The sequence below is a fragment of the Dermabacter sp. HMSC06F07 genome, assembly GCF_001807345.1.
Taxonomy (GTDB): Bacteria; Actinomycetota; Actinomycetes; order Actinomycetales; family Dermabacteraceae; genus Dermabacter; species Dermabacter hominis.
On record NZ_KV788588.1, the window covers coordinates 461,373 to 519,043 of the forward strand.

Annotated in this window: 47 protein-coding genes, 3 tRNA genes and 1 pseudogene (2 of these 51 cut by a window edge); 16 read left to right on the forward strand and 35 right to left on the reverse strand. The window is 62.0% G+C overall.

Features of this window, described 5'->3' with window-relative positions; translation table 11 throughout:
* Positions 1 to 599 carry the 3' portion of an endonuclease NucS gene (nucS, locus tag HMPREF3157_RS09185; protein ID WP_040386579.1) on the forward strand. It extends 85 nt beyond the left edge of the window, so the window shows 599 of its 684 coding nt (coding positions 86–684); the start codon falls outside the window, past its left edge; the stop codon is at positions 597 to 599.
* On the forward strand, positions 600 to 1,808 hold the full coding sequence (locus HMPREF3157_RS09190) for an N-acetylglucosamine-6-phosphate deacetylase (RefSeq protein WP_070436181.1): 1,209 nt from the start codon (positions 600 to 602) through the stop codon (positions 1,806 to 1,808).
* A gap of 127 nt (positions 1,809 to 1,935) precedes the next feature.
* Here HMPREF3157_RS09190 and HMPREF3157_RS09195 read toward each other — a convergent pair whose 3' ends face one another.
* From HMPREF3157_RS09195 to lysA, 17 genes and pseudogenes are all read right to left on the reverse strand, one after another.
* On the reverse strand, positions 1,936 to 2,259 hold the full coding sequence (locus HMPREF3157_RS09195) for a F0F1 ATP synthase subunit epsilon (RefSeq protein WP_070436287.1): 324 nt from the start codon (positions 2,257 to 2,259) through the stop codon (positions 1,936 to 1,938).
* 5 nt (positions 2,260 to 2,264) lie between these two features.
* Positions 2,265 to 3,749 carry a F0F1 ATP synthase subunit beta gene (gene atpD, locus HMPREF3157_RS09200; protein WP_061211704.1) on the reverse strand — a complete coding sequence of 495 codons (1,485 nt, stop codon included), beginning with the start codon at positions 3,747 to 3,749 and terminating at the stop codon, positions 2,265 to 2,267.
* Between the two features lie 27 nt (positions 3,750 to 3,776).
* Positions 3,777 to 4,694: a F0F1 ATP synthase subunit gamma gene (locus HMPREF3157_RS09205; protein WP_061211703.1), complete on the reverse strand. Its 918-nt coding sequence runs from the start codon at positions 4,692 to 4,694 to the stop codon at positions 3,777 to 3,779.
* Positions 4,695 to 4,738: 44 nt separating this feature from the next.
* A complete protein-coding gene (gene atpA, locus HMPREF3157_RS09210) occupies positions 4,739 to 6,367 on the reverse strand; it encodes a F0F1 ATP synthase subunit alpha (protein WP_070436182.1) in 1,629 nt (542 codons plus the stop codon).
* A gap of 71 nt (positions 6,368 to 6,438) precedes the next feature.
* Positions 6,439 to 7,251 carry a F0F1 ATP synthase subunit delta gene (locus HMPREF3157_RS09215; protein ID WP_070436183.1) on the reverse strand — a complete coding sequence of 271 codons (813 nt, stop codon included), beginning with the start codon at positions 7,249 to 7,251 and terminating at the stop codon, positions 6,439 to 6,441.
* Between the two features lie 14 nt (positions 7,252 to 7,265).
* A pseudogene (locus HMPREF3157_RS09220) lies at positions 7,266 to 7,809 on the reverse strand (F0F1 ATP synthase subunit B).
* Between the two features lie 12 nt (positions 7,810 to 7,821).
* The gene (gene atpE / locus HMPREF3157_RS09225) at positions 7,822 to 8,082 is read right to left on the reverse strand and encodes an ATP synthase F0 subunit C (RefSeq protein ID WP_276546606.1); all 261 of its coding nucleotides are present in this window, start codon (positions 8,080 to 8,082) and stop codon (positions 7,822 to 7,824) included.
* Between the two features lie 64 nt (positions 8,083 to 8,146).
* Complete coding sequence (gene atpB / locus HMPREF3157_RS09230) at positions 8,147 to 8,953, reverse strand: F0F1 ATP synthase subunit A (protein WP_083288143.1); 807 nt, start codon at positions 8,951 to 8,953, stop codon at positions 8,147 to 8,149.
* 185 nt (positions 8,954 to 9,138) lie between these two features.
* Complete coding sequence (locus HMPREF3157_RS09235; RefSeq protein WP_016664817.1) at positions 9,139 to 9,558, reverse strand: hypothetical protein; 420 nt, start codon at positions 9,556 to 9,558, stop codon at positions 9,139 to 9,141.
* Positions 9,555 to 10,679 carry a glycosyltransferase family 4 protein gene (locus tag HMPREF3157_RS09240; RefSeq protein ID WP_034373628.1) on the reverse strand — a complete coding sequence of 375 codons (1,125 nt, stop codon included), beginning with the start codon at positions 10,677 to 10,679 and terminating at the stop codon, positions 9,555 to 9,557. Before HMPREF3157_RS09240 ends, HMPREF3157_RS09235 begins: the two co-directional genes overlap by 4 nt.
* Positions 10,676 to 11,419 carry an L-threonylcarbamoyladenylate synthase gene (locus tag HMPREF3157_RS09245; protein WP_070436184.1) on the reverse strand — a complete coding sequence of 248 codons (744 nt, stop codon included), beginning with the start codon at positions 11,417 to 11,419 and terminating at the stop codon, positions 10,676 to 10,678. Before HMPREF3157_RS09245 ends, HMPREF3157_RS09240 begins: the two co-directional genes overlap by 4 nt.
* Positions 11,416 to 12,363 (reverse strand): peptide chain release factor N(5)-glutamine methyltransferase, encoded by a 948-nt coding sequence (gene prmC, locus HMPREF3157_RS09250; protein WP_083288144.1) that lies wholly within the window; start codon positions 12,361 to 12,363, stop codon positions 11,416 to 11,418. The genes HMPREF3157_RS09245 and prmC overlap by 4 nt, the downstream gene beginning before the upstream one ends.
* Positions 12,364 to 12,369: 6 nt before the next feature.
* Entirely contained in the window at positions 12,370 to 13,467 is a 1,098-nt protein-coding gene (gene prfA, locus HMPREF3157_RS09255; protein WP_016664821.1) for a peptide chain release factor 1, read from the reverse strand.
* A 104-nt stretch (positions 13,468 to 13,571) separates the two neighbouring features.
* Positions 13,572 to 13,784 carry a 50S ribosomal protein L31 gene (gene rpmE, locus HMPREF3157_RS09260; RefSeq protein WP_016664822.1) on the reverse strand — a complete coding sequence of 71 codons (213 nt, stop codon included), beginning with the start codon at positions 13,782 to 13,784 and terminating at the stop codon, positions 13,572 to 13,574.
* Positions 13,785 to 13,931: 147 nt separating this feature from the next.
* Entirely contained in the window at positions 13,932 to 15,788 is a 1,857-nt protein-coding gene (gene rho, locus HMPREF3157_RS09265) for a transcription termination factor Rho (RefSeq protein ID WP_070436185.1), read from the reverse strand.
* Between the two features lie 276 nt (positions 15,789 to 16,064).
* Entirely contained in the window at positions 16,065 to 16,994 is a 930-nt protein-coding gene (gene thrB, locus HMPREF3157_RS09270) for a homoserine kinase (protein WP_070436186.1), read from the reverse strand.
* A gap of 134 nt (positions 16,995 to 17,128) precedes the next feature.
* Positions 17,129 to 18,541 carry a diaminopimelate decarboxylase gene (lysA, locus tag HMPREF3157_RS09275; protein WP_070436187.1) on the reverse strand — a complete coding sequence of 471 codons (1,413 nt, stop codon included), beginning with the start codon at positions 18,539 to 18,541 and terminating at the stop codon, positions 17,129 to 17,131.
* 163 nt (positions 18,542 to 18,704) lie between these two features.
* Here lysA and HMPREF3157_RS09280 point away from each other — a divergent pair, with 163 nt between their 5' ends.
* Positions 18,705 to 20,963 carry a bifunctional alpha,alpha-trehalose-phosphate synthase (UDP-forming)/trehalose-phosphatase gene (locus HMPREF3157_RS09280; protein ID WP_070436188.1) on the forward strand — a complete coding sequence of 753 codons (2,259 nt, stop codon included), beginning with the start codon at positions 18,705 to 18,707 and terminating at the stop codon, positions 20,961 to 20,963.
* A gap of 21 nt (positions 20,964 to 20,984) precedes the next feature.
* On the opposite strand, the gene HMPREF3157_RS09285 is transcribed toward HMPREF3157_RS09280, so the two are convergent.
* The 10 genes from HMPREF3157_RS09285 to HMPREF3157_RS09330 form a co-directional block, all read right to left on the reverse strand.
* On the reverse strand, positions 20,985 to 24,146 hold the full coding sequence (locus HMPREF3157_RS09285) for a type I restriction endonuclease subunit R (protein ID WP_070436189.1): 3,162 nt from the start codon (positions 24,144 to 24,146) through the stop codon (positions 20,985 to 20,987).
* A 39-nt stretch (positions 24,147 to 24,185) separates the two neighbouring features.
* A complete protein-coding gene (locus tag HMPREF3157_RS09290) occupies positions 24,186 to 25,418 on the reverse strand; it encodes a restriction endonuclease subunit S (RefSeq protein ID WP_070436190.1) in 1,233 nt (410 codons plus the stop codon).
* Complete coding sequence (locus tag HMPREF3157_RS09295) at positions 25,415 to 26,968, reverse strand: type I restriction-modification system subunit M (RefSeq protein ID WP_371440690.1); 1,554 nt, start codon at positions 26,966 to 26,968, stop codon at positions 25,415 to 25,417. Before HMPREF3157_RS09295 ends, HMPREF3157_RS09290 begins: the two co-directional genes overlap by 4 nt.
* Before the next feature lie 67 nt (positions 26,969 to 27,035).
* A complete protein-coding gene (locus HMPREF3157_RS09300) occupies positions 27,036 to 28,220 on the reverse strand; it encodes a Fic family protein (protein WP_168161705.1) in 1,185 nt (394 codons plus the stop codon).
* A gap of 309 nt (positions 28,221 to 28,529) precedes the next feature.
* A complete protein-coding gene (locus HMPREF3157_RS09305) occupies positions 28,530 to 28,976 on the reverse strand; it encodes a hypothetical protein (RefSeq protein ID WP_070436193.1) in 447 nt (148 codons plus the stop codon).
* Positions 28,977 to 29,008: 32 nt separating this feature from the next.
* Positions 29,009 to 29,084 (reverse strand) — tRNA-Arg (locus HMPREF3157_RS09310).
* A gap of 62 nt (positions 29,085 to 29,146) precedes the next feature.
* Complete coding sequence (gene tsaD / locus HMPREF3157_RS09315) at positions 29,147 to 30,199, reverse strand: tRNA (adenosine(37)-N6)-threonylcarbamoyltransferase complex transferase subunit TsaD (RefSeq protein WP_070436194.1); 1,053 nt, start codon at positions 30,197 to 30,199, stop codon at positions 29,147 to 29,149.
* On the reverse strand, positions 30,190 to 30,969 hold the full coding sequence (locus HMPREF3157_RS09320; protein WP_246816567.1) for a M23 family metallopeptidase: 780 nt from the start codon (positions 30,967 to 30,969) through the stop codon (positions 30,190 to 30,192). The genes tsaD and HMPREF3157_RS09320 overlap by 10 nt, the downstream gene beginning before the upstream one ends.
* Before the next feature lie 252 nt (positions 30,970 to 31,221).
* The gene (locus tag HMPREF3157_RS09325) at positions 31,222 to 32,316 is read right to left on the reverse strand and encodes a hemolysin family protein (protein ID WP_070436195.1); all 1,095 of its coding nucleotides are present in this window, start codon (positions 32,314 to 32,316) and stop codon (positions 31,222 to 31,224) included.
* Positions 32,309 to 33,652: a hemolysin family protein gene (locus HMPREF3157_RS09330; protein WP_070436196.1), complete on the reverse strand. Its 1,344-nt coding sequence runs from the start codon at positions 33,650 to 33,652 to the stop codon at positions 32,309 to 32,311. The genes HMPREF3157_RS09325 and HMPREF3157_RS09330 overlap by 8 nt, the downstream gene beginning before the upstream one ends.
* Before the next feature lie 169 nt (positions 33,653 to 33,821).
* On the opposite strand from HMPREF3157_RS09330, the gene HMPREF3157_RS09335 reads away from it, so the two are divergent.
* From HMPREF3157_RS09335 to HMPREF3157_RS10955, 5 genes are all read left to right on the forward strand, one after another.
* Complete coding sequence (locus tag HMPREF3157_RS09335) at positions 33,822 to 34,562, forward strand: response regulator transcription factor (protein WP_034373670.1); 741 nt, start codon at positions 33,822 to 33,824, stop codon at positions 34,560 to 34,562.
* A complete protein-coding gene (locus HMPREF3157_RS09340; RefSeq protein WP_034373673.1) occupies positions 34,559 to 35,635 on the forward strand; it encodes a HAMP domain-containing sensor histidine kinase in 1,077 nt (358 codons plus the stop codon). The genes HMPREF3157_RS09335 and HMPREF3157_RS09340 overlap by 4 nt, the downstream gene beginning before the upstream one ends.
* A 45-nt stretch (positions 35,636 to 35,680) precedes the next feature.
* Positions 35,681 to 39,403, forward strand: a complete 3,723-nt coding sequence (locus HMPREF3157_RS09345; protein ID WP_070436197.1) for a multifunctional oxoglutarate decarboxylase/oxoglutarate dehydrogenase thiamine pyrophosphate-binding subunit/dihydrolipoyllysine-residue succinyltransferase subunit — start codon at positions 35,681 to 35,683, stop codon at positions 39,401 to 39,403.
* A gap of 112 nt (positions 39,404 to 39,515) precedes the next feature.
* The gene (locus HMPREF3157_RS09350; RefSeq protein WP_016664837.1) at positions 39,516 to 40,148 is read left to right on the forward strand and encodes a GDSL-type esterase/lipase family protein; all 633 of its coding nucleotides are present in this window, start codon (positions 39,516 to 39,518) and stop codon (positions 40,146 to 40,148) included.
* 139 nt (positions 40,149 to 40,287) lie between these two features.
* Entirely contained in the window at positions 40,288 to 40,362 is a 75-nt protein-coding gene (locus HMPREF3157_RS10955; RefSeq protein WP_369707162.1) for a 50S ribosomal protein bL37, read from the forward strand.
* An 83-nt stretch (positions 40,363 to 40,445) separates the two neighbouring features.
* Here the strand turns inward: HMPREF3157_RS10955 and HMPREF3157_RS09355 are convergent, their stop codons facing one another.
* Both HMPREF3157_RS09355 and HMPREF3157_RS09360 read right to left on the reverse strand, forming a co-directional pair.
* Entirely contained in the window at positions 40,446 to 40,772 is a 327-nt protein-coding gene (locus HMPREF3157_RS09355; protein ID WP_070436198.1) for a hypothetical protein, read from the reverse strand.
* Between the two features lie 99 nt (positions 40,773 to 40,871).
* Entirely contained in the window at positions 40,872 to 41,567 is a 696-nt protein-coding gene (locus HMPREF3157_RS09360; RefSeq protein WP_016664839.1) for a sigma-70 family RNA polymerase sigma factor, read from the reverse strand.
* A gap of 98 nt (positions 41,568 to 41,665) precedes the next feature.
* On the opposite strand from HMPREF3157_RS09360, the gene HMPREF3157_RS09365 reads away from it, so the two are divergent.
* From HMPREF3157_RS09365 to HMPREF3157_RS09390, 6 genes are all read left to right on the forward strand, one after another.
* Positions 41,666 to 42,235: a DoxX family membrane protein gene (locus HMPREF3157_RS09365; RefSeq protein WP_016664840.1), complete on the forward strand. Its 570-nt coding sequence runs from the start codon at positions 41,666 to 41,668 to the stop codon at positions 42,233 to 42,235.
* A gap of 14 nt (positions 42,236 to 42,249) precedes the next feature.
* Positions 42,250 to 43,578, forward strand: coding sequence for a 3-phosphoshikimate 1-carboxyvinyltransferase (gene aroA / locus HMPREF3157_RS09370; protein WP_070436199.1), 1,329 nt, complete (start codon positions 42,250 to 42,252; stop codon positions 43,576 to 43,578).
* The gene (rsgA, locus tag HMPREF3157_RS09375; protein WP_016664842.1) at positions 43,575 to 44,633 is read left to right on the forward strand and encodes a ribosome small subunit-dependent GTPase A; all 1,059 of its coding nucleotides are present in this window, start codon (positions 43,575 to 43,577) and stop codon (positions 44,631 to 44,633) included. Before aroA ends, rsgA begins: the two co-directional genes overlap by 4 nt.
* A 30-nt stretch (positions 44,634 to 44,663) precedes the next feature.
* The gene (locus HMPREF3157_RS09380) at positions 44,664 to 45,455 is read left to right on the forward strand and encodes an inositol monophosphatase family protein (RefSeq protein ID WP_016664843.1); all 792 of its coding nucleotides are present in this window, start codon (positions 44,664 to 44,666) and stop codon (positions 45,453 to 45,455) included.
* A gap of 97 nt (positions 45,456 to 45,552) precedes the next feature.
* Entirely contained in the window at positions 45,553 to 46,773 is a 1,221-nt protein-coding gene (locus tag HMPREF3157_RS09385; protein ID WP_016664844.1) for a pyrophosphate--fructose-6-phosphate 1-phosphotransferase, read from the forward strand.
* 95 nt (positions 46,774 to 46,868) lie between these two features.
* Positions 46,869 to 47,636: a C2 family cysteine protease gene (locus HMPREF3157_RS09390; protein WP_016664845.1), complete on the forward strand. Its 768-nt coding sequence runs from the start codon at positions 46,869 to 46,871 to the stop codon at positions 47,634 to 47,636.
* Between the two features lie 2 nt (positions 47,637 to 47,638).
* On the opposite strand, the gene HMPREF3157_RS09395 is transcribed toward HMPREF3157_RS09390, so the two are convergent.
* From HMPREF3157_RS09395 to HMPREF3157_RS09405, 3 genes are all read right to left on the reverse strand, one after another.
* Positions 47,639 to 49,288, reverse strand: a complete 1,650-nt coding sequence (locus HMPREF3157_RS09395; protein WP_016664846.1) for a polysaccharide deacetylase family protein — start codon at positions 49,286 to 49,288, stop codon at positions 47,639 to 47,641.
* Between the two features lie 295 nt (positions 49,289 to 49,583).
* Positions 49,584 to 49,660, reverse strand: a tRNA-Met gene (locus HMPREF3157_RS09400).
* 104 nt (positions 49,661 to 49,764) lie between these two features.
* Positions 49,765 to 52,854: a UPF0182 family membrane protein gene (locus tag HMPREF3157_RS09405; protein WP_034373697.1), complete on the reverse strand. Its 3,090-nt coding sequence runs from the start codon at positions 52,852 to 52,854 to the stop codon at positions 49,765 to 49,767.
* Between the two features lie 98 nt (positions 52,855 to 52,952).
* On the opposite strand from HMPREF3157_RS09405, the gene HMPREF3157_RS09410 reads away from it, so the two are divergent.
* Complete coding sequence (locus tag HMPREF3157_RS09410) at positions 52,953 to 53,495, forward strand: hypothetical protein (RefSeq protein ID WP_034373700.1); 543 nt, start codon at positions 52,953 to 52,955, stop codon at positions 53,493 to 53,495.
* Between the two features lie 76 nt (positions 53,496 to 53,571).
* Here HMPREF3157_RS09410 and HMPREF3157_RS09415 read toward each other — a convergent pair whose 3' ends face one another.
* Positions 53,572 to 54,123, reverse strand: a complete 552-nt coding sequence (locus HMPREF3157_RS09415; RefSeq protein ID WP_016664849.1) for a single-stranded DNA-binding protein — start codon at positions 54,121 to 54,123, stop codon at positions 53,572 to 53,574.
* Positions 54,124 to 54,306: 183 nt separating this feature from the next.
* Between HMPREF3157_RS09415 and HMPREF3157_RS09420 the strand changes: the two genes are divergently transcribed.
* A tRNA-Arg gene (locus HMPREF3157_RS09420) sits at positions 54,307 to 54,379 on the forward strand.
* Positions 54,380 to 55,353: 974 nt separating this feature from the next.
* Here HMPREF3157_RS09420 and HMPREF3157_RS09425 read toward each other — a convergent pair.
* On the reverse strand, positions 55,354 to 55,677 hold the full coding sequence (locus HMPREF3157_RS09425; RefSeq protein ID WP_070436201.1) for a hypothetical protein: 324 nt from the start codon (positions 55,675 to 55,677) through the stop codon (positions 55,354 to 55,356).
* Between the two features lie 1,350 nt (positions 55,678 to 57,027).
* Positions 57,028 to 57,671: the 3' portion of a M48 family metallopeptidase gene (locus HMPREF3157_RS09430; protein ID WP_016664921.1), read on the reverse strand. Its footprint extends 592 nt past the window's final position; 644 of the gene's 1,236 nt are visible here — the last part of the coding sequence; its start codon lies off the right edge, out of view; its stop codon occupies positions 57,028 to 57,030.

A 57,671-nucleotide genomic window follows, 5' to 3' on the forward strand; every position in this document is an offset into this window, starting at 1 on the left:
TGAAAGCCGATGGAAGCGTGCTCGTGCACTCCGACGGCGGCAGCTACAAGCCCCTCAACTGGATGGCCCCTCCGTGCTCGCTCACAATCGAGGCCGCAGAGGCGGAGGATGCACTCGAAACGTGGAAGGTCACGCATAAGAAGACCGGCGACAGTCTCGAAATCACGGTATTCGAGATCATTGAGGAAATGAGCCACGACCTGGGCATCGACCCCGGGCTCGAAAAGGCCGGGGTCGAGGCGCATCTTCAAGCGCTTCTTGCCGAAAACATGGCGAGCATCGGCGAAGGTTGGAAGCTCGTGCGCCGCGAGTACCCCACCGCGATTGGGCCCGTCGACATCCTCGCGAAGAACCCCGAAGGCGGCACAGTCGCGATCGAAATCAAGCGCCGCGGTGAGATCGACGGCGTTGAGCAGCTCACCCGCTACGTCGAACTCCTCAATCGCGATCCGCTCCTCGCCCCCGTGACCGGCATGTTTGCAGCACAGGAAATCAAGCCGCAAGCACGCACCCTCGCGAAGGACCGCGGCTTCGAATGCCTCACCCTTGATTACGACGAACTGCGTGGAATCGACAACTCCGAAATGAGGCTCTTCTAAATGACGCAACGCATCGACGGCACCGCTTTTATCTCCGGCTCTTTCCTTTCCGAAGCCTCGATCCTTATCGACGGCGACACAATCACGTACGCGGGGCCCGAGAGCGCACTCCCCTCGGACCTCAAGGCCTATGAGCACGTGCGCCACGATGGCCTCATTTTCCCGGGGCTCGTGGACATCCACTGCCACGGCGGTGGCGGATTCTCCTTCCCCGATACCGAGGACCCGGCGCAAGCGGCGCCGGCGATCGCGGAGCACCGCGCCCACGGCACGACGAGCATCGTTGCCTCACTCGTGACGGCCGCGCAGGACACGCTCATGTCGAGGGTGCACGCGCTACGGTCTCTCGTCGAGGCCGGCGAACTGGCGGGAATCCACCTCGAGGGCCCTTTCATCTCCCACGCCCGCAAGGGCGCTCACGACCCCCAGTTCATCGCTGAGGGGGACGCCGCGCGCACTCTCGCGCTCCTTGAAGCGGGAGGCGGCACGATCGCGACGATGACGATCGCCCCCGAAGCGGACCTCGATGGCAACGTGTCCCGGGCCCTGATCGCGCGAGGAGCCCTCCCGAGCTACGGCCACACGGACTGCACGGGTGAACAGATGGTCACCGCAATCCAGAGGGCACACGAGGAGCTCGCAAGCGTCGGCCCCGTCGCCCGTTCCACGAAGCCAACCGCCACCCACCTGTTCAACGCGATGCGCCCCATCCATCACCGGGATGCCGGTCCTGCATTCGCCGCGATCGACCAGGCCGCCGCCGGCACGGTCGTCGCCGAGCTCATCGCCGACGGCGTCCACACCTCCGCCGACACCGTGCGGTACACGTTCGATCTCATCACCGACGGGCACATCATGCTCATCACCGACGCGATGGCCGCGACGGGGATGGCCGACGGTGACTACGTTCTCGGCTCGCTTCCCGTCACGGTCAAAGACGGCGTCGCGACCCTCACCGAAGGCGGCGCGATCGCGGGAGGCACCGCCCACCTGCTCGATGTCGTACGCTTCGCCCATTTCGAGGCAGGCGTGTCGCTCGAGCGCGCAGTTCTCGCCGCAACCGCGACCCCCGCGCATGTTCTCGGCCGCCACGACATCGGCGAGATTTGTGAAGGTGCCCGCGCTGACCTCGCGCTCGTGAGCGCCGAGGGGCTCGAGCCTGAACGGGTCATGCATGCGGGTGAGTGGTGGAGTTCCGACGCCTCCTAAGCGGCCCCGTTCCTTTCGTTCTCGCACCGCGGCATTCGACCGCGTGGAAACACGGCACAGGAAAGCGGCCCCGCCGCGCACACGGTGCGCTGGCGGGGCCGCTTTTCACGGAGAGGAGGAAAGACCCTTAGTCGGTCTCGGCCTCTCCTTCGAGCTCTGATGACGGAGTAGAGCGTGCAAGAGCCGCCTCGCGGGCCGCCTCCTCGGTGAGAACCTCGTCGGCAACGACGTTCACGACTTCCGCATCAACGGAGCAGAAACCGCCCGTGACCTGGAACTCGTGCTTCGCTCCGCCGACTTCGGTAATCACCACGGGGCCCTCGCTCAGGAGCGCAAGGTGGGGTTCCATGCCGGCCATGATGCCCATCGCGCCGTCGATGGCGAACACCGAAACGTACTCGGCTTCGCCTTCCCAGATGCTGCCCTCGGCCGACACGAAGTTGACCTTCATGGCGCTCACTTCGAGGTTTCCTTCTGGATGCGGTCCCAGTTACGAAGCACATCGTCGATACCACCGACGTTGAAGAACGCCTGCTCGGCGATGTGGTCGAACTCGCCGTCGCAGATGCCCTTGAACCCTTCGATGGTGTCGCGCAGCGGGACGTCCGAGCCGTCGACGCCGGTGAACTGCTTCGCCATGTGGGTGTTCTGCGAAAGGAACTGCTGGATGCGGCGTGCGCGCGCCACGATGACCTTGTCCTCTTCGGAAAGCTCATCGACACCGAGCATCGCGATGATGTCTTGAAGCTCCTTGTTGCGCTGGAGAATCTGCTTGACGCGAACCGCAACATCGTAGTGATCCTGCCCGATGTAGCGCGGGTCGAGGATGCGCGAGGTCGAGGCGAGCGGATCAATCGCGGGGTACAGACCACGCGAGGCGATCTCACGGCTCAGCTCGGTCGTTGCGTCAAGGTGCGCGAAGGTCGTGGCCGGAGCCGGGTCGGTGTAGTCGTCAGCGGGAACGTAAATCGCCTGCATCGACGTAATCGAGTGGCCGCGGGTCGAGGTAATGCGCTCCTGGAGCACACCCATCTCGTCCGCGAGGTTCGGCTGGTAACCCACTGCCGACGGCATACGGCCGAGCAGCGTCGACACCTCAGAGCCCGCCTGCGTGAAGCGGAAGATGTTGTCGATGAACAGGAGCACGTCCTGGTTCTGGACGTCACGGAAGTACTCCGCCATCGTCAGCGCCGAAAGCGCCACGCGAAGACGCGTGCCCGGCGGCTCGTCCATCTGGCCGAACACAAGAGCGGTCTTCTCGATCACGCCCGATTCGGTCATTTCTTCGATGAGGTCCCAACCTTCACGGGTACGTTCACCAACACCCGCGAACACCGAGACACCGTCGTGGTTGTTCGCCACGCGGTAAATCATCTCCTGGATGAGAACGGTCTTGCCCACGCCGGCGCCGCCGAACAGACCAATCTTGCCGCCCTGCACGTAGGGCGTCAGCAGGTCGATCGACTTGATGCCGGTCTCGAACATCTGGGTCTTCGACTCGAGCTGATCGAAGTTCGGGGCCTTACGGTGAATGGGCCAGCGCTCGTTGATCTCGAGCTTCTCGCCCTTTTCTCCGTTGAGCACGTTGCCGACAACGTCGAACACGCGCCCGAGGGTGAAGTCGCCAACGGGGACGGAGATCGGTGCGCCCGTGTCGCGCACGGCCTGGCCGCGCACGAGGCCGTCGGTCGGCTTGAGGGCGATTCCTCTCACCATGCCGTCGCCGAGGTGCTGGGCAACCTCAAGCGTGAGGGTCTGGGTGGCGGAGCCACCGTCCTCGTCGCCAGTGGGCAGCTCGATCTCGGTGACGAGCGCGTTGTACATATCGGGGATCTGGCCCGCGGGGAATTCGACGTCGACAACGGCGCCGGTCACGCGAGCGACACGACCGATGGCGGCGCTAGCCTCGGTCTGAGCCGGGGCGTTTTCGGTGATGGTCATTCTTCTACTCCAAATGTGCTTTCTCGCTCAGCGTTCTTTCCTGCCGGAGGCATTGAGGGCGTCCGCTCCGCCCACGATCTCCGTAATTTCTTGCGTGATCTCTGCCTGGCGAGCGGAGTTCGCAAGGCGAGTGAACTTCTGAATCTGCGTTTCCGCATTGTCGGTCGCGGTCTTCATCGCCTTCTGCCTGCTCGCGTGCTCCGACGCGATCGACTGCAGAAGAATATTGATGATGCGCGATTCAACGTATCGCGGCACGAGCTGCTCGAACACCTCATCGGCGCTCGGCGTGTACTCGTACAGCGGGTACTGGCGGGTCAACCGGCTCTCGGCACCGTCGGCGCTCAACTGGAGCGGGACGAGGCGCACGACGTTCACGTCCTGGCGGAAACGATTGGTGAACCGGTGCCCCACGACGTACAGCTCATCGAGGTGCTCCTCGACCTCTTCCGCAAGGAGTGCCTCGCGAAAGAGCGCCGAGATTTCACGACCGAGCTTCGGAAGGTCTTCCTCTTTGACACCAATCCACGACTTTTCAGCGGGACGGTTGCGGAAGCGGTAGTACGAGTCGCCCTTGCGGCCAACGACGTACAGGACCGGCTGCTTGCCCTCTTCGCGCAGCTTATTCGTGAGGTGTTCGGCCTCGCGAATCGCGCTTGGCGAGTAGGAACCGGCCATGCCGCGATCCGAGGTAATGAGGAGAACACCGACGCGGTTGGAGAACGTGCGATCCGCTTCAAGGAACGGGTGGTTCGTCTCCTCCGCGTGCTGAACGACCGAGGCAATCGCGTCCGTAATCGCTTTCGCGTACGGGGTCGTGGCCTGCACACGTGCGTGTGCCTTCGAGATTCGGGCAGCCGCGATCATTTCCTGGGCCTGGAAGATTTTCTTCATGCCCTTCGCGGAGCCGATCCGCTTCTTATATTCCCTTTGCTGGGCTCCCATATCTCTCCCTCGTGACTAACGTTCTATTTCTCGAACATCCGCCACTACTTGGAGGACTTCAGGATCGACTCTTGCTCGATGGCCTCGTCTTCGATCACGCCGGTGTTGTCGTACACGGCATCCTTCTGCTTTGCAGCGAAGTAATCGCGCTTGACGTTCTCGATCACGGTCTCGAGCTCCGCCTCGGTCTCCGGGGAGAACTTCTTGGTCTCGCGGATCGTTTCGAGGATCGTGCCGTTGTGGCGCAGGAACTCGTGCAGGCGCTCTTCGAACTCGAGGATGTCGTCAACTTCGATGTCGTCGAGCTTGCCGCGCGTGCCGGCCCAGATCGACACAACCTGTTCCTCCATGGGCATGGGGTTGGCCTGGCCCTGCTTGAGGAGCTCAGTCAGGCGAGCACCGCGCGCAAGCTGCTGCTTCGAAGCGGCATCGAGATCCGAGGCGAACATCGCGAACGCCTCGAGGTCGCGGTACTGCGCGAGCGAGATCTTGAGGGTACCGGAGACGCCCTTCATGGCCTTGGTCTGGGCCGAGCCGCCGACGCGCGACACCGAGATGCCGACGTCCACGGCGGGGCGCTGGTTCGCGTTGAACAGATCCGACTGAAGGAAGCACTGACCGTCGGTGATCGAAATGACGTTGGTCGGAATGTACGCCGAGACGTCGTTTGCCTTCGTTTCGATGATCGGGAGACCGGTCATCGAGCCGCCGCCCATGTCGTCCGAGAGCTTTGCGCAGCGCTCGAGCAGACGCGAGTGGAGGAAGAAGACGTCGCCCGGGTATGCCTCGCGGCCCGGCGGACGGCGAAGAAGAAGCGACACGGCGCGGTAGGCCTCGGCCTGCTTCGACAGGTCGTCGAACACGATGAGGACGTGCTTACCTTCATACATCCAGTGCTGGCCGATCGCCGATCCCGCGTAGGGCGCGATGTACTTGAAGCCGGCCGGATCCGAAGCCGGGGCCGCAACGATGGTCGTGTATTCGAGCGCGCCGTTTTCCTCGAGGGTCGCACGCACCGAGGCGATCGTCGAGCCCTTCTGGCCGACGGCGACGTAGATGCAGCGCACCTGCTGTTCGGGGTCGCCCGATTCCCAGTTCGCCTTCTGGTTGAGGATCGTATCGACGGCGATCGTGGTCTTACCGGTCTGGCGGTCGCCAATGATGAGCTGGCGCTGGCCGCGCCCGATCGGGGTCATCGAGTCGATGGCCTTGATGCCGGTCTGGAGAGGCTCCTTCACGCTCTTGCGCTGCATAACGCTGGGAGCCTGAAGTTCGAGGGCGCGGCGGCCGGTCGTCGCGATCTCGCCAAGGCCGTCGATCGGGCGGCCCATCGGGTCAACGACGCGGCCGAGGTAGCCGTCGCCAACGGGGACCGAAAGGACCTCCCCGGTGCGGCGAACCTCCTGCCCTTCCTCGATGCCGGTGAATTCACCGAGCACGACGACGCCGACCTCGCGAAGTTCGAGGTTAAGAGCGAGGCCAAGCGTGCCGTCCTCGAAGCGCACGAGTTCGTTTGCCATGAGGTTCGGCAGGCCCGAGACGCGTGCAATGCCGTCTGCTGATTCGGTGACGCGGCCGATTTCTTCGCGACCTGCGTTCTGGGGCTGGTAATTCGACACCGCAGTGTCGAGAGCGTCCCGGATATCTTCGGGACGAATGGTGAGCTCGGCCATCGCGCTCCGCTTCCTTCTTGGTCATTCCCGGTGGTACCGGGAGGGGTGATACGTGTTCTCGTTGGTGATTCTTAGGCGGAAATGCGTTCGCGAGCGTCGCGAACACGGCCGAAGATCGTGGCGTCGTAGAGGTCGTCGCCGATCGTGATGCGGAGGCCGCCAATCACGCTCGGGTCGATCTCGTAATTCAGGCTCAGCTCGCCGCCGTAACGGGCGGAGAGGATGCGCGTGAGGCGCTCCTGCTGCTCGGGGCTCAACGCGATCGCGCTCGTGACGACGCCGGAGCGGCGGTCGCGTTCGGCGCTCGCGAAGTTCGCGAACTCGAGCAGACGGGCGGGAACTTTGGCTTCGGGCTCGAAGCTCACCGCTTGCGCGGCGAGTGCGACGGTCGCCTCATCCACCTTGCCGCCCAGAAGACGTTCGATGATCCCTACGCGCGCCGGAACGTCGTCGCGCTTGGAGTCGAATGCTTCGGACAGCTCCGGGGTGTCCTCGACGAGGCGCGCAACCTGGAAGAGTTCTTCTTCAACGGCGTGCGCCGTGCCGCGCCCTCGAGCTTTATCGAGGACGAGCGACACACCCGCGAACTCGATGCCCTCGAGGAGGTGGTTTTGCTCGGACCACGTGCACCGCGAGGCCTCAAGAAGGACCTCGAGAGCGGCCTCGCTGACGCGACCGCCGAAAAGGCGCCGCACGACATCGGCCTTGAGGTCCTCATCGCGACCGGGGTCGCTCAAGAGGCGCACGAGCTGGTTGCTCGAGTCAATGACGCGCACGGCTTCGAAGAGCTCGCTCGCGATCTCGGTGCTGGGGGTGTTCGCCGAGGTGGACTCCGCTGCGCGCCGTAGCACGCTCTGGAGCGACTTGGCGGAAACTCCGCGCATGTGCTGTGCCTTCCTTACTTCGCCGCCGTCGACGACTCGAGCTCGTCGAGGAACCGATCGATCACGCGGCGCGAACGCTCATCATCGGTGAGCGATTCGCCAACGATCTTCGAGGCGAGGGTACTCGCGAGCGAGCCAACCTCACCGCGAAGCTCGGCGCTTGCCTGCGCCTGTTCAGCTTCGATCTGCTGCTTGCCGAGGCCGATCATGCGTTCGGTCTCGAGGCTTGCGCGCGTACGTGCCTCTTCGATGATGCGAGTGGCCCTCTTCTCGGGCCTTCTCGCGCATCTCCGCGGCTTCACGGCGTGCAGCAGCGAGTTCGCTTTCCTGCATTGCCTTGAGACGATCGGCCTCGTACTGGGCCTCCTCCGCCTTACGGATTCCTCCCTCGATCTTCGCTGCTCGTTCGTCGAGAACCCCGTTCATCTTCGGGAGCACGAACTTCATGAATACGAAGGCAAAGATGAGGATGAAGACGGCGCTCCAAATAATTTCGGGAACCTCGGGGATCAGCAAGGCGTACTTGCTGACCTCTCCTTCTCCACTTGCCAGATACATTCGGAATTAACCTCAGGAGAAGAGGAGGCCGGTCACAACCGCGAGGAGCGCGATGATCTCGACGAACGCCATGGCGATAAGCATCGTGGTCTGAAGCGAACCGCGGATCTCGGGCTGGCGTGCCATCGACTCGACGGTCTTAGCACCGATCAGGCCGAGGCCGAGGGCCGGGCCGAAAGCGGCGATGCCGTAGCTGAGCGAGGAGAGGTTGCCGTTGATTTCAGCGAGGATGGTGGTGCCCACGAGGGTATTCCTTTCAGTTTTCTGCCGCATTGCCGGGCAGGGTTTCGGTTGTGAGCCGAAGCTCGGGGTGGAAAATCGGAAAAATCTAGACGCCTTAGTGGCTTTCGCTCGTCGCCATGTTGATGTACACGGCGGAAAGCACTGTGAAGATGAAGGCCTGCAGAAGGGCAACGAAGATTTCGAAGCCGAAAATGCCGAGTGCGAAAGCTCCCGCGAAGGGGGTCGCGGCAATGAGCCACGTCCCTGAGAACAGGATCGCTTGCGTGAGGGAGATGAACACGACGAGCATCATGTGGCCCGCGACCATGTTGGCGAGAAGACGCACGGTGAGCGAGAACCAGCGCACGACGGCGAGCTGAAGGAACTCGATCGGGGCGAGCAGGATGTACACGGGCTTCGGCACGCCCGGAGGCATGGTTTCGTGTTTGAAGTAGCCGAGGAAGCCGTGCTGCTTCATGCCGCAGTACACGTAGGTGCCGAAGGTCCACATCGCCAGCAGGAATGGCATGCCGATCACGGAGGTGCCCGCGAGGTTGAGGCCCGGGGTAACGCCGGCAAGGTTCATCGAGAGGATGAGGAAGAACAGCGTGTAGAGCATGGGAGCGAAGCGGCGTCCCTTTGCCTTACCGAGGACGGGCTCGATCGCATTGTCGCGAATGAAGCCCATGAAGAGCTCGAAAACGCTTTGGATGCGCCCCGGCACAACCTTGGCGCGTGAGGCGATCGCGTACGTGATCGCGAGGCATCCCACGACCACGATAAGGCGAATGAGCTGCACGCGGTTGAACTCAAACGGGGTGCCCGCAAAGAGAATCGCATCGGGGAAAAAGTCGGCGAGGGACGGGGTGTGAAAATCCAGCCCACCTTCAGCGACAAGGCGCGAAGTTTCGCTAGGAATCAACTGCTCTTACTCCAGAGTTGTCGGCGTGCGTTTCGCGCGCCACGGGCACGGGACGGTCTGTTCGAGGCGGTTTGCACGCCATGCACGTGCATTCAGCACCTATGCAGGCTGCGCCGCTATTCGCTCAGCATTCTGAATCAATATAACAGAGGACGAGGCGGACTTTTGACTCAGTTCGGTGCCTCTTACACCTCAATTTTCGGGCGTGTTCGCGCGAGCAGCGCTCCTTCGACCGCAATCGGGGCGACGGCGCCGAAGAGAAGCGCAATTCCCACCCACGGCATTGAGAGCCATGTCTCTCCTTTGAGCAGGATGAGGCACAGGATGAGAGCAAGCATTTTGCCTCCCCACGTGCACGCAACCGTTCCGAGCATGATGAGCGGGCTCTGGGCGATTCCCCAGTACGCGACGATGAGCGCGGGCAGCGTCACCACGAGAGAGAGGAGAGCGCCGACGATCGCGCCGTTGCGGGCGAGCGGATCGAAGCCGATCCAGGCAACGAGCACAACGACGGCAGCGATGACGGCCCCCACGATCACCGCGCTCACGATCGCTTTTTGCACCAGTGCGTTGTTGTACGCGCGGTTCTTTTCTGCGGTGCTCATGCGGTTTTCTCCACGTCCTGGTTGCGGCGAGCACGATGGAGTGCTCGCAGGGGGTCAAGCGTCACGACTATAGCGACGACGAGCGAGCCGATCCAAATAAACGCGGCGGTCTTCGCCTCGAAGAATACGGGCGCGAGCAGGCATAGCGACACGAGCGCCGTCCACGTGTACATGATGAGGACCGCGCCAAGTTTTGAGTGTCCCAGGTTCAAAAGGCGATGGTGCAGGTGCCGACGGTCGGCGTGAAACGGCGATTTTCCACTTCCCACACGCCTGATCACCGCGAGCACCATATCGAGGGCTGGAAGGATCATCACGCCCACGGGCATGAGAATCGGGAGAAGCTGGCCGAAGGCATCGGAGGGGGCGAGGCGAGCCGGATCGACCTGGCCCGTGACGGCGATGGTTGCCGAGACCAACAAGAGACCGAGAAAGAGGGCTCCCGAATCCCCCATGAAGATGCGCGCTTTGGAAAAGTTGTGAGGCAGGAACCCAAGGCATGCCCCGATCATGACCGCAGTGATGAGAGCCGCCATCGACGAATAGTCGGTGGAGGATACGTCTCGCGTGAGGAGGTAGGCGTAAATAAAGAACGCCACTCCGCCGATCGCCATGACTCCGGAGGCGAGGCCGTCGAGCCCATCGATGAAGTTCACGGCGTTCATCGCTGCCACAATCACGATGACGGTCAAGATGAGCGATGAGCGAGCGGAAATGAGCGTGAGGCCACCGATCGGGAGGGTCGTGAGTTGCACTCCTTGCGAGGCAACGAAGAGCGCGATGAGCACTTGACCGGCGAGCTTCGTCAGCCAGTCGAGGTCGAATTTGTCGTCGAGGCCGCCGAGCAGACATATGAGCCCACCCGCGATGAGGATCGACCACACCTTGAACGAGCCACGAAAGATCGGTTCGAGGAAGGGCACGTTCGAGGCAAGAAGCATCGCGACCGCGACCCCCGCGAACATCGCTACTCCGCCGAGGCGCGGTGTCACGTCCCTGTGCACATCGCGTTCACGAACGGCGGTCATTGCGCCGATGCGCCGTGCAACGACGCGCGCCGCGGGCGTCACGAGATAGGTGACGGCCGCGGCGATGAGCAGTAGAAAGAGGTAAACCCTCAAGCGTCGGCCTTATCCTCGCCGGCAGGTGACTGTTCTTGAGATGCCTCGGCCCCCTCGCCTGCTTGTTCGTCTTCGGGTTGTACGGGCTTTTCGGGGGTGAAAATCTCGCCGAACTTCGCGACGATCTCCTCTTCGCTCAGTGCGCCGCGACGGAGAATTTCGGGCGGATTCACGGTCGCGTCGATGATCGTGGAGGACTCGCCGATGCGACTCTTGCCGCCATCGACGTAGACCTCAACCGCGTCGCCGAGTTGCACGGCCGCATCCATGACGCTCTTGGCGGCATCGCCGCCGTGCTTGTTCGCGCTCGAAACGGCGAGCGGTCCCGTTTTCTTGAGCAGTGCAATTGCAGCCTCGTGATCGGGCATCCGCAACGCGACGGTGCCTTTGGTGTTGCCGAGGTCCCAGTGCAGAGACGGCTGGGCTTTAACGATCACCGTGAGCGCGCCGGGCCAGTATTCCTCGACGAGGTCTTCGATGATCGGCGGAATATCGAACCCGAGCGCGTGCATGACATTCGGGTCGCCGATGAGCACGGGCGGCGGGAATTCGCGGCCTCGCCCCTTCGCGTCGAGGAGCGCCTGTACGGCGTCTTTATTAAAGGCGTCGGCGCCGATGCCGTACACGGTGTCGGTCGGCAAAACTATGAGTTTGCCATCCTTGACCGCGGCGGCAGCAGCCTCGAGGGCTTCGTCACGCGTGGATTCGTCGGTGTAGTCGTATACGCTCACGTGCGTCATTCTCTCACTTGTTGTGCTGCGCGCGCCACGAGGAAGCGGTCGCGTCCCGTGAGGTCGCGCGCGGTCTTAATCGTGTCAAAACTCTGTGTCTCTGCGGCGAGGGCCCGCGTCGGCGCTCCCTGGCTTTCGTCGTGTTCCATGATGAGCAGGCCTCGTGGCCGCAGCAGGCGTGCGGCAAGGTTGATCACGGCGCGAGGAACGTCGAGGCCACTCTCCCCTCCCCCGAACAATGCCTCGTGCGGGTCGTACTCGCGCACCTCGGCGTCGGCGGGAATCGCGCGCGCGGGGATATAGGGCGGGTTCGCGATGACGAGGTCGAGCGGGCGATCAGGAATATGCGTGTCGATGAAACCGTCGAGCTCAGTGAGGCCTGTGGGTAGTTCTGCGTGAAAAACGCGGAAGCGCCCCGGCCCGGATGCTGCGCAGTTGCGCTGCGCAAGTTCCACGGCACGCGAGTTCACGTCGAACGCGCTCACGCGGGCGGCGGGGAATTCGTTAAGGAGCGCTGCGGCGAGGGTTCCACTTCCGGTGCAGGCGTCGAGGGCGTGCAGCGGGTCCGACGCTTGCCGGCCTTCCTCGCGCGTCCAGTCATGGGCGATGTCGAGTGCCGTTTCGGTCTCGGGCCGCGGGATGAACACGCCGCGGGCGGTCTCGAGTGTGAGGTGCCGAAAGGGGGCTTGACCGAGGATCAGCTGAAGGGGCTCGCGCCTTTCGCGTCGCGCGAGGATCGCCTCGACGTCCGCCTCGAAGGTTTCGGGGAGCTGGTCAAGGAGCACGAGGGAAGCCTCGGCCTGCGCTGCATGGAGAACGATGAGCCGCGCTTCGGCTTCGGCTGAAGCGATGCCGGCCGCGTGAAGCCGCGCGCGTGCGCCTCGGCGTGCGAGCGCCACTCGCTGCGAAACGCTCAGGCCGTTGTGTGCAGCGGGGGCACGGTATTCGTTCACGTGCTCTTACTCGTTCGAGCCCGCAGCGGCGAGCATCGCTTCGCGATCGGCATCCATGAGCGACTTGACGACGGGATCGAGTTCGCCGTTGAGCACCTGATCGAGGTTATTCGCCTTGTATCCGGTGCGGTGATCGGCGATGCGATTTTCGGGGAAGTTGTAGGTCCTGATGCGCTCGGAGCGATCCACGGTGCGCACCTGGGAGCGGCGCGTCGCCGAGGCTTCCGCTTCCTGCTCAGCGTGAACGGCATCGAGCAGGCGTGAGCGGAGGATGCGCATCGCCTGCTCCTTATTTTGGAGCTGGCTCTTTTCGTTCTGGCAGCTCACGACGAGTCCCGTAGGCAGGTGCGTAATGCGAACGGCCGAGTCGGTCGTATTCACGCTCTGGCCACCGGGGCCGGAGGAACGGTAGACGTCGATACGAAGATTGTTCGGGTGAAGCTGTTCGGCGAGGAACTCGTCTTCATCGGCCTCATCGGCTTCGGGGACAACGAGGACACCGACGGCCGAGGTGTGAATGCGCCCCTGCGACTCGGTCACGGGCACGCGCTGCACACGGTGCACACCGCCTTCGTACTTGAGGTGAGCCCATACGCCTTCCGCAGGGCCGACGTTGCCTCGCGTGCGGATCGACATCGCGAGGTCTTTGTAGCCACCGAGATCCGATTCGGTCTCCGTGATGATTTCGGTGCTCCAACCATTCTTCGTCGCGTACGCCTCGTACATGCGCACAAGATCCGCGGCAAAGAGCGCGGATTCATCGCCACCCGCACCGGCCTTGACCTCGAGGATCACGTCACGAGCATCGTTGGGATCGCGCGGGGCAAGCAGCTCTTCGAGCTTCGCCGTGAGATCCTCACGCGTGCGTTCGAGAGCGTCAGCTTCCTCCGCCATCGAGGGGTCCTCTTCGGCGAATTCGAGAGCGGTTTCGAGATCCTCGCCTGCCGTGAGCCATTCGCGGTACGTGCTGACCACGGGCCCGAGTTCGGCGTAGCGGCGCCCCACTCGCTTAGCCTTGTTGTGGTCATTATGGAGGGACGGGTCGGCCATTTGCTGCTCGAGGGCCGAGTATTCGTCAACGAGCGAGGACACGTTCTCAAACATGAGGGTCTTTCTTGGCGTGGTGGGGCGGGCGTGGATGTTTTACGTACGCGAAAGCGGCGCCGGCATCCCACATGGAGGCGGGGTGCCGACGCCGCTTTGAAAAGCTACTTCTTGCGCTTGCCGTAGCGCGCTTCGAAGCGGGCCACGCGGCCACCGGTGTCAAGAATCTTCTGCTTACCGGTGTAGAACGGGTGGCAAGCCGAGCACACTTCGGAGTTGATCTTTCCGTCGGCTTTCGTGCTGCGCGTCACGAACGTGTTGCCACAGGTGCAGGTCACCGTGGTCTCCACGTATTCGGGGTGAATCCCCTTCTTCATGTGATGTCTCCTTTTCGATCATGGCCGCTGGGTCGGCGCCGAGGTGCGGGCCGTGAACCAGAACCGTCGTTTAGTTTCCCACGAATGGGCGTGCGAGCTCCAGTGCGCTGCCTGTAACTCTGCTTACAGACCCTGCTCGGAGCGGCGCTATTCGCTCTGGCGAGGAACGCTCGGGGTCGTCTTCGAAACGGCGAGAAGGAATTCGCTGTTCGACTGCGACTTCTTGAGGCGCTCGAGAAGAAGTTCAATCGCCTGCTGCTGTTCGAGCTGGCCGAGCACGCGGCGAAGCTTCCACATGATGGCGAGCTCCTCGTTACCCATGAGCTCTTCTTCGCGACGCGTTCCCGAGGCATTGACGTCAACGGCCGGGAAGATGCGGCGCTCAGCGAGCTTGCGGTCGAGCTTGAGCTCCCAGTTGCCGGTGCCCTTGAACTCTTCGAAGATCACTTCGTCCATCTTCGATCCCGTGTCCACGAGGGCTGTGGCGAGGATCGTGAGCGAGCCGCCATTTTCGACGTTGCGAGCCGCGCCAAAGAAACGCTTAGGCGGGTAAAGCGCCGAGGAATCGACACCACCGGAAAGGATCCGGCCCGAGGCGGGCGCCGCAAGGTTGTAGGCACGGCCGAGGCGCGTGATCGAGTCAAGGAGCACGACGACGTCGCGCCCCATTTCCACGAGGCGCTTCGCGCGCTCAATCGCGAGCTCGGCGACGGTCGTGTGGTCGTCGGCGGGGCGATCGAAGGTCGAGGCGATGACCTCGCCCTTGACCGTGCGCTGCATGTCGGTGACTTCCTCGGGGCGCTCGTCCACGAGAACAACCATGAGGTGAACCTCGGGGTTGTTCTGCGTGATCGCATCGGCGACCTGCTGGAGGATGATGGTCTTACCCGCCTTCGGAGGCGCGACGATGAGGCCACGCTGGCCCTTGCCAACGGGGGCAACAAGGTCAATGATGCGCGGCGTGAAATTCGTGGCCTTGTTCTCGAGACGAAGGCGCGTATCGGGGTACAGCGGCGTGAGCTTGTTGAACTCGACGCGCGCCTTAGCCTTCTCGGGAGTCATTCCGTTGACGGTGTCGACGCTTACGAGCGCCGCAAACTTCGAGTGGCGGTTGTTGTTGCGTCCGCGCCCGCGGCCACCGCCACCGTGGTGGAAATCCTGCTGGCGCTGCTGTTCCTCGCCGTCCTTCGGCGCCTTGACCTGGCCGACGATCGCATCGCCCTTGCGCAGGCCGTACTTGCGCACCTGGTTCATCGACACGTAAATGTCGCTCGGGCCGGGCAGGTAGCCGGTCGTGCGCACAAACGCGTAGTTGTCGCGAATGTCGAGAATGCCCGCGACCTTGACGAGGACGTCGTCTTCGTGGATCTGCGGCTCGCCGTTATTGTCGTTGTCGCGACGGTTGCGGTTGCGGTTGCGGTCTCGTCCGCGCGAGCGGCGGCTACGGCGATCGTTGTTGTTGTCGTCGTTGTCGTTGCCGGAGCGATTGTTGCGACCGTCGCGGCGGCCTTCGCCATCGCGATTCTTCTGATCGCCCTGCTTGGTGTCGCGCCCTTTATCGTTGCCGCGCTCGCGGCGGTCGGGGCGCTCCCCCTTGCGGCGGTCGCGCGTGGTTTCTGAATCGGGAAGCTCGATGTCTTCGACCCGGCGCGGGCGCTCGCCGCGGCGACGCTCTGCGCGTTCGTTGGTATCACCGGTGGACTCGGTGTTGCGGTCCTGTGCATCGCCGCGCTCCTGATCCTCGTTGCGATTGCGGGAGCGCGAGGGCTTCTGTGCCGTCTCAGCGCTCTGAGGAGCGGGAGCCGCGGGCGCGTCGTCGGAGGGGCTCGTCTTTTCGGCACGCGCGGCGGGGGCCGACGGTGCCTTGCCCGTACGGATTGCCTCGATCAGCTCGCCTTTGCGGAGCTTGCGCACGCCGCGGATGCCCATGGAAGTCGCGATGGCCTGAAGCTCAGGGAGCCTCTTTGCCGAAAGTTCGGCGGCGTCAGTGTAGTTGTCGTTCACCCGGGGTCCTTTCTGAGGTGTGTGTCCCGTGGTTGTACTCAGTTTCGTGAGATGACCGTGCTTTTTCGGGGAAAAACGCGCACTCGGGCACTGGGGCGGGAGGCTCGTGTGCTTCACGCCGAAATAGGGGCACCGGTCGGTGTGAGGAATGCTCGACCATCATGAGATGGTTCTCTTCTGCGAGCGCCTACCGCCGAGGGAAGGATTGTGGCTTTGCGCGGGGCGGTTTGCCAGCCTTCAACGGGGGCGGGGCCACGTTCGCGTGGCCGAGCACCCTCACGATAACACAGTGTGGATGCCCTCTCGTGCAAGCAGCACGCGCGCGAGGCGCCAGTCGTCGGGCTCTTCGACGACTTCGCGGACGATGCGCGCGATGTCGTCCGGTGCGTCGATAGGGATCAGCACCGTCGGCCCCGCCCCCGAAATCACGGCGGGAACGCCCTGCGAGCGCAGCACGTGGACGAGGCCCACGCTCTGGGGCATATGGGCGCTGCGTTCATCCTGATGGAGGCGGTCTGCCGTAGCCGCGAACAGGCGTGAGGGGTCTTCCGCAAGAGCGTGCACGAGAAGAGCGGCACGGGCGATGTTGTGGGTCGCGTCCCGGCGGCGCACCTCGGGGCTCAGTATCGCGCGAGCCGTGGTCGTCGAAAGCGTGCGGTTCGGGCACATGATGAGGGGGCGCAGAACGGGTCGACCGTCGGCAGCATTGGCGACGCGCACGCGCACGGTGTGGGGATTTTCGCCATCCATATAGCTAAGGCACACGCCGCCGTGGATAACGGCGGCGACACTATCGGGATGCCCCTCGATCGATGTTGCGATCTCGAGCATTGCGCGTTCGTCGAGCGCATTCGGTTCCTGAATTATGGCTCTCGCGAGGGCAATGCCGCCCACGATCGCCGCGGCGCTCGAGCCGAGCCCTGCGCCCTGGGGAATGACATTCGTGCACGTAAGCCGCACGCCGATCTGGGGCGCGCCGACCCATTCGAGGCTTTCGCGCAGCGTGCGCACGATGAGATTGGTATCGTCGGTGGGCAGCTCACCGGCTCCCTCGCCGCGAATGGTGACCTCGGTTTCCCCCGTGGTGACCTCAAGCGTGTAACGGTCACGAAGCTCGAGGGCGAGGGCGAGGCTGTCGAAGCCCGGGCCGAGGTTGGCGCTCGTCGCGCACGGCTGCACCGTGACGCGTTCTCTCGCGATTCTCACATATCCCTCTCTTGCGCGCGGTGGTGTTTGCGGCGCTTCGCTTACTCACTCGCACGGGCCTCTCGCGTGCGTGCATCACCTCAAGCGTAGCGAGTGTTGGATGCGTGGGCCCGACACTTTCCTCTCCCCTACCGTTACCCTAGATCGCGCGCGAGCAGGTCCTCGAGAGTTTCGCGGCGGATCATCTCGCTCACATCGCCGTCTTTGACGGAGACGACGGCGGGCCTCAGCGCACAGTTGTAGTTGGAGGCGAGGGCATAGCAGTAGGCACCCGTGACGGGCACGGAGATGAGATCTCCTCGCCTGACGTCCGCGGGCAGGTATTCATCTTTCACCACGATGTCGCCACTTTCACAGTGTTTGCCGACGACGCGCACAACGCGAGGCTCGACCTCGGAGGTGCGATTGGACAGCAGGCACGAGTAGTCAGCGTCGTAGAGGGCTGTACGGATGTTGTCACTCATGCCCCCGTCGATCGAGACGTAGAGACGCTGTTGCCCGCCGCCGAGTTCGACATCCTTGAGCGTTCCCACCGTGTAAAGCGTTTGGGTCGAGGGGCCCGCGATCGCACGGCCCGGTTCGAAGCCGAGTCTTGGGATCTCTAGCTCGAGTGCGCGGCAGGAATTTTCGACGATCGCGGCGAGTTGCTCGGCCAGTTGCTCGGCCGTGCGCGGGGTGTTCTGGGTCGTGTACATCACCCCGAAGCCGCCGCCGAGCACGATGTGGGTGATCGGGCGTCCGATCGCCTCGCGCCCTTCCTTCGCGAGCGCGAGCACGCGCCGCGCCGCTACCTCGAAGCCGTTCGTGTCGAAGATCTGCGAGCCGATGTGCGAATGCAGGCCCTCGAGCCTGAGCGCGTCCGCGGCCTCGACGCGACGGATTGCCTCGAGTGCGTCCCCCGTCGTAATCGATATGCCAAACTTCTGATCCTCGTGCGCGGTCGAGATGAACTCGTGTGTGTGGGCTTCAACGCCCGAGGTCACGCGCAGCAGCACGCGCTGGCGCACGCCATGCGTCGCGGCGATATCGCTGACGCGCGCGATCTCCTCGAGGGAATCGATCACGATGCGCCCCACCCCAGCTTCAATCGCGAGGGCAAGCTCGGCATCGCTCTTGTTATTGCCGTGGAACGTGAGCCGGCTAGCGTCGGACCCCGCGCGAAGCGCAATCGCGAGCTCCCCACCCGAGCACACATCGAGGCCAAGGCCCTCTTCGCGCACCCAGCGCGCGACCGCCATGGAGAGGAAGGCCTTGCTCGCGTAGCTCATGTCCACCCCGGCGAGCGGTGCGAAAGCCTTCTCGAACGTTGCGCGGAAGAGCCTCGCGCGGGAGCGGAAATCCTCTTCGTCGATCACGAAGGTGGGCGTACCGAACCGCTCCTTAATCTCGCCCACGCCAACGCCCGCGATCTCGACCTCGCCGCTTTCGTTGCGCGTCGTCTTCTCGCTCCAGAGCCCGTCGATCAGGTGGTTGACGTCGCTCGGGTAGGGCAACCACTGGGGAACGAGATCGTTCCCGTGGAGGGCTCCCGCCTCGTGTGCGCGCATGCCTACTCCTTACTCTAGGGGACATTCGTTGACTGAAACCCTAGGTCGAGGGGCCGCGGCGCCGAGATCGTGTCCACGTGCAAAGACGATCGCTTTTACACGAGCACCCATCCGGGATTGGTAGCGTCAGGAGGTGAAACACGCGCCTCGGAAAAGGAGCATCATGTCCCGCGCATCCCTCGTTGTCGTCGCCAATCGCCTCCCGGTCGATCGCAAAACGGCTCCCGATGGTTCGACCGAGTGGGTCACGAGCCCGGGCGGTCTCGTCACTGCGATGGAGTCGGTCATGCGCAACGCGGAATCGGCCGCGTGGGTTGGCTGGGCCGGCGGCGCAGGTGAAGACATCGATCCGTTCGACATCGACACCATGCATCTCGTGCCCGTGACCCTCACGGCCGAAGAAGTCGAAAAATACTACGAGGGCTTCTCGAACGACACGCTGTGGCCGCTCTACCACGACGTGATCGCCGACCCGAACTTTCACCGCACCTGGTGGGACGTCTACGTCGAGGCGAACCGGAAGTTCGCGAAGGCCGCTGCCACCGCAACGGCCGAGGGTGGCACGATCTGGGTGCACGACTACCAGCTACAACTGGTTCCCGAGATGATCCGCAGCCTCCGCCCGGACGTGACGATCGGCTGGTTCAACCACATTCCCTTCCCCCCGTTCGAGCTTTTCGCGCAGCTGCCAAAGCGAGACTCGGTTTTGCGGGGTCTGCTCGGCGCGGATCTGCTCGGCTTCCAGCGCGAGCGGGATGCCATCAACTTCACGACGTGTGTGCGGCAGATCCTCGGCTACCGCGCGAACGAGCACCAGATCATCGTCCCGGGCCTCGGCCTTGAAGACGACCGGACGGTCGAAGCGCGCTGCTTCCCGATCTCCATTGACGTGAGCGTGTACGACGAGCTCACGAAGGACCCGGCTGTGCTCGCGCGGGCGAAGGAAATTCGCGAGCAGCTCGGCAACCCGAAGAAGGTTGTGCTCGGCGTGGATCGCCTCGATTACACGAAAGGCATCCGCCACCGCCTCAAGGCCTACGGCGAGCTCCTCAACGACGGCGCGATCGACCCGCACGAGGTCACGATGATCCAGGTCGCGACCCCCTCGCGCGAGAGGGTCGACGCCTATAAGCAGCTGCGCGATGAGATCGAGCTGACCGTCGGACGCCTCAACGGCGACTTCGCCCCGATCGGCCGCCCCGCGATCTCCTACATGCACCGCACATTCCCCCGCACCGACATGACCGCGCTGTACATGTGCGCGGACGTGGTGCTCGTGACGAGCCTTCGCGACGGCATGAACCTCGTGGCGAAGGAATACATCGCCTCGCGCATCGATGAGCGCGGCGTTCTCGTGCTTTCGGAGTTCACGGGTGCCGCCGATGAGCTTCGCGCCGCGACCCTCGTGAACCCACACGACATTGACGAGCTCAAATCGGCGATCCTCCACGCGCTCGCGATGAGCGAGGAGGAACAGCAAGACAACATGCGTTCGCTTCGCCGCCAGGTGTTTGATCACGATGTGCAGCGGTGGGCGTCGGACTTCCTCGAGTCGCTCGAGCGCGTGGGTGGAGATCGCAGTGCAGAAGCCAGGAAGGCTCCGGCTCGTCCCACTCTTAGTTCCGACGCTTGCCCGCCTCGCGCCGAGCTCGATTCTGCTCTCGAGGCTTTCGCGGCAACGCCGCGCGTGCTCATCGCGTCGGATTTCGACGGCGTTCTCGCACCGATCGTCGCGAATCGCGATGAGGCGTGTGCTATCCCCGAGTCGCTTCAGGCGCTTCGATCCCTTTCTGGCCTCGACGGCACGAACGTCGCCCTCGTATCGGGCCGTTCCCTCGAGGATCTCGATTCGCTCACGGAAATGCCGAGTTCGGTTGTGCTGATTGGCTCGCACGGTGCCGAGGTGGGGGCGCTTCCCGAGAGCATGGATGCGGGCATTCTCGATTCCTCGTCGCTCTCGATGACGGATGAGCGCCGCTCGCAGCTGGAGACCATCACGGCGGCTCTCGAGCGGATTTCCCGCAAGTACCCGGGTACCGAGGTAGAGAAAAAGCCCACGGCCGCCGTGCTCCACACGCGCAACGCGAAGGGCCGCGGCGCCGCGAACGCGACCGAAGAAGCCCTCGAGTATGCACGCTCGATCCGCCACGCAAAGGTCACGCCAGGAAAGGCCGTCGTGGAGTTCTCGGTGATCCCCGCGACGAAGGGCGAAGCGATCGAGGCCCTCGCCCGCGCGTGCGCGTGCGACGCGTGGCTCTACCTCGGCGACGACGTCACCGACGAGTCCGTGTTCAACCGTGCGAGCGAAAGCGACCTCACGATCAAGGTCGGAGGCGGCGAAACCGCGGCGAGCTTCCGCATCGCTGACCCCGAAGAGGTCAAGGAGCTGCTCGCGCAGCTGCTGGCGAAGCGCTCGGCTTGAGCCGCCGAACGCTAGCGGAGCTCAACCGAGCGGTGCGTAGCGTTCCAGGAACTCCGTGATCTTGTCGAGCACCCGCTCTTTCTTTTCCGCTCGGCTCTCGCCACCGGTAGTGGTGCCAAAGAAACTCATGCGCGGCAGCACTTTCCCGATGTCAGTACCGATGCGCGGGACCACCCCGGCGTCGAAGGCGCCCTCCACAAAGTCCCAGGCGGCGGGTTCACGGAGTTTCTCTTCTTTGATGAGAGTGCCGAGTTCTTCTTCGCGGCGCTTGGTAATGAACGCAATCCACTGCTCGGCAATACTCGTATCCGGGTGAACAACGTCGATGAAGTCCATGAACAGGTCGCGTTTGTCGCGCAGGGTCGGGCTCGACTCAACCGCTTGGAGGACTTGATCTTTGTAAGAGTGGTCAGGGACCTGGGATTTCAGCATCGGCTCGCGGAATTTCTCGACCAGCATCAGAATGTAGTCGACGTTGACCTCCACTTGTCTGAGCAGCTCGATCTCGAATACGAGGTCCAGTTGCTCTGGTTGCGGCTCGTTCGCATCGGCATCGGCCCGCATCTCTTCACGCACCGTGAGATAAACGCTCTGCAGGTCTTGAAGCTGACGCGGGCTAAGTTCGTCGTCGTCGGGGAACTCGTCGAACCCAGCCAGCAGGTTTCGTAACCGCAGAATCTCACCGAAGACTTCAGCGAAGTGGTGTTGTTCGCCTTCGCTCACCGGAACGCCTGAACCGGGTTCGTGAAAGGCGAGCATTTCTGCGACTTTAAGTCGGTACTGGGCTAAATAGTGTTCGTATGGCTCGAGCAAGGCGATACCTTGAGCGTTAGCATTCCCGAACAGGGCGAGAGCGTCTTCGGTGTTCTCTTGGAGGTCGCGAAAGCACACGATGTTCCCGTACCGCTTCACGGTGTTGAGAATGCGGTTGGTGCGTGAGAACGCCTGGATCAGCCCGTGGTATTTCAGGTTTTTATCCACATACAGCGTGTTCAGCGTGGGGGCGTCGAAACCTGTGAGGAACATGTTCACGACCAGCAGTAGGTCGACTTCGCGGTCTTTGACCCTCATGGAGAGGTCGCGGTAGTAGTTCTGGAAATTGTCGCCGTTGGCGTCGTAGCTTGTACCGAAAATCTGGTTGTAGTCAGCGATGACGGTGTCGAGGAATTCGCGGTTCTCACCGCTGAGCTTTCCAGTGTCGAACCCTTCGTCTGCGAGGATTCCGGCTTCGGGGTCTTCGTTGGCTCCATAGCTGAAGATGGTGGCCACTTTGAGCCGCTTGTGTTCCAGGAGCCCTGCCTGCTGCCTTTTGAATTCGGTGTAGTAGAGCTTGGCGGCTTCTACGGATTGCACGGCCATCATCGCGTTGAATCCGATGACACGGCGTTTGGCTCTAATCGCCTCGCCCGCTCCGCTCCTTCGACGCGCGACATCTGCGGTGTTACTCGTAACGGTGTGCAGGTAGGAGGTGTTGGTTTCGCCGGTTTCAGTCTGGCGGCGGGTGTGTTGGTTGAAGTGATCGAGGATGTAACTGGTGACGGCCCTGATGCGTTCGGGTGCCATAAGCGCGGCTTCTTCTTGGGCGCGGCTCGCACCTTCAGCCACCGCCTCCCCGGCACGTGCGAGCACGGTGTTGTACGCGAGTTTGAAGGGCAGAACGTTCTTGTCTTCGATCGCATCGACGATGGTGTAGGTGTGGAGTTGTTCGCCGAAGGTTTCTTCGGTGGTGCGTACAATCACGCGACCGTCACGTGCGCCGTAGGATTTGCCGGCGTTGTCGCGGAAGATCGGGGTTCCGGTGAATCCGAAGATGTTGTACTTTTTGAATTTCTTGGTGATGGCGCTGTGCATGTCACCGAATTGGGATCGGTGGCATTCGTCGAAAATCAACACCGTGTGTTCGTTGTAGATGGGGTGTTTCGCATTCGCGGCAACGAAGTTGGAGAGCTTTTGGATGGTCGTGATGATGATGCGCGCGTTAGGGTCTCCCATTTGCTCGGTGAGGATTTTGGTGGAGGTGTTGGAGTTTGCGGCCCCCTTTTTAAAGCTGTCGTATTCCCGCATGGTTTGGTAGTCGAGGTCTTTGCGGTCGACGACGAACAGAACTTTGGGGTTGCTCGGTAGTGCGGTGGCGAGTTGCGCGGTTTTGAAGCTCGTGAGTGTTTTACCGGACCCGGTGGTGTGCCAGATGTAGCCGCCCGCTTGGGTCGTGCCGAGCATGGCGTTGTTCGCGGCCACGTCGATGCGTTGGAGGATTCGTTCGGTAGCGGCGATTTGGTAGGGCCGCATGACGAGCAGGGTGCCGTCTTCGCGTAGCACGCAGTACTTGGTGAGGATGTTGAGAATGGTGTGTTTCGCGAAGAAGGTGCGGGTGAAGCCTTGTAGGTCAGGGATGACTTTGTTGTGGCTGTCTGCCCACCAGCAGGTGAATGCCCATGTGTTGGAGTTGCGTTTGGTGTGGTCGCTTGGTTTGGGGCGCGTGGTGTTGGAGTAGTACTTGGTGAGTGTCCCGTTAGAGATCACGAACACTTGCACGTAGTCGAAAAGCCCGTGGCCGGACCAGAGGGATTGGTTTTGGTAGCGGGCGATTTGGTTGAACGCTTCGCGGAGGTTGACGCCGCGGCGTTTGAGTTCGATGTGGATGAGCGGCAGCCCGTTGACGAGGATCGTGACGTCATACCGGTTGGAGTGGGTCGCTGCACCCGGTGCGGTTCCGGCGTCGACGGCGTATTGGTTGATGACTTGGAGTTTGTTGTTGTGGATGTGGGTTTTGTCGAGTAGACGGATGTTTTTGGTAGTTCCGTCGTCACGTCGAAGGAGTTGAGTGTTGGCGTTGTGCAGGCGCCATGTTTTCTCTCTGGGACCTTCATTGGCACTCGCGATCGAGTTCTTAAAGAACGTTTCCCATTCCGTGTCTGTGAAGCGGATGTTGTTGAGCGCTTCGAGCTGTGCACGCAAGTTCGCCACGAGAGCAGTTTCGTTGCGGATGTCTGCGTATTCGTAGGCTTGTGCCGTCAGCTGCGCGATGAGGGCAGTTTCGAGTTGCGCTTCCGACTGATAGGCGTCGGCCCCGGTAACGTCCGCCTCGTAGGTGGCAACGACGGTCGCTTCATCGCTCACCGCGATGGGCGCGACCTTGCCGCGGCTCAGTTCCTCAGCTGTGGACCGATCCATTCCAATCATTCCCTACCCTGCACATCCAGACCCTCATCGCATACGGGTTTATGCCGCTTCAGGCTGCAGTTCTTTGAACGTCAATAGCTTGTCTCGATAGTACTCGTACTGCTTCCGCCGGGCCTCGATCTCGGCAGGCAAACCCGAGGATAAGTCGTTTACGAACGCATCAAATTTGTCGAGAACATCAGCGATCTCCCGCTGAACCTCAATCGGTGGAACCGGAAGGACGACCTTCTTTAGCTTGTTGGCTGAGATGTCAACAACTTTCGCACCAGTAGCTAACTTGTGCTTTTGAGGGAAAAAGTTAGTTGACCTGAACCAATATGCAAGGAACCTCGGATCCATAGAACTACGGATTACTGATGAGTGACCACCAATCACAATTGGTTCTTTACCGAGCCACGCGACCGTAGAACAGACGTCTTCGAGATTTTCGCTTGTATTAGTAATAATCAGTTCACCAGGCTCAACTACTGTGAGCTTCTTTGCGTCACCAGCTGTAACGAATGAAATTGTTTCACGCGCAACCGGCCCATAATATGTATAAATTTGCCCGTAGTGTATGGCCCCGACCCCCGTTTGCGTGAGCATTGTTCTCGGCATGCCATTACCTCGGTCAATTGCAGCAATTTCACCAAGCTCAACCCAGGTCGCCCCCCCTTCTTCGGGGAAGGTGAGGAGCTGGTCACGGTAATACTCGTATTGCTTCCGGCGATCCTCGAGCTCAGCCTCGAGCTCAGCCTCGAGCTCAGTAAACAGATCAAGAATCTTAACGATCTCCCGCTGCACCTCAATCGGCGGAACCGGGATCAACGCACGCTTGACATTCTTGTCAGATATCGCCGGATAACTTGTTCCTTGTTGGCAAGCTTCTACGTGCTGAACGAAACTACTCGTACCTAACCAGTGGAACAGGAACCTAGGGTCAAGTTTAGGGCTATTGACCCGCAAAACCGTATAACCAGTACTTGCGATAAACGGCAGAGCGGCCACTTCGTCAACAAAAAACCGTCGTCCCTGAAGAGGCCGGGTTGAGCCGAACAGCACGTCGCCCACAGCTACAGCCTGTCTAGCCCTACTGGGGGCAGTCTTTTCGGTAATAACATCCGTGTCGCCGAGCGATGAGGTGCGAGGGTCCACGGTAGCTAGATCGATGTATCTAGCAGACTCCGTCGTTTGCCAGTCAACAGTGTCGACCTTCTCCACTAGAGCGTTGATTTTTTCAAACGGCACCCCGTTGGGACAGAGCTCTTGGATCAGTTTCTCGATGCGGTTCATTTCTGTGCACCGGCCTCAAGCTCAGCCACGATCGTATCGATGCTCGTGCGCAACGCGGCCTGACGCTCGACGATCTCCGCGATCTCGGCGTTCAACTGAACGATGTCGATTACCTCGCGGGTGTCTTCCAGCTCCACATACGAGCTCACGGAGAGGTTGTAGTCGTTCGCCGCGATCTCCTCGGCGCTCGCCCGCTTAGAAACATACTGTTCCTCGCTTCGCTCAGCGACCATCTCCACGATCTTGTCGCGATGCGACGAGGACATCACGTTACACTTGCCCTGGCGGACAAAGTCCTTCGACGCGTCAATAAACAACACATCGTTGGCCTTCTTGGACTTCTTCAGCATGAGCACGCATACGGCGATCGTGGTGCCGAAGAACATTTCTTCCGGTAACTGGATGACCGCATCGACGTAGTTGTTGTCTACCAGGTATTTACGGATCTTCTGCTCCGTACCGCCGCGATACAGAACCCCGGGGAACTGCACCAGCGCGGCCGTGCCATCGACCGCGAGCCACGAGAGCACATGCATCGTGAACGCAAGATCAGCTTTCGTGACCGGCGCCAGCACACCAGCGGGAGCGAACCGCGAATCGTTAATCAGCAGCGGATTATTCTTGCCCTCCCAACGCGTGGAATACGGCGGATTCGAAACAATCGCATCAAACGGCTGATCATCCCAGTGCTGCGGATCGATGAGCGTGTCCCCGTGCGCAATATTGAACTTGTCATAGTTCACGTCATGCAGAAACATGTTGATACGCGCCAGGTTATAGGTAGTCAGGTTGATCTCCTGACCGTAATATCCCTGCCGCACACCATTCGGGCCAAGGACCTTTGCAAACTTCAGAAGCAACGAACCCGAACCGACAGCCGGGTCATACACGCGCTGCACCTGCGTCTTACCGATCACCGTCAGACGCGTGAGCAGTTCGCTGACTTCCTGCGGGGTGTAGTATTCGCCGCCCGACTTTCCGGCCTGCGAGGCATACATCTGCATGAGGAACTCGTAGGCGTCACCGAACATGTCGATACCCTCATCGTGCCGCTCGCCCATATCCAGGTCGCCGATCGCGTTGAGAAGCTTCCTTAGCTTCTCGTTGCGGCGCTCCACAGTGTTGCCCAGGCGAGGCGAGTTCACATCAAGCTCATTGAAGAGCCCCTTGAGGTCATCCTCACTCGCTTGCCCCACCGAGGAGCCCTCGATGCTCTGGAAAACCTTCTCCAGGGTTTCGTTGAGGTTCTCATCCTGCGCCGCCCGCTTACGTACGTTCACGAAGAGCTGCGAGGGAAGGATGAAGAACCCCTTCTCATCCACCATCATGTCCCGGATCGGTTCAGCCTGCTCATCAGTAAGACTCGCGTAGCTGAACCCTTCGCCCTCGTTCTTTTCGATAAAGCTTGTGAGGTTCTCCGAAATGAAGCGATAGAACAGCATGCCGAGCACATAGCTCTTGAAATCCCAGCCGTCCACCGCGCCGCGAAGCTCGTTCGCAACCTCCCAAATAGTCCTATGCAAACGATCCCGCTGAACCTCACGCGGCAAAGAACTCACAACAACCCCTCAAAACAGGCAGGCGTAAACAGCCAGAAAACACTTCGTCCAGGATACGTCAGTGCCCGTCGACTGAAGTGCCGGCGCGAGCGGCAGCGCGGGGTGCGGGCCTCCGCGGTGGGCTCATGCGCGTATCGAACCGTGTGCTGGCCCATTTTCGCTGAGTCGAATTGAGAAGGTCGAAGAGTTCACTGCACACAAATCCGCGCGTGCCCTTTCCGATGCTCCGCTCGTCAAGCACTCCCGCGGCCTCGAGGTACTCCAATGCGTTCTGCGCTGCGGTGCGACTGCTCCCCGTCAGATGGGCAGCAGCGTTGATCGATAACGCCGGAAGCTTCGGCAAGACCTCCAGGATCTTCCATACGGTGGAATCACCTCGAGGAGTAGCAGCGCCAACGCTCTTCGCGTACTCAACGACTAGCTGTCGGCTGTGAACGTCAAAACGATCGAGTTCATGTTTCAGGTCGAGAGCGAGGTCCACGGCAGAATCTGCCGCCCCAATGAAGTGGCTGAGCCAAGCGTTGACCCCCTCGTTGAGACTCAACGATCGCTTTGGCTCAACCTCGCTCGTCAATGATGCACCCTCTGGTATGCCGCGATAGGCCATGAGGCCGGCGACATACTCGTCCGACCGAGTCAGCAACACCTGGCTCACGGGCAGAACAGCTCCCTGCGCCAAACCCGTTCGGGCAAACACCGTGTGGATCAGCGCACGGCCAATCCTTCCGTTGCCATCAGCAAATGGGTGCAGTGTTTCAAACTGTGCGTGGGCAATCCCCGCCTGGATAAGCGGACCGTTGGCGGCACCGTTAAGGAACGAAATGAGGTCTTCGAGTGCCGGTTTGAGATCATCGGGGCTCGGAGGGATGAACTCCGCCTCCCCCGGGTGGAAACTGTTTCCACCCACCCAGTTTTGCCGATTTCGCGTACCGAGATTGCTGCGGCCTGGCAAGAGCTCACGTTGGAGCTTTTCGATATCTTGCCATTCGATGCGCTCGGCGCTGCTGAGTTCTCCAACGGCACGCGTCAAGGCATCGATGTTCCCCACGATTTCAGCTTCAGCTGTGGTGCTTGCACTACGGACCCCGGTTTCGGGACCATGTTCTTCGCGCCTGAGTTCCTCCAGGGCAATCTTCCGCGCGTTGGACTGCACCCCCTCGATGAAGGAGCTCGACACCGCCTCGCTGCGGAGCAGATAGGGCGCAAGTGTCTCCAATTTTCCGGCGGATTCAACAAGGTTCAAGCTACGGATGCGTCGCTCCACCCGACCGGCCTCCTGAGAGACGCGCGGATCGATTCGCCATTCGGGTTTGGCAAGGGAAGCGGGAATATATGACCAATAGGTACCGGCCCACCGGTCCCGAGGACGGCGACCGTGTTCCGAGGGAAACCAGGTTTGAGCCTTCCACGACATCGCCGCTAACCTTTCATTCGAAGCCCTTCCGTGACACTTTAGATCCTAAAGTGTCACGGATTGAGGGTTTATGAAAGCTTAAGGGCGAACATTTCACACCTAAGGGTCGTGCGTGACCAAAGGATCCGGGGATCACACTCAGACCTCGATTTCTCGCCCCAGCACCCAATCGGGAATCATCACCTCGCGGGCGTAGTGATCGAAGATCGGGGCGGCTTCTGCGGCGGTCCAGACGTCTTCGGGATAAACCTGGCTGCTCGGATAGCGGGGGTGAATCGCCGAAGTTTCCTCACCCTCCGGCTCTTCACGGCAGAGAACAAAATGCAACGGGGTGCCGTCGGACCTGGTGTAACGAAACTCGATGGTGAGGCGCTCGGCGGTGCCGGCGCACTGGAGATATTGATCGAGATAGTCGGGGATGGCAAACTCCTCGTCTGCCGGGTAGTGCCACAGCACGAGCGAGTGGAGATTCTCGCCGTCCATGCGCTCGAGGGTGCGCTCTAGGCCGATTTCGCACTCATGCTTAGCTTCGTACGAGGTTTCACCATTGATCGTGAGGGCCGGTACCCATTCTGTATCCGTCATGAGGCGACTCTACCGCGACGGCAAAGAAATGATGGCGCCCGCGACAGGATTCGAACCTACGACCTTCTGCTCCGGAGGCAGACGCTCTATCCACTGAGCTACGCGGGCAACCGTGCCAGTCTAGCAAGATCGGCACGCGGGTGCGCCCCCTGGGCGCTTAACGTGATGCGCTAGGCGGGAACGGGCAGCTGGGCGCCGTGAAGAACCGCCGACGGATCCGCCGCAATACCGAGACCGCTGGGCTCGGCGCCGCTGCGCACAAGAAGATCGCCGACGGCGGCGATCATCGCGCCGTTGTCGGTGCACAGGCTCGGCGGTGGCACGCGAAGCTCGATGCCGAGCTTGTCGCACTGCTCCTGCGCCTTCTTGCGAAGATGCCGGTTCGCGGCGACACCACCAACGATGACGAGGGTGCTCAGCTTCTTCTCCTGGCAAGCCTTCACAGCCTTGGTCACGAGCACGTCAACGACCGCCTCCTCGAACGATGCGGCGATGTCCGCGATGGGAACGGCGGCGCCCGTGCGCTCAATCTGCTCGACGGTGCGGGCCACGGCCGTCTTCACGCCCGAGAACGAGAACGTATACGGGTGATCGCCCGCGCGAAGCATCGCGCGCGGGAACCGAAACGCCTCGCGGTCTCCCTCGAGCGCTGCCTTCGAAACCGCAGGGCCGCCCGGGTAGCCGAGGCCTAGCAGACGCGAAACCTTATCGAACGCTTCTCCGGCGGCGTCATCGAGCGTGTCACCAAGGTGCACGATCGGGTCACGAACGAGGTCGCGAACTTCGAGAATCGACGTGTGACCGCCCGAGACAATCAGGATGATGCTGTGTTCGGGAAGGGGGCCGTGTTCGAGCGTGTCCGCAGCAGCGTGCCCAGCGAGGTGGTGCACGCCGTAGAGCGGAACGTCGAGAGCCCACGCAATCGACTTTGCCGCTGCAAGCCCCACGTGCACAGCCGTAGCGAGGCCGGGGCCGGATGTTGCTGCCACGTGCGTGATGTCTTTCGGTTCAACGCCCGCGTCTTGAAGCGCGATCTGGAGAGTGGGGACAACCGCATCGAGGTGAGCACGTGCCGCGATCTCGGGAACCACTCCCCCAAATTCCGCGTGCTTCGAAGCGGACGAGGCAAGCCCCTGACCTAGAAGCTTTCCCTCACTGACAATGCCGAAGCCGGTCTCATCGCACGAGGACTCGACTCCAAGAACGACCGGGCTCAACGCCACAGCGACATCGGATCGACGTGGCTTTCGCCCTTCTGCAAGCCAAAGTGAAGGTGGCATCCCGTCGACCGGCCGGTGGAGCCTACGGTTCCCACCTGCTGGCCCTTCTCAACCGTGTCGCCCGCGCTCACAGATACGGATGAAAGGTGGTAGTACTCGGTCTGAGCACCGTTGCCGTGATCGAGCACGACGGCAATGCCGCTCCCGGAGCTCTTGTACCCGGCGATCTCGACGGTGCCGGACTCAGCGGCGTAGACGGGGGTGCCACAGTTCGCGCCAAAGTCGACGCCATCGTGCATCTTGCGGTACCCGAGGGTCGGGTGAATACGGTAGCCAAACGGTGACGTTATAGGCGCGCCAGGAGTGGGCTTTTGCCACTGGCCCTCGCCGGCGACATCGCCAGCATTGAGACCGCTTTCGGTGAGAGGAGAATCAGCCTTGGCCTCAAGGTTGCCCTCGATGGTGGTATCCGCGTAGCTGATCTGGTCACTCTGGGTGGCCGCGGGGATCGCCGCCTTTGCGGCGGGGGCTGGCGAAGCAACGCCCTGCGCCTTGGAGGCAACGGGCTGCGATGTGGCCTCGACACTCGAGGGAAGGGCCGTGCCCTGATCGGCGGCGGCAGCGGCGAGAGGAACGGCAATTGTCGCCGTGGCGAGGGCGCCCACAACGCCGACCTTCATGGCCGAGCTCGCAGCCTCCGAGTTGCGTCGTGTCCCCTGTGCCGGCTGGAGGGGCCTCATCTGTGCCCTTCCGGCTGCGCGATGCTTCGCCACGTTGAGTGTCCTTCTGCCTTGCCGATGGTCGGTGGTCGCGCAAGCGTCTCTCGCGCGAGCTCTTGCGGAGGGGGAAGCTCCGCTTTTCAAGCCACTACTAACGTAGGCCCGCGAAGAGCCCCAACCGTCCCACCTGGCCGAGTGATTGCCGAATTTTTACCGTCGGCGTCTCTCCCATCACGGTTCAGGCGCGCAAAGCCCCTCCACAGCACTTAACTGCCCACAGTCACCCGTGACGAGCGTCACACGTCTTTACTGTGCGGGTGAGGGGCGCGCGGCCGTCGGTCGCGATCCCCCGAGCCGCTGACGCTGCATGACGTCATTGACTTCGCCCACGAGTTCTTCAAGGACGTCCTCGAGGAATACCGCGCCCACGCTGCGATGGTTCGCGGAGTCGACGCGAGCCATGTGCGCGCCGTTGTACTGCATCGCGCGCAATACCTCTTCCACGTCGTCGTCGTCGGCAACTGACACGACCGCGCGCACCTTCCCGGGGTTCACCGGTGTGGTGTAGACGGCCGGGTCTTCGTCATCGAGCACGATCATGTCCTTGAGGTGCAGGTAGCCCACGAGGTCCCCCGCATCGTTCTTCACGCCGAGGCGGCTGAAGCCCGTGCGCGCCACGATCTCCTCGAACTCCTGGGGGGTGATGCCGTAGCCGACGGTCACCACGTCATCCATGGGCACCATGACATCACCCGCAACGTGATCGGAGAATTGGATCGCTCCCTTGAGCAGACCCTGTTCATCGTCAAGGAGCCCCTCGCGTTCAGATTCGTCCACGATCGCGGCGATGTCCTCGGCCGTGAACTGTGAGGATACTTCGTTTTGTGGCTCAACTCCGATGAGACGCAGCGAGGCGTTCGCGGTGGCATTGAGAAGCCAAATCACGGGTCGGAGAATCTTGGTGAGCCACACGAGCGGGGGTGCGAGGAGCCGCGCCGAGCCCACCGGAAGCGCGATCGAAAGGTTCTTCGGCACCATTTCGCCGAGCACCACGTGAAGGTAGCTCGCGATCAGAAGCGCAATCGTGAACGAGATCGGGTGCACGAGCGCCTCGGGAACGTTGAAACTCTCGAAGATCGGTTCAATCAAGTGCGCGATCGCGGGTTCTGCAACCGCACCGAGCGTCACGGAGCACACGGTCACGCCGAACTGGGCGGTTGCGAGCATGAGCGAGACATGCTGGATCGCCCACAGCGCCGTCTTCGCGCCGGGCTTGCCTTCGGCCGCGAGTGGCTCGAGCTGACTGCGGCGCACACTCATGACGGCAAACTCGGCCCCCACGAAGTAGGCGTTACCAACGAGCATCGCAAGGCCGATGAGGAGCGCGGAAAGATCACTCATGGTCGTCCCCCTCCTCGTCGTCAACGCGTGCACGCGCTTCGTCAGAGAGCAGTTTCATATCGACCGTGTCCACGCGTCGGCCGTCGAGCGCAGTGACCGCGAATCGTACGCCGGGGACCTCCACGACGTCGCCAACCTGCGGGAGTCGCTCGAGGCGGTCCATGATGAGCCCGCCGAGCGTCTCGTAGTCGGGCGATTCGGGAACGATCACGCCCATATCGCGGCGAATTTCGTCGGGTCGCATAAGGCCCGAGAGGGTCCACTCGTCGATCCCGCCCTGCGCGAAACGTTCGGGCTCATCGGTGTCGTGCTCGTCAGATACCTCACCCACGATCTCTTCGATCACGTCTTCGAGGGTGACGATGCCTGCGGTTCCGCCGTATTCGTCGATCACGACGGCGAGCTGCGCACCCTGGGCGCGGAGGTCCTCTAGAAGGGAATCGAGGCCCACGGTTTCGGGAACCCGCACCACCTCGCTCATGATCTCTTTCACGCTCGTGCTCGAGCGCTCGGAGCGAGGAAGCTTGATCGCCTGGCGCGCCTGCACGATACCCACAACGTCATCTTCGCTCTCGTCAGTCACGGGAAAGCGGGACTTGCCGGAGTCAGCGGTGAGGGCGAGCACTTCCGACGCCGGCTCGCTCATATCGATGCTGATCATCGCACCGCGGTGCGTCATCACGTCGGCGGCAGTGCGATCGGCCAGCTGTAGCGTGCGCGAAAGAAGAATCGCCGTGCCCTCATCGAGCGTGCCCGCCTGGGCCGAGTGCCTCACGAGCGAATCGAGCTCGGCGGGTGAGCGCGCAGCCGAGAGCTCCTCTTGCGGCTCGACTCCAAGCAAGCGCAAAAAGAAGTTCGCGGTCGCGTTGAACATCATGATGAGCGGCTTGAGCGCGATCGTGAAGCCGTGCTGAAGGGGCGCCACGATCTTCGCCGTTTCAAAAGGCGCGGCGATCGCAAGGTTCTTGGGGATGAGCTCACCGAACACGACCGAGAAACCGTAGGAGAGCACCATCGCGAGAGTGAGCGCAGTGGTGGCGACAAGTGATGCTTCCATGCCGGTGAAGGCGAGTAGGCTCGAGAGGACTTCGGTCAGCGGGTCTTTAACCGCGAAACCGAAGATCAACGTCGTGATGGTGATACCCACCTGGGCACCCGAAAGGTTCGTGGAAAGGTGCGTGAGAGCGCTCATGACGCCCCTCGCGCCTTTATCACCGCGCGCCACGGCCTTTTCAACCGTGTGCTTATCGAGCGCAACGAGGGAGAACTCAGAGGCCACAAAAATAGCGGTGCCGGCGGTGAGGAGAAGCCCCACGCCGAGGAGGATCCAGGTCATGATGCCCGCTCACCGCTCACGACACACAGGAATGAAGCGCCGCACGAGCGACCTCGGTGAGGGGGCATGCAACTTCGAGGGGGTGAATCGTTCTCGTTCATCGTAGGCGCCACTATAGTGCACGATTCCTTCACAGTGACGGGTCGATTCACACAATAGGCTTGGGAGCATGATGAGGACCTCAATCACTCCCGCGAGCGCCGCGGAGCACCACGCCCGGATCGTCGTTGTCGAGGATGAGCGCACGATCGCACGCACGATTAGCGACCGCCTGAGCGCTGAAGGTTGGGCTGTCGCCATCGCTCACGATGGCCCCTCAGGCGTCACGGCGATCGAAAACTTCAAGCCCGATGCCGTCGTCCTTGACGTCATGCTCCCCGGCTTCGATGGGCTCGAAGTGTGTCGGCGAGTCCGTGGTCTCGGCGAGTTCGGGGTACTCATGCTCACGGCCCGCGATGAGGAGGCCGACATGCTCGTGGGGCTCGGTGTGGGAGCCGACGACTACATGACCAAGCCCTTCTCGATGCGCGAACTCGTCGCGCGGCTCAAGGCTCTCGTGCGGCGCGTGCGCCGAAGCTCATCCGCCCCCGCAACCGCCAACGCGCCCTCCACGATCGAACTCGGCGACCTCCACATCGACCGCGACTCGCGGCGAGTCACACGTGGCGGCACCGAGGCGCACCTCACCCCCACCGAATACGACCTGCTCGTGTGCCTCGCACTCGCACCCGGAACTGTCCTCACGCGCGAGCAGCTCCTCGAGGACGTATGGGACTGGGTCGATGCAACCGGAACGCGCACGGTGGATTCCCACGTCAAGGCGCTTCGCCGCAAACTCGGAAGCGACCTCGTAAGGACCGTCCACGGAGTCGGGTACGCGCTCGAAGTTCCGGAGGGTGAGCTCGCGTGAGGGTTCCGACGCAGGCCCTCGATTTGTCGCCTCTTCAGCGCTTTGGCTCGTTCAAGGTCAAACTCGGCGTCATCGTTGCCGTGTCCGTGCTCGTCGCCGCTCTTCTCGGCTGGGCCGGTTCAGCCGCGGGGCTGAACCCACTGCTCTTCATTCCACTCACGGTTCTCGCGGCCCTCATCGTCACGCAAATCCTCGCGCGCGGCATGACCCGTCCCTTGCGTGAGATGACCGTCGCAGCCAAAGCTATGGCGATGGGTGACTATGGCAGGCGCGTCACCACAAAATCCCGCGACGAGGTGGGCCAGCTAGCGTCGGCCTTCAACTCAATGTCCGCCGAGCTCGCCCGCACGGACGAGCTACGCAGAGACCTCGTGGCCAACGTCTCCCATGAACTTCGCACGCCCGTCGCGGCACTGAGGGGGCAACTCGAAAATATGGTCGACGGCGTTATTCCCGCCACGACCGAAAGCCTCGAGATCGCGCTCAATGAAACCGAACGCCTCACAAGGCTCGTGACCCATCTGCTCGACCTGTCGAGACTCGAAGCGGGAGTCGTGGATATCGAACGCGAGCGGATTGAGCTCACGCCGTTTTTGCATGAGGCTGTCGATACCGCTCAGCTTGCCGCCCGGACCCAAGAGCGCGATGTGCGCTTCGTGATCGACGTGCGGCCGCAAGAGTTGACCGTCGATGCCGATCCCGCACGCATCCACCAGGTCATCGCGAACCTCCTCGACAATGCGTCCAGGCATTCGCCGAGCGGAGGAACGATTTACGTGCGGGCGTGGAGGCTCGAGGACCGCGAGCATGTCGCCATCGAAGTGCGAGACCAGGGACCCGGAATCGCCGAGGCCGACCGCGAGACCGTCTTCGAGCGGTTCGAGCGAGGTGGAAGCCCCGATCACAGCGGCGGTACGGGTCTCGGCCTCGCTATCGCCCGCTGGGCCGTCGAGCTGCACGGCGGAACGATCGACGTCATCGACCATCCCGGGCGTGGCGCGAGAGATCCGAGTTCAACGATTCGTGTCGTGCTACCGAGCACTCCCCAAAGTGAAGAGCGCACATTCCGTTAGTCTTGGTCGTTAGAAGTTTTCTCACATCGGAAGAGGCGATGGTCTGTGCATGAGGCCCACGAACAAGCATCGGACGAATCCTTCGGGCCGAATCAATGGCTTGTCGACGAGCTGCGCGCGCAGTTCGAGAAGGACCCCCGAAGCGTCGACCCCACATGGGCCGCGTATTTCACGTCCCATCCGCGCACGGGCACAGACCCGGGCCCCGAGACCGCCGCAACGACAAAGGCTCACGAGCCTGCTGAGGCACGCCCGGTTGCCAAGCCCGAACCCGCCGAACGCTGCTCGCGTGAAAAAGAGTCGACGGTGACCCACAGCCACAGCGGAATCTCGTCAGCGTCGGACCGCCCCCGCAACCCGACCACCGAAATCCCCGCCCTCACCGCGTTCGAACCAACCGAACCCGAGCCGAGCCGAATGCGCGGGCCCGCCGCCGCGATCGTCAAGAACATGGACGAATCGCTCACGATTCCCACGGCAACGAGCGTGCGCGATATTCCCGTCAAGCTCATGTTCGACAACCGCGAGGTCATCAACGGACACCTGCGCCGCATGCGCGATGGCAAAGTGAGCTTCACGCACCTCATCGGCTACGCGATGGTCGAGGCGATCAGCGAAGTCCCCGACATGAACAACGGCTTTGAAATGCGGGACGGCAAGCCCACACTTCTCACGCGTGAAGACATCAACTTCGGCCTCGCGATCGATATTCGCAGGGCCGACGGTCGCCGTGGCCTCGTCGTGCCCAACATTAAAGGCGCCGGCCGCCTCTCGTTCCGGCAGTTCCGCAATGAATACGACAGGATCGTGAAACGTGCCCGCGCGGGCCAACTGACGATTGCCGACTTCGAGGACACGACGGTCTCGCTCACGAACCCCGGCGGCATCGGCACCGTCCACTCGGTGCCGCGCCTCATGAAGGGCCAGGGCGTGATCGTCGGCGTGGGCGCCATGAACTACCCGGCGGCGTTCCAGGGGGCGAGCCCCGAGACCCTCGCGCAGCTCGCCATCTCAAAGGTCATGACACTGACCTCGACCTACGACCACCGTGTGATTCAGGGTGCAACCTCCGGCGAGTTCCTCAAGGTCATGGCGACCAAGCTCATGGGCCTCGATGGTTTCTACGAGCGCATCTTCACATCGATGCGCGTGCCGTACGAGCCGATCCAATGGGTTCCCGACAACCCGCTCAAAGATTCCGAGCAGGAAAAGTTCGCGCACGTCATGGATCTCATCCACGCGTACCGTACGCGCGGGCATCTCGTCGCCGACATCGACCCTCTCCAATATCGCCAGCGGAAACACCCCGACCTCGACGTCTCTACCTACGGCCTCACGCTCTGGGACCTCGACCGCACATTCCCCACGCGCGGCTTCGGCGGAACCGACAGGGCAACCCTTCGCGACATCATCGAGAAGCTTCGCGATGCCTACTCGCGCACAACCGGGGTCGAGTACATGCACCTCACCGACCCCGAAGAACGACTCTGGTTCCAGGCGCAAATTGAGTGTCCTCGCGAGCCGTTCACGAAGCAAGAGCTCACGCACATCATGGATCGGCTCAACGCCGCCGAGGCCTTCGAGCAGTTCCTTCAAACGAAGTACGTGGGCCAGCGACGCTTCTCGCTCGAGGGTGGCGAAGCGATGATCCCGCTGCTCGACGCCATCATGTCGGGCGCTGCGCGCGCCGGGATGGACGAAGTGTGCATCGGCATGTCCCACCGCGGGCGTCTCAACGTCCTCGCAAATCTCGCGGGCAAAAGCCACGCGCAGATCTTCCAGGAGTTCGAAGGCACGGAGGATGCCGATGAACTCGGTTCGGGCGACGTCAAATACCACCTCGGCACCGAGGGCTCGTTCACGTCGTGGGACGGCCACAGCACGAAGGTGTACCTCGCCGCTAACCCGAGCCACCTCGAGGCCGTCAACCCCGTTCTCGAAGGGATCGTGCGCGCGAAGCAAGACCGCTCCACGAACCGCACGCTCGACTTCCCCATCCTGCCGATCCTCGTGCACGGCGACGCGGCGTTTGCCGGCCAGGGGGTCGTGACCGAAACGCTCAACCTTTCCGAGCTTCGCGGGTACCGCACGGGCGGCACGATTCACGTGGTGGTCAACAACCAAATCGGATTCACGACATCGCCGGATTCATCGCGCAGCTCGTTCTATTCGACCGATATCGCGAAGGGCACGCAGCTGCCGATTTTCCATGTCAACGGCGACGACCCCGAGGCCGTCGTGCGGGCTGCCGAAATCGCATTCGCGTACCGTCAGCGATTCCACCGCGACATCGTGATCGACATGGTGTGCTACCGCCGCCGCGGTCACAACGAGGGGGACGACCCGTCGATGACCCAGCCGCTCATGTACAAGATCATCGAAAACAAGCCGAGCGTACGCAATCTGTTCACGGCAACGCTGCTCGAGAGAGGCGACCTCTCCGACGACGAGCTTCAAGGCGTCGTCGAGAACTTCCACTCTCACCTCGAAAACGCTTTCGCCGGCTCCCGCGCGGGCGCCCGTGTGACGGGGGCGAGCGTTCGCGGGCTCGAGCTGCCCGATTCGCAACAGGCGAGCGAACCAGCGCACGAAGTGCCCGCGTTCGACACGGGCGTGAGTCGAGACATCCTCGAGAAGATCGCCGATGCCCACGCCGCCTACCCCGACGAGTTCACGCCGCACCCCAAGATCGCGCAGCTCGCGACCAGGCGTATCGCGATGAGCCGTCAAGGCGGCATTGATTGGGGCTTCGGAGAGATCCTCGCATTCGGCTCTCTCCTCGTCGAAGGTTGCTCGGTTCGCCTCGCCGGCCAGGATTCACGGCGCGGCACGTTTACCCAGCGCCATGCCGTGTTCATCGACGGTAAAACCCAGGACACGTGGACCCCGCTGCAGCACATCGACCGCCAGCAAGCAACGTTCAGCGTGTTCGATTCCTCGCTGAGCGAGTTCGCGGCCCTCGGATTCGAATACGGCTACTCGGTCGAAGCGCTCGATTCCCTCGTGCTCTGGGAGGCGCAGTTCGGCGACTTTGCGAACGGCGCCCAAACGATCATCGACGAGTTCATCGCAAGCAGCGAGCAAAAATGGGGTCAGCGTTCCGGCGTGACGCTCCTGCTCCCCCACGGGTATGAAGGCCAGGGCCCCGACCACAGCTCCGCGCGCCCCGAACGCCTCCTCCAACTGTGCGCCGAACAGAACATGCGCGTCGTCGCACCCTCAACGCCGGCGAACTACTTCCACTTGCTTCGCCGACAGGCGAAACGCCCCCGAAAGCGCCCCCTCATCGTTCTCACGCCCAAGTCGATGCTGAGGAACAAAGCCGCAGCGAGCAGCGTCGAAGAATTCACCTCCGGAACGTTCATGCCGGTGGTTCCCGACCGAGGCCGCAACGCCGAGAGCGTGACGCGCGTGCTGCTGTGTTCGGGCAAGATTTACTGGGAACTCGACAAGGAGCGAAAGAAGCGCGGCGATGAAACCACGGCAATCGTGCGCCTCGAGCAGCTCGCCCCGCTCCCGAGCGACGCGCTGCGCGACGCCCTCGCCCCATTCGGCGACGTCCCGCTCACGTGGGTCCAGGAGGAGCCACTCAATCAAGGCGCGTGGGGCCACCTCGCGATGAATCTTCCCCGCGACATTTCCGCGCGGCTGCATGTACTCGCACGCCCCGCCTCGGCGAGCCCCGCAGCGGGTACCATGAAGAGGCACCTTGTTGAGCAACGCGAACTTCTCGACCGCGCCTTTTCACAGGACACACTCGAGAGGTAGAGGGAATTCCCACTCGCGTAGGAGCGCCATCGGGTCGTGGGCAAGCGTCGGAACCCCGCCCCAAGGCCTCCACCGCCGCAACCGCCATCGAAGCCAACCGAAGGGACCGCACGTGACTTCTTCCCCCGCCCCAGCACAGCCGCGCGTTCGCGTCATCGCGCTTGGCGATGAAATGCTCGCCGGCGCCGGCGACCAACGCGCGATGGGATGGTTCACGCGCGCCCTCGCCCAGCACAACGGTTCGGGCGATCTCGTGGACTCCTACACCGCCGCGATCCCCGGCGAAACAACCGCGGAACTCGCACGGCGATGGGAAGCCGACGTCACTCGCCTGCTCGACACTCACAACACGGGCGAAAGCGATGACACGCAGCACCGCGTCGTGATCGCTCTCGGCCGCGCCGACCTCGACGCTGGCATTAGCATCGCGCGCTCGCGCCTCAATCTCGCAACGGTCCTCGACGGCCTCGGCCACCTTCGGATTCCCGTCTTCGTCGTAGGCCCTGCCCCCTCGAAGGACCGTGAACGCACCGACGCGATCCTGGAGCTTTCGCACGCTTTCCACGACGTGTGCGCACGCCGCCGCATCCCCTACGTGGACCCAGCGGCCGCGCTTGCCAACCACGATCAATTCCTCGCCGATGTCGCGCGCTCGCCGCGCGATTTGCCGTCGCAAACCGGATACGGGCTCATTACGTGGCTCGTGCTTCACGGCGAATTCTCGGAATTTCTCGCGGCGCAGTAGGCATCAACCCCGCGTGATGTTGATCCCCTCGCGGCATGACCCCCGCGGTCACGCGCGTGAAGTGTGAGACAATACCGGGGTTGCCTTCGCACCTGATGTGCGGGCAGTGACTCACGAATCGAACGAGAAGGAGAGTGCCATGAGCAAGCGCGGACGCAAGCGCAAGTCGCGTAGGAAGAACAACGCGAACCACGGTAAGCGCCCCGGCGCCTGAGCAACGCGCTCGGCACGCGAATCCGTAAAACGCCCGGCTGACATCGTCAGCCGGGCGTTTCTTCGATGATGGTGGCGAAGCAGTCAGCCGCGCGCGGGACCCTCACTCGTGCGGGTCACGGCGATCGATTCACTGCGCACGGTGCCGTCGGGCCCATAGCTCACGCGCACCTCGCGATAGGTGAGGGTGCGCGCCGAACCACGCACGCGCTCGCGAAGTTCTTCGGAGGCATGACCCGCGCATGACGCGCGCAAAAGCTGGCGAACAAGTCGCGCCTGCTCGATTTCTCGCGCACATGCGGCGCACTCTCCAAGGTGGCTTTCGAGTTCAACCGCTTCGGCGTCGCTCAGCCGCCCGGTGAGGGCGCGATCGACCCGATCCATGAGGCGCTCAAGCGCTGGATCACCCACGAGTAGCCCCTTCCGTTGGTCTCAGCCCTGCCGACTCGGTGCCGCGTCTCGCGGCGTTTGCACGGACACTGAACGCCTCACGTGCACCTTTTATTCCCTTCACGCTTGCGTCTCCTCGGCCGCGGCGGAATCGGCATCGCGCAAATAGCCGCGCTCGCGCGCGTACTGCTCGAGCGAAGCGCGCAGGAGCCCGCGCCCCCGGTGGATACGCGACATCACGGTGCCGATCGGCGTGCCCATGATCTCGGCGATTTCCTTGTATGAGAATCCCTCGACATCCGCAAGGTAGACCGCTTCGCGGTAGTCGTCACGGAGGTCGTTCAGCGCGTCTTGAATATCGCCTTCGGGAAGAAGCGCGAGTGCTTCGGCTTCAGCGCTGCGAAGCCCCGTGCTGTCGTGAGAGGCCGCGCGGGCAAGCTGCCAATCTTCAACTTGCTCGCCTCCGGACTCCTTGGGGCGGCGCTGCGCTTTGCGGTACGACGAGATGAAGGCGTTGTGCATGATGCGGAAAAGCCAGGCGCGCATGTTCGTACCCGCCTTGAAGCTCGTGGAAGCGCGAAATGCCCGGACGTAGGTATCTTGAACCAGGTCCTCGGCGTCGTGCTGATGCCGCGTGAGGCGAAGCGCACCCGAATACAGTGCATCGATGTGGCTGAGCGCCTCGTGCTCAAATTCCTCGGGGCTGAGCGTCGTGGGTGACTCGGTGTCCGCCTGTGCTGCGGCAGCCTGTCCATCGCGCTCCACAGCACCCTCCACATCGTTCCCCGGATCGGGGAACTTCTCGTTCTCGCTCATCGCTTCGACTCTACGCTGTTCAGGTGGGAGTTTCATGCGGTGCGGTAGTCTTGGCGTGTTCCGATTCGCATGGCTTTACTAAGGAAGCTGAGGAAAGCATGTCCCTCGTTCGCCGCATCGCACGTCCCCTTCTCGCCGCACCGTTCATCTTCGAGGGTGTGCAGACCGCCATCCGCCCGGATCGCGTTCTCGATGCTCTTCCCATAACGATCGCCGACATCGACGAGCAGGTCTCCAAGAGCCCGCTCCCGACCGACGCCGAAACGATTCTTCGCGCCGCCGGTGGCCTTGCCGCTGTCGCTGGCGCTGCCTTCGCGCTCAACAAGAAGCCGCGCCTTGCCTCCGCCACCCTCCTTCTCACCACCACGGTCGGCCTCGCAGGCCGCAAGCGTGTCTGGGAGCTCAAGGGCACCGAGCGCACCGAGGAGCTGCGTGCGATCGCCGGCGACCTTGGTCTCCTCGGTGGCATTCTCCTCGCCGCTGTCGACACCGACGGTAAGCCCTCGCTCGCCTACCGCGTTGACAAGGCCATCGAGCGCGCCCAGAAGTCCGCCGCCGAAAAGCAGCGCGAGCTCGAAAAGGCCGCTAAGAAGAACAAGAAGAAGTCGTCGAAGAGCCTCGACGAGCTCGACCGCACGCTCGCGAAGAAGATCAAGAGCGCTGCCTGAGTTCGAGGTTTTTCGTGTCTGACGTTCAGTGGACGGCGCCCGTTGCCCACGGGCCCGTCGACGCTCACGTCAGCATTCCCGGCTCGAAGTCCCTCACGAATAGGTGGCTTGTGCTCGCCTCTCTCGCGAGCACACCCACCGCGCTCGTGGGGGCACTTGCGTCTCGCGATTCACACCTCATGATCGAGGCGCTCGAGGCGCTCGGCGGGAATGTGCGCAAAAGCGATCGCACGCTCGTCGTGGAGCCGCTCATGCCCGGTGCGCCGAACATCGATGACGAGGCGCCACTCGAGATTCACTGCGGCCTTGCGGGAACGGTCATGCGTTTCGTGCCGCCGCTTGCCGTGCTCGCGGGCCGGCCTGTGACGTTCACGGGCGATGAAGGCGCGCTCCTGCGCCCCATGGCAGCGCTTCTCAATGCGCTTCGCCAGCAGGGCGTCGAGGTGACATGCCACGGCCAGGAAGGATTCTTGCCCTTCACGGTGCACGGCAACGGCCTTCGCGGCGGCACGGTGACGATCGATGCGAGCGGCTCGAGCCAGTTCGTCTCTGCTCTCCTTCTCACAGCCGTCCGCGCCGATTCCCCCCTCACCATTCGCCATGTCGGCGAGCGCCTCCCCTCACTCCCCCATATCGAGATGACCCTCGCACTCCTTCGCGAGTGCGGTATCGATGCTCGCCACGAGGTCACGGATGGTCACCACGAATGGACCGTCACACCAGGAGAGTTGCGCCTGCCCGATCCGGTTACCGTTGAGCCCGATCTTTCCAACGCGGGCCCGTTCATCGCCGCGGCCCTCGTTGCCGGCGGCACCATCTCGATTGAGAATTGGCCGAAACTGACGACCCAACCGGGAGATGAATTCCGAAGGATCCTCCCCCTCATGGGCGCGCGCGTCGAGCGCATCGGGCCGGACGTCGAGTTTTCGGGCACGGGTCCCCTGCGCGGGATCGATATTGACCTGGCGGCCGTCGGCGAGCTCACCCCCACCATCGCGGCCCTCGCCGCTCTCGCCGACACTCCGAGTCGCCTTTCCGGGATCGGGCACCTGCGCGGCCACGAGACGGACCGCGTCCACGCCCTCGCCGTCGAGCTCACAAAACTTGGCGCGCGCGTTCACGAGGGCGAGGATTTCCTCGAGATCACGCCGGGCCCCATGACGGGCACCGTTTTCGAAACCTACGAGGACCACCGCATGGCAACCGCCGCCGCGATCATCGGGCTGCGCGTTCCCGGCATCCGGGTCGTAAACGTCGACACGACGAACAAGACCCTTCCCGACTTCGTGGGAATGTGGACCTCAATGCTGCACATGGAAAACCCCGCGGGGAACACGTGGTGAGGCGCGCAGGAAATCTCACAAACTACGAGGATTTTGATGAATCCTCGGTGCGTTCGCGCCCCAATCGTCGCGGCTCCAGACCCCGCACGAAGGAACGCCCCACCTATGCCGACGCCATCACCGCGCGTGTCGTGGGAGTCGACCGTGGCCGCTGGCGCACCATCGCTGAGGAAGGCACCGCGAACGAACGCGCAGTGACCGCCATGCGCGCCCGTGCCCTCGGACGCACCCCCATCGTGCCCGGCGACCTCGTGCGTCTCACGGGCGATACCTCCGGGCGCACCGACACGATCGCCCGCATCGTCGAGGTTGGCGAACGCACAAGCTTCCTGCGCCGAAGCGCCGACGATGACGACGCGAGCGAGCGCCCCCTCGTCGCTAACGCAGACACTCTCGTAATCGTGACGGCCCTCGCGAACCCCGAACCGCGCGGAGGCATGATCGACCGCTGCCTCGTCGCTGCCTATGTCGCGGGTATCACGCCACTGCTGTGCCTCACGAAAGCCGACCTCGCTGACCCCGCGACGTTCCTCGAAAGGTACGCTCCACTCGGCATCGACCACCTCACCACTCACATGAATGCCGACGGCAGCATCGCCGGTATCGACGCGCTACGCGAACGCCTCAGCGGGCATCTGAGCGTACTCGTGGGCCACTCGGGGGTCGGCAAATCGACGCTTATCAACGCGCTCGTGCCGGGCACCGACCGCGCAACGGGCCACGTCAACGCCGTCACGGGCCGCGGGCGCCACACCTCAAGTTCCGCCCTCGCGTTGCGCCTTCCGAGCAGCGACGGCTGGGTGATCGACACGCCCGGGGTACGCTCGTTCGGCCTTGGCCACGTGAGCCCCGAAGAACTCGAATCCGCATTCGAGGACCTCGCTCCCCTCATGGACGAGTGCCCGCGCGGCTGCACCCACATCAGTGCCGACGAGGGCTGCGCCCTCGATGCACTCGTCGCCGACGGGCGCGCGGGAAGCGCCGGCCCCGCCCGACTCGCCAGTTTCAGGCGCCTCAACTCGACGCTGCGCACCAATGACCCCTGGGCCCTGTAGCTGCCCACCCGAGCGAAGGAGAAACCACGTATGGCCTCGGCACACCAGGACGATATCCGCCTTGCCCACGTTCTCGCCGACTCCGTCGACCAGCTCACGATGTCGCGTTTCAAGTCTGAAGACCTCACGCGCGAGCGCAAGGACGACAACTCGATCGTGACCGATGCCGATCGAGCAGCGGAAGAACTCATTCGCGCTCAACTTTCTCGTACCCGCAGCCGCGACCAGGTCATCGGCGAAGAGTTCGGCTCGCAGGGCGAGAGCAACCGAAAGTGGATCATCGACCCCATCGACGGCACCGCGAACTTCGCGCGCGGCGTTCCCGTGTGGGCTACGCTCATCGCCCTCGAGGAAGACGGCGAGGTCGTCGTGGGCGTCGTGTCAGCGCCCGCACTGAATCGGCGGTGGTGGGCAGCCGTCGGAGCCGGGGCCTTCACGGGCCCGCGCCTGTCTGCCGCCCAGCGCCTTCATGTTTCGTCCACCGAGCATCTCGAGCAAGCCGTGCTGTCCTACGGGAGCCTCGAGGGCTGGGCGCGCGCCGGGAAACTCCGCGAGTTCGTGAACCTCCTTCAGAGAGTCGAACGCACCCGCGGATTTGGCGATTTTTGGAGCTACATGCTCCTTGCCGAGGGGGGAATTGACGCCGCGATCGAACCCTCCCTCAAGCTCCACGACATGGCGGCTCTCGTGCCGATCATTAGCGAAGCAGACGGTCGCTTTACCGATCTTGACGGTACAGACGGCCCCTACGGGGCGAGTGCAATCGCGAGTAACGGGCCACTTCACGGCGCGATCCTCGAGGCTCTGCAGTCCTCTCGCTAGGCTTCTGCCTCGGCAGACGCGAAGGAGAAAACTGTAGAATAGTGGCGCACACGTGCGGCGTTTTCGCCGCGCACCACACCACCTGGGAAGGACCCTCATGAGCGTCAAGCGCGTTGCTCTCCTGACCGCGGGCGGTTACGCCCCGTGCCTCTCGTCCGCCGTCGGCGGCCTGATCGAGCGCTATAACGAGCTGAACCCCGAGATCGAGATCATCGCCTACAAGCACGGCTACTGGGGTCTGCTCTCCGGCGAAAAGATCGTCATCGACGATGAGGCCCGCAAGAACGCGCACCTCCTGCACAACTACGGCGGATCGCCCATTGGCAACTCGCGCGTGAAGCTCACAAACACGAAGAACCTCGTCGAGCGCGGCCTCATCAAGGAGGGCGAGAACGCTCTCGAGGTCGCTGCGAACAAGCTCAAGGCTGACGGCGTTGACGTGCTCCACACGATCGGTGGCGATGACACGAACACGACTGCCGCCGACCTCGCGAAGTACCTCGCCGACAACAACTACCCGCTCCAGGTCGTGGGTCTGCCGAAGACGATCGACAACGACATCGTTCCGATCCGCCAGTCGCTCGGTGCTCGCACCGCCGCGGAGCAGACCTCCCTCTTCGCGCAGAACATTATTGCGGAGAACGGCTCGAACCCGCGCATGCTCATCATCCACGAGATTATGGGCCGCGCATGCGGCTACCTCACGGCGGAGGCCGCACGCTACTACCAGGATTGGCATTCGAAGCAGCAGTGGCTGCCGTCGATCGGTCACGATGAGCGTCGGTGGGATGTCCACGCCGTGTTCCTGCCCGAGCTTGCTCTCGATATCGAGGGTGAGGCGGGGCGCCTCAAGAAGGTTATGGACGAGGTCGGTTGCGTCAATATCTTCCTCTCGGAGGGTGCCGGTATCCCCGAGATCATCGCCGAGCTCGAAGCCAAGGGCGAGGAGGTCGAGCGCGATCCGTTCGGCCACGTGAAGCTCGACAAGATCAACCCCGGCCAGTGGTTCGCGAAGCAGTTCGCGGAGCGCCTCGGTGCCGAGAAGGTCATGGTGCAAAAGTCCGGTTACTTCGCTCGCTCTGCGAAAGCTAACGCTGATGACCTGCGCCTCATCAAGTCGATGACCGACCTCGCCGTGCAGGTCGCCCTTGAGGGCGGCACCGGCGTGATCGGCCACGACGAAGAAAAGGGCGACCAGCTTCGCGCGATCGAGTTCGAGCGCATCGCCGGTCACAAGGCTTTTGACGTGGACCAGGAATGGTTCGCTGGCGTTCTCGAGCGCACGGGCCAGAAGCTCGTGAAGGCCGAGAAGCACTGATTTCTCCGTTAGGCGGGATGATCGCCTGAGAGGCCCGGGCACGTGCGTTTTGCGCTCGTGCCCGGGTTTTATTAACTGCGAAAGGGGTCCGACGCTTGATTCGCCACACGCTGACCGCACTCTTCCCGCCGCATGCACGCGAGAGTGGGGAGCCGCCGCTGGGGCCGCACGCTGATCACTACGAGGCTTGGAGCGGCGTCCTGAGTTTCTCGCGGCGGCCGCGCCAGGGTGCCCTGGGCGATTGCTGGCTCATGGCGCCGATGCTCGCAATTCACGCGCTCGATCCCGAGTTTTTTGCGAACGCCATCAAGGTTCAGCCTGGGTCACCCAAAGCCCTCGCGCGTGTGTTCGTGGAAGGTGCCCCGGCGTGGCGCAGCGTAAATATGCGTTTTCCTGCCACCGAACGTGGCCACTTCGCCTACGCGACAGAAGAAGGGGGCGGCCCCGGCTGGCCCGGAATTCTCGAGAAGGCGTGCGCAGCGGAGTTCGCGGGATCATACGCGTGGATTGCGCGGGGCTTTGCGAAATGGGGGTTTCCCGCGCTTAGCGGCGTGCGCGCCTCGACGCGTCTCACGCTTCCCTCCCCCGGCGAGGTTGAAGACCTTCTCGCCAAGAGGCGGCCCATCGTCGCCTCCACCCACATGTTCTCCCCCGCGCTGTCACGCAAGCGGCAGTCGGGAGCTATTCCGCCGATGCACGTCATGGCGGTTGTGGGTGCGAAGCCTAATACCGGCGAGATCGTGCTGCGTAATCCGTGGCGCCCGGGTGCCTGGGTCACGCTCAACAAGCGAGAGTTCCGCCGCGCGTTCCTCTCAGTCGACGTGCTTGACCAGCCACTCGGGCGCTCACGCAAAGGCTCGTAGGGTCAGCCCTTACAGTTGAAGCCGTTCTGCTTCTTGCCGGTGCCGGAGCAGTAGGCGTGTCCGGCCTCGAGACCTCCCGTGTTCAGCGTCAGCTCGCTGACTGTCACGGGGATGTAGCCGGCGTCAGTGATCTGGCTGAGGATCTGCTCTGCCGCGTCCACGGTTGAATCGTGAATATCGTGCATGAGAGCGATCGGCTCGGCGTAGGCGTTTGCACCCTCGACGGCTGCCGCGATCGTTTTTGCCGTGTCTTTCGTTTTCCAGTCGAGAGTGTCGACGTCCCACTGCACGATCGCCATGCCGCGAGCGGCAACAATCTCATCCACGGTTTCGTTGTGGCTGCCATACGGCGGGCGGAACAGAAGCGGCTCGAAGCCCGTGGTCTCCGCGAGAAGATCAGAGTTCTCGTTGACTTCCTTCTCCACGCGCTCGCGCGACTTGCGCTTGAGGTCGGGGTGGGTCACGGAGTGGTTGCCTAGCTCAAAGCCCGCTGCCGCGACCATGAGAGTCGTCTTGCGGTGCTCTTTGATGCTGTTGCCCATTTCGAAGAACGTCGTTGCCGCTTTCGCTTTCTTGTAGACGTCAAGGAGCTCGGGAGTACGGGCACCGGGGCCGTCATCGTAGGTCAGAGCGACGCAGTGCTCGAGGAACACGTCGTAGCCGATAGCGGTGGTCGGGCGCACCGCCCCACCGGGAGTGGGCGTCGGTACCTCAGTCGAGGCGCCTTCAGCTTCGGCGCCGTCGGACTGCCCACCATCCGATGCCGCGGGGCTCGCCGCTTCGGAACCGTCCGACGGCCGGTTCGGCGAGTCGATCGGCTTCGCAACATGGCGCTTAGGCGTGAAGTGTTCGAGTTCTTCGCTCGGCTCACCCGTGAATTTCGCGGGCTTTGCGCTCGCGTCCTTCGCGAGCTTTCCGAGATCAGAAAGGAACGGTTCCGCGTCGACGACGAGCCGTGCCGGGGCCTCACCGGCCGCTCCCGTACGGAACGCGAGCACGAGTTTGCCCTCGGGATTGAATGCCATCGCCGGGCCATTGCCGTACGGGGCACTCTTGTCAATGAGAGCTTTATCGACGGCCGAGGCATCAACCTTGGCCTTGCCTGCGGCATCGTGGACGGCTTTCGCAAACTCGCCCCACTTCGCGGCCTCGATAAGCGCGGCTGGGGCAAACGACTGCTTCTTTCGTGCGTCGTACCAGATCGAGCAGGGCACATCCGTCTCGTCGCCGAGGCTCCCCACAACCGCGACGCCCACGACGTCCTGAGCGGCGGCGAGAATCGTAGCCTTGATCTCGACCTTCTCGATGTCGCCCCAGTGCGCCTCGCGCAGCAGACGGTTGCGGACGACCTCGGTCGCCTGGGTCAAATTGCGTGCCTTCGGAAAGCGCGGGGTCGTGACGGTCTTGCCTTCGGCTTCGGGGTTGAGCGTGACGTCAACCGTTTCGAGGAGCGAGGCATCTGCGCTCGTCCACTCGGCCGACGGTTCGGGACTCGTACTCGGTGACTGCACGCCACCCTTGCCAGAGGCCTTACCGCCGCTCTTTCCATCCCCTGCATTCGAGCAGGCAGCGAGGCCGGCGACGGCACCAGCTGAAAGCCCGGCGAGAGCGGTGCGGCGGCGAATAGGACGGGTTTCAAGAAGCGGCGACACGATTCTTCCTTCGTCGAAAGTATTGGAAAGCGAGTACTCGCACGAACCTGCACAGCTAAATAACATGGTCCGCACGCGCCTCGCCGCCCACGAGTGTACTCCCCTGCAATTCACGAACCCTCACGCCCACGCGCATCGCGAGCCCGGATAGTTCCCGGAGTCCGCCAGTCCCCGCGAACATTGGAAACCTCGGGGTCGAGCCGCCGCTCGGCGCGCGGTGGCGCCGTTCTGCTCTCCGTAAAGAGATCGGCATAAAAAGAGGCCCTCGCCAGTCAATGCTGGCGAGGGCCTCTACTGGTAGCGGGGGCAGGATTTGAACCTACGACCTCCGGGTTATGAGCCCGGCGAGCTACCGAACTGCTCCACCCCGCGTCGGTGATCTCTAACTTAGTAGGCCTCCACCGCGGAGTCTAGTTTTGAGCGCGCAAACGTTTCGTAGTTCACGTTCACGCCCCGTTTACACTCCCGTTTCCTCTCTAATTCCCGCCATTGGAGAGCTGGGCGTTTGCCGCATCGGCGCGCTCAATGGCGTCTTTCAGCCGCTTCTGCGCCTCGCCGTATTTCGCCCAATCACCCTGAGCACGCGCAGTCTCGGCGTCCTTCCATGCGGCATCCAGATCCTTGAGCGCAGCGTCAAGATCTGCCTTCGGGTCACCCGAGCCTTCAGCCGGCGCCGGTGATGCCGGGGCATCGCTCGGACTGGGGCTCGGCTCAGGGCTTGGCGATGGTGACGGTTTTCCGTCGTTGCCGCCCTTAGCCGGATCCGAGACCGCGTCTTCGACGGCTTTAGCCTCGCCCGTCGTGGGGACCTCGGCGTCGCCTGCACTCGCGCCCGAATCGCCGCCAAAGACGGCATCGAGCGCCTCGTCGAGCGTGTCAGCGTAGCCCACCTTGTCACCGAAACTCACGAGCACCTTGCGCAGCAGCGGATACGAGGTGCCGCCACCTGCACTCGAGCTCATGACGTACACCGGTTGGACATACAGCAGACCGCCGCCAACGGGGAGCGTAAGCAGGTTGCCGTTGATGACCTTCGAGTTGCCTTGCCGCAAGAGGTTCAGCTCATTCGAGACCTGCGGGTTGGAGTTGAACGTGTTTTGCACCTGGCGCGGGGCACTCACCGGGTTCGAGCTCGGGAGCACGAGGAGCGTGAGCTTGCCGTAGTCCTTCGCGGGATTGCCCGCCTCCGTCCCCGTCTCGGAATTGACAGCGAGCAGGCCCGTGAGAACATCCTGGCCGGATTCGGGGATATAGCTCGAGGAGAGCGTGAACTGTGGCGCGCTCTCGTCGGGCATCTGCATCGTGAGGTAGTGCGGGGCTTGAAGCGGTGCCGAGCCACTTTCGCTATCGCGCGCCTGGGTGGGGTCCGGGGTGGTCTGCCAGAAGTCCTGACCCACGTAAAAATCCTCGGCTTTGTCGATGTGGTACTTACCGAGAATCGAGCGCTGCACCTTGAAGTAATCTGCCGGGTAGCGAAGGTGGCTCATGAGTTCACCGGAGATGTCGCTCGAGGGCTTGACGGACTCCGGGAAGGACTTCTCCCACGCCTTGAGGATGGGGTCTTCCGTGTCCCAGGCATACAGGGTCACGCTGCCATCGAAGGCGTCGACTGTGGCCTTCACCGAGTTACGCATGTAATTCACGCGCCGCTCACGAAGACCGGCCGTATCGGCGCCGTTGACCTTCGAGTCGGTCACGACCGCATCGAAATTGGTGGCCTGTGCGTACGGGTAGCGATCGCTCGTCGTGTAGGCATCGATGACCCACTTGAGCTTGCCGTCCACGACTGCCGGGTACATCTCGGTGTCGAGCGACAGGAACGGCGCAACTGTTTTCACGCGCTGCTGCGGGTCACGATCGTAGAGGATCTGCGACTTCTCGTTCACGTAGCTCGAGATCAGGATGTTGAACTCGCGGAACTTAATGGCAAACAGCATTCGGTTAAAGAAGTTGCCGACACTCGGGCCACCGTTACCGGTGTAGGTGTTCGAGACCTGGCTGCCCTGATCATCGCCATCTGTTCCGGACTGGTAGTCGAACTCCTGAGGATCGGCGCCTTCGGGGGCACCGACGATCGAGTAGCTCGGCGAATGCCGCCCGAAGTACACGCGCTCTTGGAAGTCGCCAAGCTTGCCCGAGCCGGGAACACCGGACTGATAGAAGGCGGGCTCACCATCGGTGCGCCGCTGATTACCGTAGGCCGCAGCAACCCCGAATCCGTGGGTGTACACGACGTGCTGATTCACCCACGACTGCGAGGAGAGCTCAAGCTTGTCGGGCCGTAGCTCGCGCACGCCGATCACGGTGTCTTGTTTCTGTCCGTCGATGTCGTAGCGGTCCACGCTCAGTGTCTCTTCGAAGCCCCAGTAGCGTCGATTCGCCTCGCGCTGGCCGAATGTTGGCGACACCACCGCGGGATCAAGAAGTCGGATCTGCGCCGTCGTCGCGGCATCCTCGCGCAGCTGACCCGACGTTGCCGTCGACTTTGCACGATAGGAAACCTCGTTGACGTCTTCGAGACCATACGCTGCTCGCGTGGCAGCCATGTTCTCTTCGATGAACGGCTTTTCGAGATTGCGCTCGTTCGGCTCCACCTTGAAGGTCTGGATGAGGTAGGGGTAGACCATTCCCACCGCGACCGTCGAAAGCACGATGAGGCCCGCCGCGGCAGCGGGAAGTTTCCAGTTGCCCTTGAGGATCCACGCGAGCAGAAGGAGCGCGACGATAATCGCCGAAATCGCGAGAATCGTTTTCCCCGGGATCAGTGCGTGGACGTCGGTGTATGCCGCGCCATCAAACTTCTCGTGCGAGGCAGTGAGGGCCGCATACCGTTCGAACCAGTGCTGGGCCGCAAGCACAAGCATGTACGCCATCGCGATGATACCCACGTGCGTGCGCGCTGCGCGAGTAAGTTTGAGGCCCTTTTTCTGATCCCACTCGATGCCGCCGTAGATGAAGTGCCCGAGGACAGCGGCGAACGCGCTCGCGAGAATCACGAAGTTGACGAGCCCGAGCGCCGTCTCGATCACGGGAAGGGTGAACACGTAAAACGCAATGTCTTTATGGAAAACCGGATCGGTTTTCCCAAACGGCTCCTGGTTGAGCATGAGCAAGATCTCTTGCCACTGCCGCGTAAGGGTGAGTCCACCAAAAATCCCGAGAATCACCGGGGCAGCAATCGTGATGAGCTTGCGAAGCGGCTCGACCGCGTCGCGGAACCCCGCGATCGCGATGTCTTCACGGGTGACGGGCACGATCTGCGGCCTGTACTTGTGGCTCACCCACAGGCATACGAAAATCGGGGCGGCAACGGCCACGAGCCCCACGAGGAACAAGATCCCCTCCGTGACCCACTTCTTCACGAGGAAGTCGTTGAAGCCGAGCTGGTCGAACCACATGTAGCTCGTCGCAACCTCAGCGAACCATGCAAACGCCACGATCAGCGCAACGATAACGACGAGTGTGATCGTGAGCGGCGAAACTTTCTTCGCGCCCTTCTTACTCGCAGAACCCGCGGGCCTTGGACCTGGCTGGGCAGCACCGGCAAAAGGATTCGTAAAACTCAACGGCGACCTCGGCTCACATCGTGGGGAACTATCGTGGGAGGAGTACTCACCCCGCCTAGAGGCAAGTGCCACTATTGTCGCAGTAAGGAGCAAGCGCTGTGCATTCAGAAACGCGAGACCTCAACTTGAGCGAAACCGAAGGGGCCCTCGCGGCCGCGGTACTCGAGCTCGTTCGCCACACGCGCGAACAGGATTCCCCGGGACCCGAACACATCGCGCGCTTCGCCCTCTTCAGCACCGAAGCTCTTCTCGAGGAACGCCCCGAGCTTTCTCGCCTTCTCCCGCAAGAAACGCTCGACCTCGCCAGCGGCGACCCCCACCATCTCACGAGCATCGAGACCGGAACACAGCATGGCGATGTCGCCGACGAACTCGAACACGCGCTCTGGCCCGAAGGCTGCGCGGGCGGCTACATTCAAGCCCGCATCCGCGGCGCGATCGATGGCGCGCCCGGCGCATCTCCCGCCCCCGTGTTCGTCGCCGCGGGCGCCTTGAACACGGGCGAAACGTTCAGCGCGGTCGCACGTGAAGGCGAGGATCTCCGCGTTGGCCGCGACCTGATCCCCGAACTCGTCGCGGCACTCTGCGCGAGCCTCGGCATTGACTCACCGAATGCTCGCGCCGCAGCGCAAACCGAGTAAACGCGCGAAGCGAGCAAGCGTCGGACCCCGCACCCCCCATAAGCGCACGTGCGGAAGCCGACGCTCCACTCCACGTTCAGGCGTAGCTGGGTTCCTCCACCTCGGTGAGCGCCTCGAGATCGCTCTCACTGAGTTCCCCCTCAACGCCTGCATGGCTCTCCAGTCGAGCATGCACCGTTTCATTCTCCCCGGCCTCAGCAGCCTCATCTTCGGCATCGGGTGAAGTGGTGCGAACCTCACCGGTGTTCTCATCCACCCACGACGGCGCACTTTTCGCGTACTGCGCGGTTCCGTAGGTGAGGTCGATAGCGACGTGATCGGCGTGCATGAGAAGCTCCGTGCGAGTGTTGCCGTCGCGGTCCTCCCACGTCTGCGTCACGAGACGGCCCGTGCACAGGAGTGGCTGGCCACGCTTCACCGATAGCACAACGTTGTTCGCAAGCGATTCGCGCCGCACCTGCACGCGCACGTATTCAGGCTTACGTTCCTTCCATTCCTTCGCCTGCACGTCGTAGTACCGATCATTGACGGCGACGGTCACGGACGTGCGGCAGCCGCCGCCGTCAAACTTGAAGATTGTGGCATCCGCGGTCGCGTTGCCCTGGATGGTTGTGACGATTGCGTTCATTGAAGTTCCCCCTGGGATCGGTCGCCGCCCGGTGCGGCGCTCACTCACGAGAATGCCGAGCACGGCGCCCACACAAAAGCTCCCCTCCCCTGCTTGTGGATACATCGAGGCTGTGCGGCCTGCGCCACCGCTCATTCGGCCCCGGAGCCCTATCCCGGTACACTGGATCCGCCCACGCGGCATGCCTCCATAGCTCAATGGATAGAGCAACGGCCTTCTAATCCGTAGGTTGCAGGTTCGAGTCCTGCTGGGGGCGCGGAATTTCCTTCACCTCATTAAACCGACTCAAGTAGCAGCGCCTGAATGCAAAAAATATTGGTCAACATTCAGCATGTCGACAATTTTCATGGAATTGAGGCTCACGGTGAGGCTGGCATTAACTATCTTGTAGAGCGTGACCAAATTAGGCAGAACGCATTTTTGCCGACATTCCCACGCTGACAAGAATCAAATTCACAATCATCAAACTTGGTACGCGCACTGGCCAACAAATTGCAAGACCCGACCTAAAAACTATGAGGCACACAGAGTCTGCAATGGTGGCCGCGAAACTCTGACCCCAAAGCGAGCCTCCGGTGCGAGATGTAGAAACGCACCCCATTGCCATCACGAGCGAGATCAAGGGCACACTGAACGTCACCATAAAGAAAGATGAAAAGTTGCCCCCTCAGTAGATATGACTAAAACACGGTCAGACTCCTTGCAAGGCCACGGGTGAAGCAGCGCATTTATCAAGTGCGCAGGCCACGACGTCATGCATAGTATCGTCAGTACTACGAGCGGCCACGCAATTCTTACGGGCCACAACTAGAGCAACTGACTCACGGATGAAGATCTAGATCCAAAGTCGAAATACACATGAATATACAATCTCGGACATTGGCAACAAATGGATAACCAATCGCCACATAACTCACAATAGAAGTAATGCGCCTCGAGAGATCAAGGGCTTCAGCACGCAGGCAAGGTTGACAAAAATCGATAAATTCGATAACAAACGACACCTAACTAGATCTATTACATGAGCAAATCACTACGACAACACTCTCCCGACATGGCCGTGGCATGCTCAGTCGAAAACAAGTCGTAAACACGAGGAGATCGAAATACCAGAAAAGCCTTGTTCTATGCGACTAGGCATACAAACCTCTAATAATTCATGAATGGCAAATGCAACTAAAGGCTATCAAGAACACACCAATGATGCTGGCGAAGGAGTCGCAGAGACGATCAAAACTCGAGATTGTTGCGCATCTCTTCCGAAACGACCTCTACGAAGTCATTCATGGCTTCCTGTGCCATTCGCCCCAGCTCAGTTCCTGTCGTCTGCAAAGCAGGATCTGTAAGATCAACCGCTTGCGCAGCGTCAACCATCCGACCATATGCCCGACTGATGCGCATAAAAGACTCCTCTAAAGCGACTTTACTTAGCATGAACATGCAATCATTGAGCTCCGAATAGGTTCGATCTAGAGATTCAATGTCAGCTGGTTCTCCATCGAGCTCTTTTATGTTGCTATCTCTCATCGTCCGCACAAAACGGTACGAAGCCATACAAAGATTCTCATAGGCAACGTCACGAGATGATGCGATGCGCTCCTTTCGCCAGCGCCTAAAAGCGAGGACCGACGTAAGCCAAGCGACTGCCGCCGAGACTAGGAGACTTGAGAGGATGGACCAAAGCATTTCGTTCAACTTCCGAATTTTCGAGATTGAGTCATGTCGAATGGACTCTGGAAATTAACTATCGATAAACATCGATGGCGCTTTCATTAGCACTCAGTTAAAAACATTTTACATCAATCCAACCCCACATAACGTGGACACCACGCTTATTCTCTGATTTTCGGATCTTCGACAGGTCAGGCCTATATCCGCTCCAGCAACTCATCGACATTGTCGCGTTAACAGCGCCGCCAGAAAACATGACTCTGTTGATACACGCGACGATGAACATAGACCATCGAACTACTATCTCTCCATTGTGACAAATAGTCCTGTAACTTGAGCAACCTTGGCTGTCTACCCCGGTTATGCACTCAATCTCCGTGTCACGACTATCACGCTCAACACACGTATCACAGTTGGCTTTTGGACATCCGGTTGGATTCTCAGATTGCACCTACACCCAGGAAGCTAACCCACCCAGTGTCTCGGATGACAAACAGCGCCCGGTGGATACCTTCTGCCTATCTACGATGGTCATTCCGTCCACGGAGGAATTTTCTTTGGGGATAAGCAACTGGACATTGCTATCAACAGCGAACTGGGTATCCATTAGTAAGCCCTCGGAACTTTGACACGCAAGTCGCTAACGACTAGGTCTGCTTTATCCTTGAGCAGAGACATGTTCTCAAAGCAAGACCTCATCGTTGTTGAGATGTCCTACTTGAGTTCCTGAGGGCTATCTATGCCGATTTCATCTGTCAGGACGCACAGTTACGTCCTAACACTACGGCGCGACTATGCTCATGAGGCTTAGCTCGTCATCGGAGGGAAAGAGCCGCTCAGATGCGGTGGTCTCTAGTCGTAGGTTGCGCCTTCCGCGTATAGCTAGCAACGAAAAGCTTCTTTAGCTCGTAAAACTCAGCGTGGCAGCGAAAGAATTTGTCAACGTTCTCCATTCGGAGCCTTAATACGCTCGAAATAGAGCCGTTGCTCCAAGTTTTTTTGGCGCTTATCAGACGCAGCAAGTTCTCGCATTCAGATTCCAACCATCTCACGTAGCGCTCTTCTTAGTTCGTAATCTCGAAATTTACAATGCTTTTCTACTCGGCTCCTTGCAGTCTAGGTCCCGCTAGATCTAGAGGATTCCGGACCCACAAAATCCACTGAGATTCGGCCTACTCCATCCGGGCTACCGAATCAGGTGCACAAACGCTTTCGCTTTGTGATCCGTGCGGATCAGTGGGCTCCCGGCTTGCGGGATACGAGAGGGTTAGCCGCTTCGGCCGACGGTTGCCGCACCTGTAGCGGACGCATCTGCTGCGGCTCGGGGTAGGACTGACCGAAGGGGAAGCGACCAAACTGTTCCTCCCCGATCACATGCCCCTCTGCCCGGGCCCGGTCAAGGAGTGCGAGCGCCTCCTCGGGGGTCGGGTACTTGCCGCTGAAGGTGGAGCCGGCGGGAAGGTAGGGCTCGAAGATTCGATTCTTGGGACGCAGCCACATCCGCCCGGGCTTGGAGCGATCTCGTAGAGCGTGGGCGCGCCACGTGATGACCGGGTGGGTCACCGAGAGGTTGACGAGGTGGATCCACAGGCCTTTTTCGGTTGCGGCGCGATCGGCGAGCTCATGCACGTTGACGTGCGCGTTGAGGTACTTTCCTCCCGAGAGAAGGGCCATCGTTCCGGGTGCCCCCGCGGGCACGTGGGCGTAGCCGTAATTGTCGGCCGTGTACTCCTGGGCACGAGACAGGGCCTTGCCGAGGATCGGAATGCGCATCATGAAGTTCGAAAACAGCAGGCGGAAATACGAGGTGTGGCCGGCAGCGTGGTGGCCAACCTCGTGCGCGATCACAAAGCGAAGGGCCTCGGGGTCGCGGACTT

Coding starts and splice junctions, on each gene's coding strand:
- HMPREF3157_RS09190 (WP_070436181.1), top strand. CDS start 600: ATGACGCAACGCATCGACGGCACCGCTTTTATCTCCGGCTCTTTCCTT.
- HMPREF3157_RS09195 (WP_070436287.1), bottom strand. CDS start 2,259: ATGAAGGTCAACTTCGTGTCGGCCGAGGGCAGCATCTGGGAAGGCGAA.
- atpD (WP_061211704.1), bottom strand. CDS start 3,749: ATGACCATCACCGAAAACGCCCCGGCTCAGACCGAGGCTAGCGCCGCC.
- HMPREF3157_RS09205 (WP_061211703.1), bottom strand. CDS start 4,694: ATGGGAGCCCAGCAAAGGGAATATAAGAAGCGGATCGGCTCCGCGAAG.
- atpA (WP_070436182.1), bottom strand. CDS start 6,367: ATGGCCGAGCTCACCATTCGTCCCGAAGATATCCGGGACGCTCTCGAC.
- HMPREF3157_RS09215 (WP_070436183.1), bottom strand. CDS start 7,251: ATGCGCGGAGTTTCCGCCAAGTCGCTCCAGAGCGTGCTACGGCGCGCA.
- atpE (WP_276546606.1), bottom strand. CDS start 8,082: ATGCGGCAGAAAACTGAAAGGAATACCCTCGTGGGCACCACCATCCTC.
- HMPREF3157_RS09235 (WP_016664817.1), bottom strand. CDS start 9,558: ATGAGCACCGCAGAAAAGAACCGCGCGTACAACAACGCACTGGTGCAA.
- HMPREF3157_RS09245 (WP_070436184.1), bottom strand. CDS start 11,419: ATGACGCACGTGAGCGTATACGACTACACCGACGAATCCACGCGTGAC.
- prfA (WP_016664821.1), bottom strand. CDS start 13,467: ATGTTTGAGAACGTGTCCTCGCTCGTTGACGAATACTCGGCCCTCGAG.
- rpmE (WP_016664822.1), bottom strand. CDS start 13,784: ATGAAGAAGGGGATTCACCCCGAATACGTGGAGACCACGGTGACCTGC.
- lysA (WP_070436187.1), bottom strand. CDS start 18,541: ATGCGCGCACACGAGGCGGGAGCCCTCCACGGGAACGATCTCGTTCCC.
- HMPREF3157_RS09280 (WP_070436188.1), top strand. CDS start 18,705: ATGTCCCGCGCATCCCTCGTTGTCGTCGCCAATCGCCTCCCGGTCGAT.
- HMPREF3157_RS09285 (WP_070436189.1), bottom strand. CDS start 24,146: ATGATTGGAATGGATCGGTCCACAGCTGAGGAACTGAGCCGCGGCAAG.
- HMPREF3157_RS09290 (WP_070436190.1), bottom strand. CDS start 25,418: ATGAACCGCATCGAGAAACTGATCCAAGAGCTCTGTCCCAACGGGGTG.
- HMPREF3157_RS09305 (WP_070436193.1), bottom strand. CDS start 28,976: ATGACGGATACAGAATGGGTACCGGCCCTCACGATCAATGGTGAAACC.
- HMPREF3157_RS09325 (WP_070436195.1), bottom strand. CDS start 32,316: ATGAGTGATCTTTCCGCGCTCCTCATCGGCCTTGCGATGCTCGTTGGT.
- HMPREF3157_RS09330 (WP_070436196.1), bottom strand. CDS start 33,652: ATGACCTGGATCCTCCTCGGCGTGGGGCTTCTCCTCACCGCCGGCACC.
- HMPREF3157_RS09335 (WP_034373670.1), top strand. CDS start 33,822: ATGATGAGGACCTCAATCACTCCCGCGAGCGCCGCGGAGCACCACGCC.
- HMPREF3157_RS09360 (WP_016664839.1), bottom strand. CDS start 41,567: ATGAGCGAGAACGAGAAGTTCCCCGATCCGGGGAACGATGTGGAGGGT.
- HMPREF3157_RS09365 (WP_016664840.1), top strand. CDS start 41,666: ATGTCCCTCGTTCGCCGCATCGCACGTCCCCTTCTCGCCGCACCGTTC.
- HMPREF3157_RS09380 (WP_016664843.1), top strand. CDS start 44,664: ATGGCCTCGGCACACCAGGACGATATCCGCCTTGCCCACGTTCTCGCC.
- HMPREF3157_RS09385 (WP_016664844.1), top strand. CDS start 45,553: ATGAGCGTCAAGCGCGTTGCTCTCCTGACCGCGGGCGGTTACGCCCCG.
- HMPREF3157_RS09415 (WP_016664849.1), bottom strand. CDS start 54,123: ATGAACGCAATCGTCACAACCATCCAGGGCAACGCGACCGCGGATGCC.
- HMPREF3157_RS09425 (WP_070436201.1), bottom strand. CDS start 55,677: ATGGCTTCGTACCGTTTTGTGCGGACGATGAGAGATAGCAACATAAAA.